This is a genomic window from Hymenobacter elongatus (assembly GCF_004745955.1).
GTDB classification, from domain to species: Bacteria; Bacteroidota; Bacteroidia; order Cytophagales; family Hymenobacteraceae; genus Hymenobacter; species Hymenobacter elongatus.
Window position 1 is genome coordinate 1 of record NZ_SRLD01000025.1, and the last position, 57,671, is coordinate 57,671.

The 57,671-nt window shown below is 60.1% G+C and carries 45 protein-coding genes (1 of these 45 running past the window's edge); 21 read left to right on the forward strand and 24 right to left on the reverse strand.

The window, feature by feature from the left end:
• Positions 1–586: 586 nt before the first annotated feature.
• The 3 genes from E5J99_RS13180 to E5J99_RS13190 all read right to left on the reverse strand — a co-directional run bounded on the left by E5J99_RS13180 (position 587) and on the right by E5J99_RS13190 (position 2,496).
• Positions 587–850, reverse strand: a complete 264-nt coding sequence (locus tag E5J99_RS13180) for a hypothetical protein (RefSeq protein WP_135498280.1) — start codon at positions 848–850, stop codon at positions 587–589.
• Positions 851–958: 108 nt separating this feature from the next.
• Positions 959–1,963 (reverse strand): zinc-binding dehydrogenase, encoded by a 1,005-nt coding sequence (locus tag E5J99_RS13185; protein WP_135498281.1) that lies wholly within the window; start codon positions 1,961–1,963, stop codon positions 959–961.
• Between the two features lie 122 nt (positions 1,964–2,085).
• Positions 2,086–2,496, reverse strand: a complete 411-nt coding sequence (locus tag E5J99_RS13190; RefSeq protein WP_135498282.1) for a thiol-disulfide oxidoreductase DCC family protein — start codon at positions 2,494–2,496, stop codon at positions 2,086–2,088.
• Between the two features lie 633 nt (positions 2,497–3,129).
• On the opposite strand from E5J99_RS13190, the gene E5J99_RS21315 reads away from it, so the two are divergent.
• The 3 genes from E5J99_RS21315 to E5J99_RS13205 all read left to right on the forward strand — a co-directional run bounded on the left by E5J99_RS21315 (position 3,130) and on the right by E5J99_RS13205 (position 6,621).
• Positions 3,130–3,807 (forward strand): hypothetical protein, encoded by a 678-nt coding sequence (locus tag E5J99_RS21315; RefSeq protein ID WP_167852116.1) that lies wholly within the window; start codon positions 3,130–3,132, stop codon positions 3,805–3,807.
• A 116-nt stretch (positions 3,808–3,923) separates the two neighbouring features.
• Entirely contained in the window at positions 3,924–5,489 is a 1,566-nt protein-coding gene (locus tag E5J99_RS13200; protein ID WP_135498284.1) for a hypothetical protein, read from the forward strand.
• 115 nt (positions 5,490–5,604) lie between these two features.
• Positions 5,605–6,621 carry an MBL fold metallo-hydrolase gene (locus E5J99_RS13205; protein ID WP_135498285.1) on the forward strand — a complete coding sequence of 339 codons (1,017 nt, stop codon included), beginning with the start codon at positions 5,605–5,607 and terminating at the stop codon, positions 6,619–6,621.
• Between the two features lie 208 nt (positions 6,622–6,829).
• Here E5J99_RS13205 and E5J99_RS13210 read toward each other — a convergent pair whose 3' ends face one another.
• On the reverse strand, positions 6,830–7,525 hold the full coding sequence (locus E5J99_RS13210) for a Dph6-related ATP pyrophosphatase (protein ID WP_167852117.1): 696 nt from the start codon (positions 7,523–7,525) through the stop codon (positions 6,830–6,832).
• Between the two features lie 164 nt (positions 7,526–7,689).
• Between E5J99_RS13210 and E5J99_RS13215 the strand changes: the two genes are divergently transcribed.
• Positions 7,690–8,073, forward strand: a complete 384-nt coding sequence (locus tag E5J99_RS13215; protein WP_135498286.1) for a hypothetical protein — start codon at positions 7,690–7,692, stop codon at positions 8,071–8,073.
• A gap of 212 nt (positions 8,074–8,285) precedes the next feature.
• Here E5J99_RS13215 and E5J99_RS13220 read toward each other — a convergent pair whose 3' ends face one another.
• The 5 genes from E5J99_RS13220 to E5J99_RS13240 form a co-directional block, all read right to left on the reverse strand.
• Positions 8,286–8,807, reverse strand: coding sequence for a DUF4126 family protein (locus E5J99_RS13220; protein WP_135498287.1), 522 nt, complete (start codon positions 8,805–8,807; stop codon positions 8,286–8,288).
• A gap of 90 nt (positions 8,808–8,897) precedes the next feature.
• Positions 8,898–9,527: a flavin reductase family protein gene (locus E5J99_RS13225; protein WP_135498288.1), complete on the reverse strand. Its 630-nt coding sequence runs from the start codon at positions 9,525–9,527 to the stop codon at positions 8,898–8,900.
• A gap of 243 nt (positions 9,528–9,770) precedes the next feature.
• Positions 9,771–11,552, reverse strand: coding sequence for a DUF885 domain-containing protein (locus E5J99_RS13230; RefSeq protein WP_135498289.1), 1,782 nt, complete (start codon positions 11,550–11,552; stop codon positions 9,771–9,773).
• Positions 11,553–12,215: 663 nt separating this feature from the next.
• Positions 12,216–12,611 (reverse strand): hypothetical protein, encoded by a 396-nt coding sequence (locus E5J99_RS13235; protein WP_167852118.1) that lies wholly within the window; start codon positions 12,609–12,611, stop codon positions 12,216–12,218.
• A gap of 312 nt (positions 12,612–12,923) precedes the next feature.
• Positions 12,924–14,801 (reverse strand): DUF885 domain-containing protein, encoded by a 1,878-nt coding sequence (locus tag E5J99_RS13240; RefSeq protein ID WP_135498291.1) that lies wholly within the window; start codon positions 14,799–14,801, stop codon positions 12,924–12,926.
• A gap of 292 nt (positions 14,802–15,093) precedes the next feature.
• On the opposite strand from E5J99_RS13240, the gene E5J99_RS13245 reads away from it, so the two are divergent.
• Positions 15,094–16,044 (forward strand): bifunctional helix-turn-helix transcriptional regulator/GNAT family N-acetyltransferase, encoded by a 951-nt coding sequence (locus tag E5J99_RS13245; RefSeq protein ID WP_135498292.1) that lies wholly within the window; start codon positions 15,094–15,096, stop codon positions 16,042–16,044.
• 506 nt (positions 16,045–16,550) lie between these two features.
• The gene (locus tag E5J99_RS13250) at positions 16,551–17,267 is read left to right on the forward strand and encodes a 3-ketoacyl-ACP reductase (RefSeq protein WP_135498293.1); all 717 of its coding nucleotides are present in this window, start codon (positions 16,551–16,553) and stop codon (positions 17,265–17,267) included.
• A 474-nt stretch (positions 17,268–17,741) separates the two neighbouring features.
• Here the strand turns inward: E5J99_RS13250 and E5J99_RS13255 are convergent, their stop codons facing one another.
• Entirely contained in the window at positions 17,742–19,043 is a 1,302-nt protein-coding gene (locus E5J99_RS13255; RefSeq protein ID WP_135498294.1) for a carboxypeptidase-like regulatory domain-containing protein, read from the reverse strand.
• Positions 19,044–19,219: 176 nt separating this feature from the next.
• Here E5J99_RS13255 and E5J99_RS13260 point away from each other — a divergent pair, with 176 nt between their 5' ends.
• From E5J99_RS13260 to E5J99_RS13270, 3 genes are all read left to right on the forward strand, one after another.
• Positions 19,220–20,230: an alkaline phosphatase D family protein gene (locus tag E5J99_RS13260; RefSeq protein WP_135498295.1), complete on the forward strand. Its 1,011-nt coding sequence runs from the start codon at positions 19,220–19,222 to the stop codon at positions 20,228–20,230.
• Between the two features lie 116 nt (positions 20,231–20,346).
• Positions 20,347–23,655 (forward strand): glycoside hydrolase family 3 N-terminal domain-containing protein, encoded by a 3,309-nt coding sequence (locus E5J99_RS13265; protein WP_245318952.1) that lies wholly within the window; start codon positions 20,347–20,349, stop codon positions 23,653–23,655.
• 210 nt (positions 23,656–23,865) lie between these two features.
• On the forward strand, positions 23,866–25,491 hold the full coding sequence (locus E5J99_RS13270) for a 3-(methylthio)propionyl-CoA ligase (protein ID WP_135498296.1): 1,626 nt from the start codon (positions 23,866–23,868) through the stop codon (positions 25,489–25,491).
• Positions 25,492–25,595: 104 nt separating this feature from the next.
• Here the strand turns inward: E5J99_RS13270 and E5J99_RS13275 are convergent, their stop codons facing one another.
• Together E5J99_RS13275 and E5J99_RS13280 are read right to left on the reverse strand one after the other, a co-directional pair.
• Positions 25,596–26,087: a DUF2059 domain-containing protein gene (locus E5J99_RS13275; RefSeq protein ID WP_135498297.1), complete on the reverse strand. Its 492-nt coding sequence runs from the start codon at positions 26,085–26,087 to the stop codon at positions 25,596–25,598.
• A gap of 768 nt (positions 26,088–26,855) precedes the next feature.
• Entirely contained in the window at positions 26,856–28,052 is a 1,197-nt protein-coding gene (locus E5J99_RS13280; protein ID WP_245318956.1) for an acyltransferase family protein, read from the reverse strand.
• 178 nt (positions 28,053–28,230) lie between these two features.
• Here E5J99_RS13280 and E5J99_RS13285 point away from each other — a divergent pair, with 178 nt between their 5' ends.
• On the forward strand, positions 28,231–28,659 hold the full coding sequence (locus E5J99_RS13285) for a Fur family transcriptional regulator (RefSeq protein ID WP_135498298.1): 429 nt from the start codon (positions 28,231–28,233) through the stop codon (positions 28,657–28,659).
• Positions 28,660–28,833: 174 nt separating this feature from the next.
• Here the strand turns inward: E5J99_RS13285 and E5J99_RS13290 are convergent, their stop codons facing one another.
• The 3 genes from E5J99_RS13290 to E5J99_RS13300 form a co-directional block, all read right to left on the reverse strand.
• Positions 28,834–29,094: a RagB/SusD family nutrient uptake outer membrane protein gene (locus E5J99_RS13290; RefSeq protein ID WP_394345950.1), complete on the reverse strand. Its 261-nt coding sequence runs from the start codon at positions 29,092–29,094 to the stop codon at positions 28,834–28,836.
• A gap of 508 nt (positions 29,095–29,602) precedes the next feature.
• Positions 29,603–31,366 carry a family 10 glycosylhydrolase gene (locus E5J99_RS13295; protein ID WP_135498300.1) on the reverse strand — a complete coding sequence of 588 codons (1,764 nt, stop codon included), beginning with the start codon at positions 31,364–31,366 and terminating at the stop codon, positions 29,603–29,605.
• 188 nt (positions 31,367–31,554) lie between these two features.
• A complete protein-coding gene (locus E5J99_RS13300; protein WP_135498301.1) occupies positions 31,555–31,842 on the reverse strand; it encodes a hypothetical protein in 288 nt (95 codons plus the stop codon).
• A 173-nt stretch (positions 31,843–32,015) separates the two neighbouring features.
• Between E5J99_RS13300 and E5J99_RS13305 the strand changes: the two genes are divergently transcribed.
• The 4 genes from E5J99_RS13305 (at position 32,016) to E5J99_RS13320 (ending at position 35,926) form a co-directional block, all read left to right on the forward strand.
• Positions 32,016–32,882 (forward strand): hypothetical protein, encoded by an 867-nt coding sequence (locus tag E5J99_RS13305; RefSeq protein ID WP_135498302.1) that lies wholly within the window; start codon positions 32,016–32,018, stop codon positions 32,880–32,882.
• A 66-nt stretch (positions 32,883–32,948) separates the two neighbouring features.
• Positions 32,949–33,800, forward strand: a complete 852-nt coding sequence (locus tag E5J99_RS13310; protein WP_135498303.1) for a rhomboid family intramembrane serine protease — start codon at positions 32,949–32,951, stop codon at positions 33,798–33,800.
• Between the two features lie 114 nt (positions 33,801–33,914).
• Complete coding sequence (locus E5J99_RS13315; RefSeq protein WP_135498304.1) at positions 33,915–34,844, forward strand: T9SS type A sorting domain-containing protein; 930 nt, start codon at positions 33,915–33,917, stop codon at positions 34,842–34,844.
• On the forward strand, positions 34,841–35,926 hold the full coding sequence (locus tag E5J99_RS13320; RefSeq protein ID WP_135498305.1) for a lipase family alpha/beta hydrolase: 1,086 nt from the start codon (positions 34,841–34,843) through the stop codon (positions 35,924–35,926). The genes E5J99_RS13315 and E5J99_RS13320 overlap by 4 nt, the downstream gene beginning before the upstream one ends.
• Before the next feature lie 642 nt (positions 35,927–36,568).
• Here E5J99_RS13320 and E5J99_RS13325 read toward each other — a convergent pair.
• Together E5J99_RS13325 and E5J99_RS13330 are read right to left on the reverse strand one after the other, a co-directional pair.
• The gene (locus tag E5J99_RS13325; RefSeq protein ID WP_135498306.1) at positions 36,569–37,513 is read right to left on the reverse strand and encodes a hypothetical protein; all 945 of its coding nucleotides are present in this window, start codon (positions 37,511–37,513) and stop codon (positions 36,569–36,571) included.
• A gap of 348 nt (positions 37,514–37,861) precedes the next feature.
• Positions 37,862–40,312 (reverse strand): glycoside hydrolase family 31 protein, encoded by a 2,451-nt coding sequence (locus tag E5J99_RS13330; protein WP_245318959.1) that lies wholly within the window; start codon positions 40,310–40,312, stop codon positions 37,862–37,864.
• Between the two features lie 192 nt (positions 40,313–40,504).
• Between E5J99_RS13330 and E5J99_RS13335 the strand changes: the two genes are divergently transcribed.
• Both E5J99_RS13335 and E5J99_RS13340 read left to right on the forward strand, forming a co-directional pair.
• Positions 40,505–41,506 carry a glycosyltransferase gene (locus tag E5J99_RS13335; protein WP_135498307.1) on the forward strand — a complete coding sequence of 334 codons (1,002 nt, stop codon included), beginning with the start codon at positions 40,505–40,507 and terminating at the stop codon, positions 41,504–41,506.
• A 36-nt stretch (positions 41,507–41,542) separates the two neighbouring features.
• Positions 41,543–42,016 carry a YdeI/OmpD-associated family protein gene (locus E5J99_RS13340; protein ID WP_135498308.1) on the forward strand — a complete coding sequence of 158 codons (474 nt, stop codon included), beginning with the start codon at positions 41,543–41,545 and terminating at the stop codon, positions 42,014–42,016.
• 221 nt (positions 42,017–42,237) lie between these two features.
• Here E5J99_RS13340 and E5J99_RS13345 read toward each other — a convergent pair whose 3' ends face one another.
• Positions 42,238–44,277, reverse strand: a complete 2,040-nt coding sequence (locus E5J99_RS13345; protein ID WP_135498309.1) for an alpha-amylase family glycosyl hydrolase — start codon at positions 44,275–44,277, stop codon at positions 42,238–42,240.
• A 152-nt stretch (positions 44,278–44,429) separates the two neighbouring features.
• Here E5J99_RS13345 and ggt point away from each other — a divergent pair, with 152 nt between their 5' ends.
• A complete protein-coding gene (ggt, locus tag E5J99_RS13350; protein WP_135498310.1) occupies positions 44,430–46,163 on the forward strand; it encodes a gamma-glutamyltransferase in 1,734 nt (577 codons plus the stop codon).
• Between the two features lie 337 nt (positions 46,164–46,500).
• Here ggt and E5J99_RS13355 read toward each other — a convergent pair whose 3' ends face one another.
• Complete coding sequence (locus E5J99_RS13355) at positions 46,501–46,884, reverse strand: hypothetical protein (protein WP_135498311.1); 384 nt, start codon at positions 46,882–46,884, stop codon at positions 46,501–46,503.
• A 123-nt stretch (positions 46,885–47,007) separates the two neighbouring features.
• Between E5J99_RS13355 and E5J99_RS13360 the strand changes: the two genes are divergently transcribed.
• A complete protein-coding gene (locus tag E5J99_RS13360; protein WP_135498312.1) occupies positions 47,008–50,040 on the forward strand; it encodes a TIM-barrel domain-containing protein in 3,033 nt (1,010 codons plus the stop codon).
• Between the two features lie 435 nt (positions 50,041–50,475).
• Here the strand turns inward: E5J99_RS13360 and E5J99_RS13365 are convergent, their stop codons facing one another.
• A complete protein-coding gene (locus E5J99_RS13365) occupies positions 50,476–51,291 on the reverse strand; it encodes a class D beta-lactamase (RefSeq protein ID WP_135498313.1) in 816 nt (271 codons plus the stop codon).
• Positions 51,292–51,727: 436 nt separating this feature from the next.
• On the opposite strand from E5J99_RS13365, the gene E5J99_RS13370 reads away from it, so the two are divergent.
• From E5J99_RS13370 to E5J99_RS13380, 3 genes are all read left to right on the forward strand, one after another.
• Positions 51,728–52,696, forward strand: coding sequence for an aldo/keto reductase (locus E5J99_RS13370; protein WP_135498314.1), 969 nt, complete (start codon positions 51,728–51,730; stop codon positions 52,694–52,696).
• A 456-nt stretch (positions 52,697–53,152) separates the two neighbouring features.
• A complete protein-coding gene (locus tag E5J99_RS13375) occupies positions 53,153–53,566 on the forward strand; it encodes a DUF983 domain-containing protein (RefSeq protein ID WP_245318962.1) in 414 nt (137 codons plus the stop codon).
• A gap of 120 nt (positions 53,567–53,686) precedes the next feature.
• Positions 53,687–55,129 carry an alpha-amylase family glycosyl hydrolase gene (locus E5J99_RS13380; RefSeq protein ID WP_135498315.1) on the forward strand — a complete coding sequence of 481 codons (1,443 nt, stop codon included), beginning with the start codon at positions 53,687–53,689 and terminating at the stop codon, positions 55,127–55,129.
• A 110-nt stretch (positions 55,130–55,239) separates the two neighbouring features.
• On the opposite strand, the gene E5J99_RS13385 is transcribed toward E5J99_RS13380, so the two are convergent.
• The 4 genes from E5J99_RS13385 to E5J99_RS13400 form a co-directional block, all read right to left on the reverse strand.
• The gene (locus E5J99_RS13385; protein ID WP_135498316.1) at positions 55,240–55,824 is read right to left on the reverse strand and encodes a pirin family protein; all 585 of its coding nucleotides are present in this window, start codon (positions 55,822–55,824) and stop codon (positions 55,240–55,242) included.
• Between the two features lie 33 nt (positions 55,825–55,857).
• Complete coding sequence (locus E5J99_RS13390; RefSeq protein ID WP_167852119.1) at positions 55,858–56,427, reverse strand: YceI family protein; 570 nt, start codon at positions 56,425–56,427, stop codon at positions 55,858–55,860.
• Between the two features lie 71 nt (positions 56,428–56,498).
• A complete protein-coding gene (locus E5J99_RS13395) occupies positions 56,499–57,014 on the reverse strand; it encodes a hypothetical protein (protein WP_135498318.1) in 516 nt (171 codons plus the stop codon).
• Between the two features lie 201 nt (positions 57,015–57,215).
• A protein-coding gene (locus E5J99_RS13400; RefSeq protein ID WP_135498319.1) for a helix-turn-helix domain-containing protein crosses the window boundary here: on the reverse strand, positions 57,216–57,671 show its final stretch. Its footprint extends 753 nt past the window's final position; only the last 456 of its 1,209 coding nucleotides appear in the window; its start codon lies beyond the right edge, outside the window — the gene reads right to left on this strand; its stop codon occupies positions 57,216–57,218.

The window sequence follows — 57,671 nt, forward strand, 5'->3', positions numbered from 1 at the left end:
AGGCGCGGGCGAAAGCAGGTGGCGTAACTGGCCACGTAGGCCTCCACTTTTTTTCAGTAATCGGCAAGTCCATTCCCTGAATTTATGCCCTTGCTCCCTACCGCACAACCTGCCAAAGTAGAGGTAAAAGTGAAGCAAAAGTAACTGTGAAGCTGTTTAGAAAGAAAAATAGAACGTCATGTCGACCGACGGGAGACATCTCGCGTGCCATAGTAGATGATTCCTGTGGCAACGTCAGCACGCGAGATGTCTCCTCTCTGCTTGATGCGCAGAATAGTCGACATGACGTCTTAGCATGTTTCGAGCGACTTTCTAAACAGCTCCTGTAGCAAAAAAGGCGGTCATGCTCATCTGGCGTCCGCGCAGTCGAAGCATCTCTCCCGCTTCGCTGAACAGTGCTGACGTAGCGGGAGAGATGCTTCGACTGCGCGGACGCCAGATGAGCATGATGGTCCAAATTCAGTACGCTTACTTCTGCACGACTACTGAACCATATCCTGCCAAGCACACAAAAGCGGGTCGTTTCAAATGGTAACCACTTGAAACGACCCGCTGGCACTATGATTTGAGCCCGGCTATCCTAGCGCTAAGCAGCTTGCTGCTGGTCCGCTGTTGGAAACAAGGGTAAAACCGGCGTTGAAAAGGTAGCGTCGCCGGTCAGCACCACGCGCGTATCATCGGCGTGGCGGCGCAGGGCGCGCATCAACAGATATTTGTATTTTTCCGCATCAGCCAGTGCCGACTCAATAGCCTGCACGGCGTCGGTATAGGCTACCACTTCCTGCAGTTCCCGGCGTGGGCGACGAGCTTCAAAAACGTGACTCTCCAGGTATTCAACGGGTCTTTTCATAGTCGTGGGCAGCTAGATAATGGTGAGTTTTGCAGCTGTATTAGTAACCAAAAAACCACTAGTATCATTCCCTGGAATCCCTACAAAAAATAAGATTCTTACCTTACTTCAGTCTTTGATTTTCAACACGATTTTGCCGAATTGCTGGCCCTGCTCCATACGCCGCATGGCGGCCTCACCGTCGGCCAGCGCAAAGACCTGATCGACGACCGGAACCAGCTGATGCTGCTCGAACAGGCGCACCATAGCCGCGAAATCCTGTTCGGTACCCATCGTGGAGCCCAGAATAGACAGCTGCTTCCAGAACACTTTGGCGGGGGGCACTTGCGCAATGGGGCCGAGCGTGCCGCCGTAGAAAACGATGCGCCCGCCCGGCGCGGCGGCATCCAGCAACGCCTCAAACCCCGGGCCTGCCGCGCTATCGATGATAACGTCGAAGCCACCGCCGGCCTGCTTCACGAGCTCTGAGGCCCATTTTTCGTCTTTATAATTGGCACCGCCCATGGCTCCTAACTGTTGGGCGCGCGTAATTTTTTCGGCCGAGCCCGACGTTACCCATACCTCTGCGCCACTGGCTACGGCCATTTGCAGGGCCAATAGAGCCACGCCCCCGCCGATACCGGTTATCAGCACCCGCTCGCCGGCTTGCAGGCCCGCCCGCGTGAAAGCGGCCCGGTAGGCCGTGACGCCGCCCAAGGGCAGAGCGGCGGCTTGCTCGAAGGAAAGATGCGCGGGCAAAGGCCGCACGTATTGAGCCGGCACGCTTACGTACTCGGCGAAAGCACCCTGGTTGGGCAACCCCAGAATAGTGAAGCTTTTGGCCTGGGCGTTCGGGTTGTCGCCCCAACTATGGCCGGGATTAATAACGACGGCCTGACCACGCAACGCCTCATCAGCGCCCTCGCCCAAGGCCGTAACCACGCCAGCGCCGTCGGAGCCCAGGATGCAGGGGAAGCGCAGGCCCGCATATTGCCCCTTCTGAATCCAAACGTCGCGGTGGTTGAGGGCCGCCGCGTGCAGCTGCACCAGCACTTCGCCGGGGCCGGGGGTAGGCGTAGGTACATCCTGAAGACGGAGCGGCTCATTGATGCCGTCGAGTTGGAGTGCTTGCATAAGCGAGGGGAGAAAGATGAAGGAAAGGAACACGGCTCAGCCGCCGGTCGGAATCAACCGGGGGAAGCAGGACTGGTTGACGGCAGGAAATTATCAAGCGGCAGCTAAAGCGCCAAAAGCGGTTACGCCAGAAAGCGCTGCCGCAGCTCGGGAGTTGGCAGCATGCAGGCTTCACGCTGGCCAAACCACTGGTAGCGGTGCCGGGCCACAAAACGGTAGGTAGCATCACGCAGGAACCTGGGAACCAGGATAAAGGCGTAGAGCAACGGCCAGGCGCTGCCCAGCTGCCGGGCGATGCGCAATACAGCAGTAGAATGGGTAAATACCTGATTTTGCTCGACCAGTATTACTGTTTCGGGGCCGGTGGGACCGAGCGTGATGCCATGCTGGGCCAGCAGCGCCTGGCCGGCGGCTGATTGCAGGGAAGCAAAGCGAAAACGCCCCGTAGTATCGCGCTCAATAACGAATTGAACGAATCCATTGCAGAGGTTGCACACCCCATCAAAGAGAATAGTAGCGGCTGGTGCAGACATAAGAATAAAAACGAAGTGGTACTGATAACAACGTAACCGACCAAAAGTAAGACAACTCCGCACAAACTCTACGTGGACCCCGAGTACTATCAGTTCGGTTTGGGAATTGTCGGGCCTGATCAGGCAGGACACAAACGGGTTGTTTAATGCCTCATAAATAAGCTCTTACCCTCTACTGATTCGGATTTCCTAGCATCTTATCACGCCCAGGAAGCCGTCAGGAACAGCTTCGGGTGCCGGCCTGGGTGTATGGTACCTATTGCCGGAGAAACCTACGGGATAGTACGTCCGGATTTATTCGACAAAATCAGTATTTATTCATATAAAAAATATAGTTAATCCTGTGGAGCTTACCGTATAGCATTTACCAAAACTGTTCTTCTCACTTTTTACTGTTGATAGGACCTTTACACATAGGCGTGCTCACCTCAACAATTTAGCGCGGAGAGAAGGGCTGCTTAAGCAGAGCTGGCCCATAACTACAGCATCCTGAACAGCACACGACTGGCCTCCTTGCCTTTTGCAGCCGACGGGGCTTCTGCATCAGTCCGATTCTGATCCAAACTCCGCGCGCTAGCAACTACAGCTCTTTTGTTTTGCCTTCTTTTCACCTTTCACTCTACTCCTACCACTATGAAAAAGCAACCCTTTGTTTCCTGGACTCTGCTACTGGCTGCTGCCCTGATGGCCGGCAACCTAGCCATGACGGGCTGTAATGCCAGCAAAACCGGCATGAGTGATTCGATGAGCGGCTCGACCAGCGGCTCGACTCCGACCAACTCCGATATGGGCGGCTCGACCAGTGGCACCGGCACCGATATGAACAGCACCACCAGCGGCACCACTACCACCGGCACCACGTCGGGCACGACCAGCGGAGCCACCACCACCGGCACCTACGGCACTACTGCCGGCTCTACTTCCGGCTCCATGACCAGCGGCACGACTTCGGGTATGGACGGCACTACCAGCGGCTCCATGACGACCTCGGGCTCAACCACGAGCAGCACGTCAGGTTCCATGACCAATGGCAGCACGTCAGGTTCCATGACCAGTGGCACCACGTCGGGGAGCATGACCAGCGGTACGACGTCCGGCACCATGACCTCGGGCTCGATGACCAGTGGCACCACGTCAGGCACCACCGCGGGCACCACGACCAGCGCTACTACTTCAGGCAGCACCACCAGCCCTAAGCGTAGCACCACCAGTGGCAGTACCACGTCGGGCCGCACCACCTCGGGTACTACCTCAGGCCGCACGACTTCCGGCACCACATCGGGCAGCACCAGCGGCTCCACCACCCGCTAGCGACTAGCGGCGTCTAAAGCAGGCGCTATTGCGTAAGGGCGAAAAGGCCTACCACTTATCCAGTGGCGCGCTTTTTCGCCTTTCCTTTTTCACTTCCACCGTTGGCGTGGCAGTCTATGCCCCGTATCCTCTCTTTCCTCCGCCGTCCGTTCATACTCGATCTGCGCGCCCTCGCCTTGCTGCGAATGGGCGTGGCAGCCGTTATTCTGCTCGATATCGGCATTCGTGCCACCGACCTGGAGGCCCATTATTCCAATCTGGGGGTGCTGCCGCTGCATGTACTCTATCAGTTTGGCTGGAACCCGTACCAGTTTTCGCTGCACGCGGCCAGCGGCTTGTGGGAAGTGCAAGCCATTCTTTTTGGGCTGGAGGCGGTGGCAGCCACGGCGCTGCTGCTAGGCTACCAAACCCGGCTGGCAACCCTGGCAACCTGGATTCTGCTGGTATCGGTGCAGAACCGCAACCCGCTCATTGGCCAGGGCGGCGACGATCTGCTGCGGATGCTGCTGTTCTGGGCGTTGTTTCTGCCGTGGGGCCGCCTGTATTCCCTCGATGCCCGAGGCAAAGAGCTACCGGCCACGCTCACGTATTTCAGCGCAGCTACCGTCGCCTACATCGTCCAGATTGCCTTGGTATACTGGTGCACGGCCCTGCTGAAAAGTGCCCCGGAATGGACGACGGAAGGCACGGCCATCTATTACGCCCTGAGCCTGGATCAGGTATTGATGCCCGGCGGCCGGTTGCTGTACCCGTATGGCAAACTGCTGTACTGGCTCACGTTTGCAACTTATTATACCGAGCTGCTACTGCCATTCGTGCTTTTCATTCCGTTCCGGGTAACGTGGTGGCGGCTGCTGTTTGTGGGGGTAATGTATGGATTTCATCTCGGGATCAGCCTTACGCTATTTGTGGGCCTCTTTTTTCTGATCAACATGGCCTCGGTGCTGGGGCTGCTGCCGCCCGTGGCCCTCGATTGGCTCGACAAGCGCCTGGCGCTGGGCACCCAGCGGCTGGGACCCCGGGTAGCGGCCCGGTTTGCCCGGCTGCGACCCCACCTGGCCCGGCTGCGCGTGCCGGTGCGCGTCCGGATCGAGCACACGCTGGTACTTACCGACCAAACCCGCTTTCTGCTGTGCGGCATGCGCAATGCTGTGGTGGCGGTGCTGCTGGGCTACGTGTGCTGGTGGAATCTGGACAGCGTGAACCGGCCTTCGCTGTATATGTCGCAGCCGCTACGGTGGTTTGGCTACCTGTTTCGCGTCGATCAGCACTGGGGTATGTTTGCGCCTGCCGTCTTCAAAGATGACGGCTGGTATATCCTGGACGGCACCACCACGCGGGGCCGGCACCTGGATCTGAACCGGGACGGGCAGCAATTGAGCTACGCGAAGCCGGCTTCAGTGGTAGCGCTTTTCAAAAATGACCGGTGGCGCAAATACTCGGAAAACTACCTGTTCGTCAGCAACGAATACATGCGCCCCTACTACTGCAACTACCTGCTGCGCATCTGGCACGAAGACCCGACGCATCCCCCGCTACGCCGCCTGGAAGTAGTGTACATGAAGGAAATATCCTTGCCCGATTACCGGATTGCCAAGCCCACACGGGAAGTATTATGCGTGTGCGAAGCTGAGCAGCCCGCGTCAGCCAATCGGAATACGCGGAATAAGTCGGGGCAGTAAATCCTGATTTTCTGTCATCCTACCGGCGCGGAATGCGTAGTTCTACTTGCCTGGCTCCGGCCGCTACGCCGGTTGCCAATGGTTTTTTCTACCTCCCACCTCACGCTTCGCTTGTATGCTAAAGACCGCAAACCGCGCCAATACGCCCGCGCTTCAGGCCGTGGTGCCCGGAGTATGGGGGTTGCGCAACGTATTCGTCAATCTGTACTTCGTGCGGGATACCTCTTCCCCACTCGAGCCCTGGGTGCTGATTGACGCGGGCCTGCCGGGCTCCGCCGAGAAGATAAAGCACAACGCTGAAGCCATTTTTGGACCGAATAATCCGCCGTCTGCTATTGTGCTCACCCACGGCCACTTCGACCATATCGGGGGCCTCAAAACCCTGGCCGAGGAGTGGAACGTGCCCGTGTATGCCCATCCGCTGGAGTTGCCATACCTCACGGGCCGCTCGTCGTATCCGCCACCCGACCCCACGGTGGGCGGCGGCGCACTGGCTACCATGTCGTTTTTGTATCCCAAGAAGCCGATTGACTTAGGCTCCCGGGTGCGGCCGCTACCGCTCAATGGCACCGTGCCCTTTCTCTCGGAGTGGCGCTGGATACACACGCCGGGCCACACGCCGGGCCACGTTGCCTTTTTCCGCGAATATGACCGCACACTACTTTCCGGCGACGCCTTCGTGACCGTGCAGCAGGAGTCGGGAATGGCCGTGTGGGAGCAGCGCCAGGAAGTGCACGGCCCACCGGCCTACTTCACCCCCGATTGGCAGCAGGCGCGGGCTTCGGTAGAAAAGCTGGCGGCCCTGGAGCCTCAGATTGCAGCTTCCGGCCACGGCATTCCGATGCACGGCGAAAAGCTGCGCCAGCAGTTGCACGCGCTGGCTACGCACTTCAACCAGCAGGCCGTGCCCGCGCAGGGCCGCTACGTAGGCCACCCCGCCGTGGCCGATGAAACCGGCGTGGTGTCAGTCCCGCCGCTTGCCGAGAGCCCTTTGCCAAAATGGGTCATCGGGGCGGCGCTGGCGGGAGGCATTGGCTATCTGCTGCTGCGCGACAAGAAAAAATATGCTCAGGGCGGCCACACGCACGCCGAGCGCTATGCCCGTGAGCACCGGGATTCGTACGAGTTTTAGAGCGTGGTTAAAGAACGTGCTGTCGGCAGTTGCTTTGCAACCCGATAGTTACATTGGCTCCACTGGCAATAGGAAGCTGTTTGAGTTAGCAAAAAAATCCTGAGACGGTCATGCTGAGCTTGTCGAAGCATCTCTACCGCTTCGTTGAACGGCCCCTACAAAGCGGTAGAGATGCTTCGAAAAGCTCAGCATGACCGTTTTTAATAACTCAAACAGCTTCTAAGTCACAATACCAGAAGCCGACTTCGCCCGCACCGTCGGGGGCTGGGTACGTGCGGCGAACTACTTCGCCTCGCTCGAAAGCAATAGGCTGGCGAAAATAGGGTGCCTCGAACACGAAGCTGTGGTATTCCCCATTTTCCCCGCAGGGGTCGACGCCAGCGGGCAGGTCGCGCAGAAATTCTTCGTCCAGCAGTCGGCCACAGAAGCTGGCGTCGAGGTACTGCTCTTTCACGCAGACCACCACGGCCCGGAAGCCCAACGCCAGGAATTCCCGCAGAATATCGGGGCTGGTGCGCTGCCATAGCGGAAATACTGCCTGCATCCCGATGCGGGCCAGCTGCTGCTCGCGGTAGGCGCGTAAATCAGCCAGGAAAATATCACCAAACAGAGCATGATGCATACCCTGGGCCTGCAAGGGGGCCAACGCGGCGCGCATTAGGTGCTCGTATTCAGCCATGTCGGGCGCGGCCGGCAATTCCAGCTTGGTGAGCGGCAGGCTGAGCTGCCGGGCCTGGGCTTCGAGTAGGGCCACCCGCACGCCGTGCATAGACACGCGCTGGTAATGGGCATTGACGCTGGTAAGCAGATGCCGCACCTCGTAGCGCGGGTCGTGCAGGGCGTGGTAGAGCGCCAGGGCTGAATCTTTGCCCCCGCTCCAGTTCATCAGGGCTGGAATTGACATGCGGCAAAGCTACGGGTTCGGGGGGAGCGGCGGTATTTCCGGCCCCTCACCTTTTCGCCTGGTTGCCAGCGCCGCCAACAAGCTGCCCGGTCCGTTAGCTACCAAAGCCCGGTTTGCCGTATAGGGCGTATCAACCCCCATACTGCACTCCAAATCCCTACCCTATGAAACTCACTCAGCGCTTTGTGCTGACTGCCGTGCTGGCCACCGCAGCTTCCCTAACGGCCTGCGACCGGAGCCGTACCCCCGGCGAAGACCGGCAGAATATCAACGACTTTTCGTCGGCCCCGCCCGCCCGCACCATCGAGACGGACATGGACAGCGTCAACAACCAGCAAAACGTGCAGCCCCCATCAGGCAAAGGCTCCGCTCCCGACCAGATGCAGTCGGCTGATAACGGGCTGAATGCCGCTACCGGCACCAACACGGTTGGCACCACGGCGTCGGATGCGGGTGCGACCCGCACGGTGGAGAAAACAACCCAGGTCAAGGGCAAGGATGCCGCCCAGACTCCCAGCAGTTCCGTACCGCCGCCATCGGTGAAGTAGGCAGTAGCCAATACTACTTGCTACAATCCCTCAGCGCCCTTAGAGCAGGTTTGGGATTTTGGTTTTCGTCTCATGCTTGATCTGGCGTCCGCTTGTCGAAGCATGAAGGAATCAACTTATTTAAAAATTTCCCAACAGCGCCCTTATCAGATGATTAGGGGCGCTGTTGGGGCTTTAGGAATACTTAAGAATAGCCTGAGTAGCCCGAAAAACTAGCCAGCCCGACGCCGAGAGATGAAGGCGTCGCGCCGGCCCCCGGCTTCCGTAATCTTGCTGGCAGCCTTGCTGCTGCTGAGCACCAGGGCATCCTCGGCCACGGCCCACGCCGTATCGGGCAGCTGGGTTTGCGCGCCCAGCTCTTTGCGCAGATAAAAGCTGCCGTAGGTGCCCGCTATGGCCGCCAGGCCGCCGAGCAAGCTGCCGCCCAGCCAGGCCCGGCGCTTCGACTTATATACCATAGCACCCATCAGGGCTCCCGACACTATGCGGCCCAGCAACACGGGCGGCGCAATTCGGTCGGGCATACCGGGCAGCTTGTCCGCCACCAGCTCGCCCGCCGCCATCACCTTCAGGCTCGTCGCCGCCACGGTGGACTGCAGCAGCCGGAACGGGGAAACAGCCAGCGCCGCCGACTGCTGCCGGGAGAAGGAATGACTCAGAAAAGCCAGCGGAGTCATGCTGCGCAGCCCGGCGAGAGTGCCCAAGCTGAGGGTTTGCCAAAAAGGAGTTGCCATACAAAAGGAATATCGGGCGAAAGAAGTACTGCGAAACTTCTTAAACGCACGGCGCGCCCCGGCGTTGGCCGCTGGCTACCTTTCGGCCCTTTATTGCGGCTGCGGACCCTGACCGGGCCGGGCGTAGGCAAAGGAAGCCAGCGGCGCTACCTGATGGTAGCCGTCGAGGCCGGAAATGCACACGTCGCCGGCGGCCTGCAGGTCCAGCGTGCCATCGGCGCGCAGCACTTCAGTGGGCAGGTAAATATGCTCAACAGTGCCTACCAGCAGCACGGTGCCGTTATGAATCGGCAGTTCCTCGCGCAGCCGCAGCCCCATGCTGATGCGACTCTCCGCTACATATGGCGCGGGGAAATCGTCGCGGTAGACGGGGGTGAAGCCGCAATGCTCAAACTCGGACTCCTCGCGCCCGAACTCAGCCGACGTGTAGTGGGCCGCCGCTACGAACTCAGCGTGTACATGGTTGATGGTGTAGCAGCCCGTAGCCTTGATGTTCTCATAGGTATGGCGCGGCACGGTAGCGGGCCGCGTGACGATGCCCAGCACTGCCGGAGCCGAGCCCAAGTGAATTACGGAGCTGAAAATAGCCAGATTGGTAGTGCCGGTTGCCGAGGCTGTACCGATGAGGTTGGCGGGCTTGTAGCCCGTAATGGAGTTGATCAGGTTGAGGCGAAATATCTTTTCAAAGCTGGCAATATCGGTGGCGGTCAGGTGCTGCATGGTAGAGGCTGGGTTTGGTGCAAGGACCGGAAACGGCGCTTTTTGTTCAGTACCGGCGCTTCGGAGCCGACGCAAGCGGTGCTGTTGAGTGAATTGAGGCCAAGAGTTGACGCGCGTCCGAGAGCTTAGCGTACGTGTTACCCTGCTGATTCCCTCACTGCCGTTCGCACTACTGCCTCTTTCCCAACTGGTAGGTTCAGTCGAAAAAGAGGCAGCAGCGACAAGGCGGGCCGGTGAGCAGCTTTACTTTTGGGCGGCGGCCCAAGCATCCATTTTGCGCTCCAGCACGGCCAGCGGCATGATGCCATCTTTCAGAAACTCGTCGTGGAAGGCGCGCAGGCTGAATTTGGCACCCAGCTGCTTTTTGTATTTGTCGCGCAGCTCCTGAATCTTGAGCTGGCCGATTTTATACGACAGCGCCTGCCCCGGAATGGCCATGTAGCGCTCAATCTCAGCCGTCGATTTCTGCTCGTTGATGGCCTCGTTATCCATCATATACTTAATGGCTTGTTCGCGGGTCAGACCTTTGGTGTTCATACCCACATCCACTACCAGACGAATGGCGCGGTGAATCTCGTTGCTGAGCGCGCCCATGTACTGGTACGGGTCGGTGTAGACGCCCAGCTCTTTGCCCAGGCTTTCGGTATACAGCGCCCAGCCTTCGCTGCTGGCACTATAGCCACCGAAACGCCGGAATTTGGGCAGGGCGGTATTTTCCTGCTGCAAGGAAATGTGGAAGTGATGCCCCGGAATGGCTTCGTGCAAAAACAGCGACTCCATGCCCGGCGTCGTGAACTTGGCGGCATCCAGAATAGGCACGTAGAAAATGCCGGGGCGCGAGCCGTCGGCAGCGGCGCGGTTGTACTCGGCCGAGGCCGAAGCGGCGCGGAAAGCCTCCGTCTGACGGATTTCGAACGCACTCTTGGGCATCAGGCTAAAGTACTTCGGCAGCGCGGGCGCAATGCGGGCCTGAATGCCCCGGTAGGCCGTCAGCACTTCTTCCGCCGACTTGTAGGGCATGAACTTCGGGTCCGTTTTCATGTACGCAAAAAAGGCCGGTAAATCGCCCTTGAAGCCCACCTGCGTTTTGACCCGCTCCATTTCCGCCCGAATGCGCTTCACCTCGCTCAGGCCCGTCTGGTAGATTTCGGCCGGCGTTTTGTCGGTCGTCGTCCAGAGCTTGGTGTAGTAGGCATACAGCGCCGGGCCGCCCGGCACATCGGCCAGGCCAGTGGTAGTACGGGCCTGGGGCAGGTATTCGTTCTGCAGGAAGTCGCCCAGCTTTTTGTAGGTCGGCCCGATATCCGTCAGGATGAGCTGCTGGTAGGCAGCGGTGAGGCGCTGGCGCTCGGCGGCCGAAATGCCGGCCGGCAGCTTGTTGATGGGACCGTAGAAAACACTCTTCGTGGCATCGCTCACCACCAGCGCCTGGGCCTGCGGAATCATCTTCAGCACCAGCGCTTTGGGCAGCACTACCCCGGCTTTGGCCCCGCGCCGGAAGTTGCTGATGGCCGAGTCGGCCCATACCGGAAACCGCTTGGCCCGCAGCAGCCAGTTGTCGTAGTCCTGCACCGTTTTGAAGGGCTGCGCGCCCTGGCCGGAGCCCAGCTGCACGAAGGAAATCGGCAGGCCCCAGAACTGCTTAAAGGGCGTCATCCAGGTGTTGAGCTTCAGGCCGCTCAGCTCCGTCTGGAGCTTATACTGGAAGATATCGTAGCTGATCTTGTCGGTGTCGGAGAGCTGGTTGCGGTTGAAGCCGTTCAGCTTGCCCAGATAGCCCTGATAGAAGGCCCGCAGCGAGTCGCGGTACACCTGGGTTTGATCGTTGGGCAGCTGGTCGTTGTAGCGGTTGTCGCCCTGCGACGTGGCGCTCAGCGGAAACAGCCGGTTGTTTTTTTCCCAATAGGCGTCAAATAGGGCGGCCAGGCGCTGGTCGTTGTCGGCGGGCGGCGGGCTGGGCACCGACGCGGTGAAGGAAGACAGCAGCGCGCATACGGCCACGCCGGTCAGGAAAGCTTTTCTCATGAAACTACGGAAAATTTACTCCAAGATAGGCCCTGAACGGCCTTTCCGCTAGTGTTTCAGATTTCTATTCGCCGGCCGTCGGCCGCACTTCCCGCGCGGGCACACCAGCAAGCCGCCGCCACCTTGGGCGAGTTGGGACACTGCTAAAAACGGTAGTGCTATTCTGCTTGCTCCAAGCTGCGTGGACAGTGACCGAAATACAACACATTTCAGGTCGGCGAAGCTAAAAATCGCGGCTCTACACCCATACACCACTTTGATGACGGCTCTAGGAAGACGCTAAAACCCAATAAAACGATAGGGCTTTGTGCATTTGGGGAATTAGAAATCCGTCCGGCCCAAAACTAATGCCTGGATTTTAATAAAGATCATTAATAACTACAAATGTTCAGCGTTGCTGGTCTTGCCCGAACAAATGCTATAGCGGTTTCGTGAACGGTGGAACCCGGCTGATGTAGAGACGCGTATTCGCGTCTCATCGTTCGTGCCGCCTGCCCGGTTTCGTTCAACGACGAGACGCGAATACGCGTCTCTACATCGGGTGTCTACGGTTTGCGAAACCGCTATAGGACATAAAAAAATGTTGATTATTACAACTTCCTACCCCAATTACACAAAACCCCTTGTTGCCTGCTGGCGTTTTTTGTCACACAAGGCAAAATGTTAATTGTCAAGTCTGTTGTCTCTTCCATAAATAATTGCAGTTCCTTTTCGGGTTGTCGCAAGTTGACTTAGTTCTCTTTGGAAGTTGTCAATTGAACTTGGCTCAACAATAATTTCAAGTTTCAATTTGTCTTTTTCCTCGTGTCTAAATTCAGTCGCTACGTTATCTTCTAAATTAATTTCAACTCCAATGTGCCATGTATTGTCAATGTAATAAAAATTCATAAAAAAGTAAGCATACCCATCTTTAACACCTGCCTCGTAAAGCAATTTTTTATTTTCTTTCGGAAAGTCAATAAGTTTCTGTGCAAAATCAAATAAGGATTCTGTTGTGTCATATATTTCTGTTGCCCCAAAATAGCGACCATTTGATGCTTTCACTTTAAGCTCAAACATATCTTCATCTTTCCAAACTATTTGCAATTATAAAAATGATTTCAGTCTTTCGTTGTCCATATAGTTTCGTTAGAATCTCTTTGAGTTTTGAAGTATCGCTGTGTGCTTGCAGGCAACATCATGCTTGCCGAAGTATTACTACCGCAGTATCCGCTCTATCCCATGGCACGCGAGATGCGGCGGCGCTCTGAATATTGAGAGCAGTAGAATCTGAACCCCGCGCCTAGGTCCGGTGCGGCAAGGCCTTACACACAACAAGGGAAGCCGAGTCGGCTTCCCTTGTTGTGTGGTGATGCGCTGTATGCGCGGGGCTTACTTCTGCTGCGTGGCCCAGCTGTCCATTTTGCTTTCCAGCACCGACAGCGGCATGACGCCGTCTTTCAGCAGCTCGTCATGAAAATTACTGAGGTTGAAATGCTCCCCGTTCTGGCGCGGATATTTTTCCCGCAGCACGCCCGAAGCGCCGGCTCCCAGCTCCTTGGCATATTTCTCGCGCAGCTCCCGAATTTTCAGCGCCCCTACTTTGTAGGATAGCGCCTGTCCCGGAATGGCCATATACCGCTCAATTTCGGCGGTAGCGCCCTGCTCGTTGATGGCTTCGTTGTCCATCATGTACTTGATGGCCTGCTCGCGGGTCATGTTTTTGGTGTGCATGCCCACATCCACTACCAGACGAATGGCGCGGTGAATCTCGTCGCCCAGCGCGCCCATGTACTGGTACGGGTCGGTGTAGAGACCCAGCTCTTTGCCCAGACTTTCAGTGTACAGGGCCCAGCCTTCGCCCATCGCGCCATACCAGGCAAAGCGGCGGAACTTGGGCAGACTTTCGTTTTCCTGTTGCAGCGAAATCTGGTAGTGGTGGCCCGGAATAGCCTCGTGCAAAAACAGCGACTCCATGCCCGAAGTCGTGTTGAAGGTGGCCGCATCCAGAATTGGGATGTAGAAAATGCCGGGGCGCGAGCCGTCCGGGGTGCCCTGGTTGTACTCGGCCGAGGCGGAGGCGGCGCGGAAGGCTTCGGTTTGACGAATTTCGAAGCCGGTTTTGGGCGTCCGTCCGAACATCTTTTTCAGGTTCGGGTCGATGCGGGTTTGGATCTTTTTGAACGCCCCGATTACCTCACCCGGCGTTTTATACGGCATAAACTTCGGGTCCGTCTTCAGGTACTGGAAGAAGGCCGGCAAGTCGCCCTTGAAGCCGGCCTGGGCTTTCACCCGCTCCATTTCCGTCCGGATGCGCTTCACCTCATTCAGGCCCGTCTGGTAGATTTCGGCCGGCGTTTTGTCGGTCGTCGTCCATTGTTTTACCAGGTGCGCATACTGGGCCGCGCCGGTAGGCAGGGCGCTACTACCGGTAGTGGCGCGGGTTTTGGGCAGGTATTCGTTCTGCAGGAAATCGGCGAGCTTCTTATAGGTGGGTGCCAAATCCCGCGAAATAGCCTGCTTGTACGCTGTCGTCAGGCGCTGCTTGTCGGCGGCAGCCATATCCTTGGGAAACAAAGTAACCGGCCCGTAGAACAGGCTCTTGGCGGGGTCAGTCACAACCAAATCCCGCATCTGCGGAATCATCTTCTCGACGAGCGTTTTGGGCAGCACCACGCCGTCTTTCATGCCCCGCCGGAAATTGCTGATAGCCGAGTCGGCCCACACCGGGAAGCCGTGGACGCGGCTCAGCCAGTTGTCGTAGTCCTTGGCCGTCAGTAGCGGCTGCGCGCCCTGGCCCGATCCAAACTGGCCCAGCGCAATAGGCAAGCCGCCAAACTGGGTGAAGGGAATCCGCCAGTCGCCCGGATACGAGTCGCCCACAACGATATTCAGCTTCAGGCCATCGAGCCGCGTTTGCAGATCGTAGCGAAAAATATCGTAGCTGATCTTGTCATTTTCGGAGAGCTGGCCCCGGTCGAACGTACCGAGCTGGGTGAGGTAGCGCTGGTAAAAGTCCTGGAGCGAGTCGCGGAAAGCCTTGGTCTGGTCGTTGGGCAGTTGGTCGTTGTAGCGGTTGTCGCCCTGCATGGTAGTGCTCAGCGGAAACAGCTTGGCCTGCTCTTCCCAATAGTTGGCAAACAGGGTGGCCAGGTCTTTCACGTCGGCGGCAGCGCCGGTTTCGGTGGCCGGGTTGTCGGTGGTTTTCTGCTGGTTGCAGGCAGCCAGCAGCGAGCAGGCCAGCAGGCCGCCCAAAGCAAGTTTTTTCATTCGGAGAGCATGTGTGTGGTTGGGCCGGGAAGGTAAAGCGTTTGGCCGAATAAGACGCCAACACGGCCATGAAGCTGCGCCGGTAGTATCCCTGGGCCTGAGTTACTCATGCTTATGCTGCCCTTTTTCGCAGGCAGCACTACAAGCGAAACTCAACAGAAACGAGAGCAGGTGTGAGAGTTTGCAAAAGAAGCTGTTTAGGAAGTCGGTTGTGTCCTACCTACTCAGGTAGGATACGCCGCCAACATGCTCTACACCACAAATTGCATTTGTAAGTACTTACACTTGCGGCATGGACTTCTTCGAACAACTTGGCCCAGCGGCTTTGGGGAGCCGCTTGCGCCGGCTCAGCGACACCATGACGGGGCAGGCTACGGCCGTGTATGCGCTCTACCACCTTTCTTTCGAGCCCCGGTGGTTTCCGGTTTTTTACACAGTAGCAACCCAGCCCGCGCTGCATGTGGGCGAAATTGCCGACCGCATCGGCCACACGCACGCCGCCGTCAGCCAGGTACTTAAGGAGTTGGTGAAGCACGAGTTAGTGAGCGTGCAGCGCGGTGAGGCCGACCAGCGGCGCAGCATCGTGGCCCTCACGCCGAAGGGCACGGAGCTGTGGCCCGCGCTCCAGCAGCAGGCCGCTGATGTGCGCCAAGCCACCGAAGTGCTGCTGGCCGAAACCCGGCACAATCTCTGGCTGGCTATCGGAGAAATGGAATATGCCCTGTCGCGCGGCACGTTGGCCAGCCGGGTGAAAGCCATCCGCGACCAGCGCCTGACTGGAGCCGTGCGGCTGCTGGACTACACACCGCCGCACCAGCCCGATTTTAAGCGCCTGAACGCGGAGTGGATTGAGCGCTACTTCCGGCTGGAAGAAGCCGATTTAAACGCCCTTGACCATCCGGACGAGTACATCCTGGCGCGCGGCGGGCACATTCTGCTGGCCGAATACGGCGGGCAAATCGTGGGAACCTGCGCCCTGATCAAAATGAGCGACGGGGCCTACGAGTTAGCCAAGATGGCCGTGGCACCGACGGCGCAAGGTCTAGGCATCGGCTTGCGGCTGGGCGAGGCGGCGGTTGCCAAAGCACGCGCTTTGGGAGGGCAGCGCCTCTACCTGGAAAGTAATACCAAGCTGGGCCCGGCGCTCAACCTCTACCACAAGTTGGGGTTCCGCAAAACTATTTCGGGCCCGCCTTCACCGTATACGCGGTGCAATATCCAAATGGAACTGCTGCTGACGTAGGCTGTGCGGACAGCAAGTACTCAAGTGAAGAGAACGGGCCATGCTGTGCTTATTGAAGCACCTCGCGTGCCACACTGCTCATATACCCTTGCGGTAGAGACCCTTCGGCTACGCAGATGCCAGATCAGGCATGACACGAAACCGACTTCTTATAGCGGTTTCACGAACGATGTACTGGCCTACGAAGTAGCGCGAACTTTGTAATTCGCGTCCCCGCGCCAAAGGACCGTTCTAGGCTGTGTGGACGGTAAAAAAATAGATGCTTCGGCAAGCGGACGCCAGATCAAGCATGACGTTCTTTCTGTTTACTGTCCACACAGCCTAGGATGCGAACTACAAAGTTCGCGCTACTATCCGCACGTACACCGTTCGTAAAACCGACTTCTTAAACAGCTTCAATACTTGGAGCTTGCGGCGGCTTCTTCCCTCTTTTCCCTTTTTTCGGCCAACTCTGGCAGCCCAGTGGAGTTATATACCCCAACCACTCATCACAACCACCTATCCGAATGGAATCAATAGCCGGTAAGACTGCCCTGGTGACGGGCGCGGGCAAAGGAATTGGCCGCGCCGTAGCGCTGGCTTTGGCGCAGGAAGGCGTGCAGGTAGCGCTGCTGGCCCGCAACGAAGGTCAGCTCCGCACGGTGGCGCAGGAAATTGAAGCGCTGGGCGGCAAAGCCGTAGTGGTAGCCGCCGACGTAGCCGACCGCGCCGCCGTGGAGGCAGCCGTGGCGCAGGTGCTCAGCTCGCTCGGCTCCATCGATATTCTCATCAACAACGCCGGCATCGGCACCTTCGCCAAGCTCGTCGATATGGACCCAGCCGAGTGGGAGCATATCATTCAGGTGAACCTGATGGGCACCTACTACACCACCCGCGCCGTGCTGCCCCAAATGCTGGCGCGCCAGAGCGGTGACATCATCAACATTGCCTCTACCGCCGGCCAGCGCGGGGCCGCCACCACCAGCGCCTACAGCGCCTCCAAATTTGCTATTCTGGGCCTCACCGAGTCGCTGATGCAGGAGGTGCGCAAGCAGAACATCCGCGTATCGGCCCTCACGCCCAGCACCGTGGCTACCGAATTGGCCATCAGCAACAACCTCACCGACGGCAACCCCGACAAGGTGATGCAGCCCGAGGATCTGGCAGAGTTCATCGTGTCGCAGCTGAAGCTCAACCGCCGCATCTTCATCAAAGAAGCCGGCATGTGGAGCACCAATCCGTAACCGGATTGGTATGAGAATACCAGAACGTCGGGTCGCCATGACGTTCTGGTTGCAGCTGCGTTTTACAGCACACACTTGTTCCTGAATCAGAAATGACATAAAAAAGAACGTCATGCTGAGCTTGTCGAAGCATCTCTACCGCTTCGTCGGACTGCTCAAACGAAGCGGTAGAGATGCTTCGACAAGCTCAGCATGACGTTCTTTTTTCGTTTCGCTTTATTCAGGAGCCAGTCTCATATACAAAGGCCCTGGAAGATGCTTCCTTGTCCTTACCCAAAACTCAAAAGTCCTTCCAGCCATGTGGCCGGAAGGACTTTTCTGCGTGGTTGCCTCACTGTTCTCCTTCCTTTTTAGGTTACTTCAGCCTGCGAAAAGGCCCCATACATCACTTCTGAGAAGCCCGAAAAAGATTTGGGTAAGGAAAAGAAAGATGCTTCCGGGGCCTTTTATATGCTGTAAGAATCAGCTGGGCTACTAGCGTATGATCCGCCCGTTTTTGTCGAGGCGAACGTCAGGCTTGGGCGCGGCCTTGGGCACCATCGTCCCAAAGGCCCCCTTCTTCTCGAAGGACTGAATAACCTCTTCTTCCACCGGGGTGCGCTTCACCACCGGGTTATTGGCCCAGAACTCGGCGTCGTACTTGATGCTCTTGATGGCCTGCAAGTCCCGGTCTTCCACACTGACGCGGGCATAGGGAATGCTGGTGGGCGTGGTGCTGGTGTCATAGAAAAAGGTGAACGACGACACGGTGAGCGGCGTGGCCGATTTGCCGGGCGTCGTCAGCTCAGCGGCCAGATTCACCTTCAGGAATTCGAGCGGGGCTACGTCATCGGTGTCGCTGTTCTGAAACGACATTTCGATATCGAGCTTGGTGTTGCGAAATTTCTGGTTGAGGTTGGAGGTCGTGGCCGTGAAGTTGGGCGTACTCATGCGGTAGCGCACCACTTTGTAGCTGTCCACATCAATCCAGATGGTGCCCTGGGAGCGGTATTTGGTCAGCTCAGGCCGGGTTTCGAAGTCAATTTCGGCAATGCCGCCCTTGGTGCTGTCGGGGCCGGCTACCACGCCTTTCAGCTCCAACAGGTAGTTTTTCACGGCGTTGGGACTCAGCAGCGCCAACGATTTGAGCGTGTCGGCTTTAGCATCATACAAGCCGTAGGACTTGGTGTAGAGCGAGAAGTTGCTGAAGCTGGTGATGCTTTGTTTGGCGGCATAGCGTCCCTGGGCAATAGCGGTGCCCTCGATCCGCGAGTTGGTGGATTTCACATCCCACACGACTTCCTGCAGCTCCGTCGGCTCGCCGCCGATGCGCGTGGTTTGGCGATAAAAGGCTTTGCCGTAGAATTTCCGGCCGTAGTTGCGCTGCATCTGGCGGAAGGCGCGGTCGACGAGGCGAAAGGCGTAGCTGCCCACTTTCACTTCGGGCAGCGTGATGGTGGCCGAAGCCAGGGCAATGCGCAAGGGCTCGGCGGCGCTGCTCACCCGCACCGTGTCGCGCACGTGGCCCAGCTCCGAAACCAGCAGCGTGATGGGCAGCCGGCCCACTTTCAGGGTAAACTCGCCTTCCACGTTGGTAGTCGTGCCCAGTGTAGTGCCGGGCACCGACACGCTGGCGAACGGCAGCGCCGCGTTGGTTTCCTTATCCAGCACCACCCCTCGCAGTTGCTGGGCCCAAGCCGCAGGGCTGCTCAGAAATAAGACCACCACCAGGGCCCACACAGGCAGCCACGCACGAGAAGGCGAAAGAAATTGAAAAGCAGAGCGCAAAGCAGCCATAAGCAGGAGTTAGAGAACGATAAGCGGATCAGTACAACGCCCGAAGCGCTGCCACTGGTACGCGGCTCTGCAAAAGTAAGACCGCTCTGGCTCTGAAGAGGAAAGTTTTCGGAGTGGGTTTTTCTCTTAACATACACTTCACAGCGGCGTGGCTTCCCAATCCGCATCTTTACAGCATGAAAAAGCCCTTGTCCTTTCTTACCGGCCTGGTTTTGCTGCTGGCCAACCCGGCAGTAGCACAAAAAAACCGGGAGTTGACCATTGCCTTCGGCTCCTGCAACAAGATCGACCTGCCCCAGCCGCTCTGGCCCGTTATTGCCCGCGACAAACCCCAGGTCTGGATCTGGCTCGGCGACAACGTGTATGGCGATACCAACGACATGCAGGTGCTCAAGCAGAAATACGATACGCAGCTGGTCCTGCCCGGCTACCAGCAGTTCCGCAAAGACGTGCCTACCATCATCGGCACCTGGGACGACCACGACTATGGCCGCAACGACGCGGGCAAGGAATATCCTTTCAAGAAGGAAAGTCAGCAGCTGGCCCTCGACTTTTTGCAGGAGCCCAAAGACAGCCCCCGCCGGCGGCAGGAAGGCATTTACGCGGCTTATACCTACATGGCAGGCACCAAAAAGGTCAAGGTGATTCTGCTCGATGACCGCTACCACCAGGACGAGCTGCGGCGCGGCCCCGACCGGGCCTACCTGCAAAACCCCACCGGCGACATTCTGGGCGAAGCCCAGTGGCAGTGGCTACAGCAGCAACTCACCGGCTCCGATGCCGACGTCCACATCCTAGGCTCAGGCATCCAGTTTTTGCCCCAGCAGCACCCCTACGAGAAATGGGCCAACTTCCCCACCGCCCGCCAGCGCCTGCTCGACCTGCTGATTTCGAGCCAGGCCAAGGGCGTGCTGCTCGTCAGCGGCGACCGGCACATTGGCGAAATGTCGAAAATAACGCTGGCGGGCCAGACGCGGCCCATCTACGAAATCACCTCCAGCGGCCTCACCCACGTTGACCCGCGCATTGTCGAGGAGCCCAACCAGTACCGGGTTGGTCCCCGCGTCAATCAGCAGCACTACGGCCTGCTGCGCTTCCGCCAGCAGGGCAAAAAGCTACTGGTTACGGCCACGCTCAAGGGCGAGGGCAACAAGGTATTTCACTCGGAGGAAATCGAAGTGAAATAGCGCGGCGCTCCGCCGAAGCAGCGGCCAGGTGGAACCTCACCCTTACCCTACCCTCTTCGCTGTTCGGTTCCGCTTATATTCGCAGCCTGGCCTTCACCTAACTGCTGCGACTTATTTTGTCCTTTTCCCGCCTCCTTCCGTTTCTGTGGCTGCTGCTGGTGCTGCTGGGTTCCGCTGACGCGTCGGCGCAGCGCCGCAAAAAGCCCTCGGCCAACAAGAAAACCACGCAGACTACCACCCAGCGCGGCAGGAAAAGTACGGCTGCCCGGCGGGCGGCCCAGCGCCGCCAGGAAATTATCGACTATCGGGAAGCCCAGGCCGCCCGCGCCGCCGCCGCCGCCCGGGCCCAAACGCGCGCCGCCACCGCCCCGGCCGTGGTGCCTGGCAAGGTAGTAGCCGCCAAGCCGGCGGCCCCGGCGAAGCTGCGCGGAGCCCAGCCGGTGCCTTTCGCCGCCCAGCTCAGCTCGTCGCGCTGGGTCGATTCGGTGATGCGCACGCTCACGCCCGACCAGCGCGTGGCCCAGCTGTTTATGGTGGCGGCCTACTCCAACCGCAAGCGCATTGATGAGGACTCGATTTCGACCCTGATTCAGCAGTACGGCATCGGGGGGCTCATCTTTTTTCAGGGCGGGCCGGTGCGCCAGAGCAAGCTCCTGAACCGCTACCAAAGCCAGAGCAAAGTGCCGCTGCTGGTAGCCATGGACGGCGAATGGGGCGCGGGCATGCGCCTCGACAGTGTGGTGCGGTTCCCGTTTCAGATGAGCATGGGCGGCATCCGCGACAATCAGCTGCTGTATGACATGGGCCAGGAAATTGCGGCGCAGTTCAAGCGGCTGGGCATGCACGTCAATTTTGCGCCGGTGGTAGACGTGAATAATAATGCCGCCAACCCGGTCATCGGCTTCCGCAGCTGGGGCGAAAACCGCGAGAACGTAACCGAGAAAAGCTACCTCTACATGCGCGGCATGCAGGACGCGGGCGTGCTGGCCGTGGCCAAGCACTTCCCCGGCCACGGCGACACCGACACCGACTCCCACCTGGCCCTGCCCCTGGTGCGCGTCGACCGCCGCCGCCTCGATACGCTGGAGCTGTTCCCGTTCCGCGACCTGATGCGGCGCGGGCTGGGCGGCATCATGATTGCCCACCTCAACATTCCGGCCCTCGACACGACCGGTATGCCCAGCACCTTATCCAGACCGATTGTGACGGGCATGGTAAAGCAGCAGCTGGGCTTCCAGGGGGTGATTTTTACCGATGCCATGAACATGAAAGGCGTCATCAGCAAATACCCGCCCGGCGAGGCCGACGTGCGGGCCCTGCTAGCCGGCAACGACATTCTGGAATTCTCCAAAAATATTCCGCTGGCGCTGCAAATGGTGCGCGCCGCCATCACTGCGGGCCAGCTCCGGCAGGAAGATATCGACGCCCGCTGCCGCAAAGTGCTGGCCCTGAAACAGTGGGCAGGGTTGGATCAATATCGCCCCATTGCTCTGCGCACCCTGTACCAGGATCTGAACTCGGTGCACGCGCAGGCGCTCAGCCAAAAGCTGTCGGCGCTGTCGGTGACGGTGCTGCGCAACCAGCGCACATTGCTGCCGCTCCAGCGCCTCGACACGCTGCGGCTGGCTACGCTCACTATCGGCACCAAGGACACCACCGATTTCCAGCGTCTCGTGGCCGACTACGCCTCGGTGGACCACTACTGGCTGTCGGCGACGGCCACGCTGGACGAGTTGACGCAGATGCGCGCCACGCTCAAACGCTACAACACACTGCTGGTTGGGGTCAATAACCTGGGCCGGCTGCCGGCCACCAGCTTCGGCGTGACGCCCGAAACCAACCTGCTGCTGCGCGAGCTGACCAGCGCCCGGCAGCGCGTGGTGGTCAGCGTGTTTGGCAATGCCTACGCCGTGGCCAAAATCCGGGACCTGGACCGCGCCGACGCGGTGGTGCTGGCCTACCAGGAAAGTAAAAATGCTCAGGAAATAACGGCGCAGGTGATTTTCGGCGGCCTTGGGGCCACCGGCAAGCTCCCCGTCACGGTCACCGACAAGTACAGCCGCGGCTTCGGCCTGACGACTACCGGCGGGCAGCGCCTGCGCTATGGCTTCCCCGAAGACGTGGGCATGAGCAACACGCTCGAAGCCCGAGTCGATTCCATTGTGCGGCAGGCCCTGGCCGCCCGCGCCATGCCCGGCTGCGAGGTGCTGATTGCCCGCCAGGGCACGGTGGTGCTGCGCAAAAGCTACGGCACCCACAGCTACTCCGGCGCGCCGGCCCAGGCGGGCAAACCCAGCCGCGCGGTGCGCAACACCGATATATACGACCTGGCTTCGGTGACGAAAGCGGCGGCGGCCATTCCGGCCCTGATGAAGCTGCAGGAGGAAGGCAAATTCAGTCCTGATAAAACCCTGGGCGACTATTTCCCCGATTTTAAAGGCACCAACAAGCAGGATCTGAAGCTGCGCGACGTGCTGGCCCACCAGGCCCGTTTGAAAGCCTGGATTCCGTTCTGGCAGGGCTACACCCGGCCTGCGGGCTTTTTTGCCCGGCTATTCGCGGGCTTCTCCAAACCAAACCCAAACCTGAAGCCCGCGCCCGATGCCAAGCTCAGCCGCCGCTTTTTCCGCCCCGACTCCTCGGCCCGCTTCCCGCTGCAGGTGGCCACCAAGCTGTGGGCGCGCCAGGATTTGCCCCAACAGATTCAGAAACAGATTGCCGACTCGCCGCTCAACGACAAGCCGGGCTACGTGTACAGCGACCTGTCGTTTTACCTCTACCCGCTGCTCGTGAAGCAGCTCACCGGCAAGCCCTTCGACCAGTATTTGCAGCAGCACGTGTACGGCCCGCTGGGGGCCACCACGCTGGGCTTCCGTCCCACCCGCCGCTTCCCGCTCAGCCGCATTGCCCCCACCGAGTACGATTCCGTTTTCCGGCGCGGCCAGCTCCACGGCACCGTGCACGACGAAGGCGCGGCCCTGCTCGGCGGCCTTTCCGGTCACGCGGGCCTGTTTGGCTCGGCCAACGACCTGGCCAAGCTGGTGCAGACCTACGCCTGGAAAGGCCAATACGGCGGCCAGCAGCTGCTGAAGCCCGACATCCTGGCCGACTACACCCGCTGCCAGTTCTGCGACCAGGGCAACCGCCGGGGCCTGGGCTTCGACCGCCAGGCTGCCAAGCCCGCCGGCAATACGGCCCACGACGCTTCCCAAAGCAGCTTTGGCCACTCCGGCTTCACGGGCACCTTTTTCTGGGTCGATCCGGCGCAGGAGCTGGTGTATATTTTCCTCTCCAACCGCGTAAACCCGACGCGGCGCAACAACAAGCTCGGCGAGCTGAACGTGCGGACCGATATTCTGCAGGTAGCCCTGGAAAGCATCCGCAAAAAGCAGGAGCAGCCGGTGGAATCGACGGTGGAAGAGTAAGCTCGTTTGTCTTGGCGAACGAAACACTCCGGCCGCCGAAAGGGGCTGAGCTTTCCGACGCGAAAAGCCCTTTTCTACACCTGTAGGAAAGGGCTTTGTGGTACAAGCACGGGCCCGTGCTACGCAGAGCACGGATTGCTGCGCTTCGCTCGTAATGACGGATAAAAACCCTAGCTTACTTCCCTGTCAAACCCCCATCAGCAGAGAAGCATGCTAGGACTAATGATGAACGAGCCCCTGCGCATTGCCGGGCTTCTGGAACATGCCGCCAAGTGGCACTCCACCACCGAAATCGTGTCGCGCCTGACGGAGGGCGGCATTCACCGCTACACCTATCATGCCGCCCACCAGCGGGCCAAGCAGCTGGCCAATGTACTCACGGAGCTGGGCGTGCAAAACGGCGACCGAATCGGGACGCTGGCCTGGAACAACCACCGCCACTTCGAGCTGTACTACGGCGTGTCGGGCATCGGGGCAGTGTGTCACACCATCAATCCCCGGCTGTTTCCCGAGCAGCTGGTGTATATTATTAACCACGCCGCCGACCGGTTTCTGTTTTTCGATCTGACGTTTCTGCCGCTGGTGGAAAAGCTGGCCCCGCTCTGCCCCAAGGTGGAAGCCTGGGTGCTGATGACCGACCGCGCCCACATGCCCACGGCCAGCGCCCTGCCCGATATCCGGTGCTACGAAGACCTGCTGGCCGCCCACAGCGCCGAGTTTACGTGGCCCGACTTCGACGAAAATACGGCCTCGTCGCTCTGCTACACTTCCGGCACCACCGACCAGCCCAAGGGCGTGCTCTACTCCCACCGCTCCACGGTGCTGCACAGCTACGCCGCCGGCCTGCCCGACTGCTTCAACTGCTCGGCCCGCGACGTAATTTTGCCCGTCGTGCCCATGTTCCACGTCAACGCCTGGGGCATTCCGTACCTGGCTCCCCTAATTGGCTGCAAGCTGGTGCTGCCCGGTCCGGGCCTCGATGCGGCCAGTCTGTTTGAGCTTTTCGAGCAGGAACACGTCACCTTCAGCGCCGGCGTGCCCACTATCTGGTTTGGGCTGCTCACGTTTATGCGGGAGAAAAAAGCCCGCTTCAGCACGCTCAAGCAGATGATTGTGGGCGGCGCATCGTGCCCGCCGGCCCTGCTCAAAGCCTTCGACGATGAGCTGGGCGTGCACATCCGCCACGCCTGGGGCATGAGCGAAACCTCGCCGCTGGGCACCGTCAATTCCTCCAAGTCCAGCCAGCTTAGCCTGAGCCCCGATGAGCAGTTTGCCATCAGCACCAAGCAGGGTCGCTCCATCTTTGGCATCGACATGAAAATAGTAGACGACCACGACCAGGAGCTGCCCCACGACGGCGTGGCCTTCGGCGACCTGCTCGTGCGCGGCCCATTTGTGGCGGGCGGCTACTACGAGTCCGACAACCGCAGCCAGTTTACCGCCGACGGCTGGTTCCGGACCGGCGATGTGGCCACCATCGACCCCGAAGGCTTCATGAACATCACCGACCGCTCGAAGGACGTCATCAAGTCGGGCGGCGAGTGGATTTCCAGCATCGACCTCGAAAACCTGGCCATTGCCCACCCCAGCATTGCCGAGGCGGCCGTCATCGGGCTGCCCCACCCCAAATGGAGCGAGCGGCCCTTGCTGGTGGTAGTGCGCAAACCCGACACCGAAGTCAGCCAAGAGGAGCTGCTGCTGTTTTTCGACGGCAAAGTAGCCAGCTGGTGGAAGCCCGACGCGGTGGAATTTGTGGAGCAGTTGCCCCATACGGCCACCGGCAAGCTGCTCAAAACCAAGCTCCGCCAGGATTTCGCGGGCTACGAGTTTCCGTAGCAGCGGCCCAGCAGAACCCACAAAAAGGGTCGGGGTCCCGCGTAAGCGAGGTCCCGACCCTTTTTTGTGGGTAGCGGTGGCAGCGGTAAAAGCGGCGCGACGCCTTATTCCTCCTGGGATTTCATTTTGGCTTCAATGGTGCGCTGCAGCTCCGGCAGGTTTTCCTGCACCCGGCGCTGGCCCAGCTCCATGCCCGCCTGCATCAGCACCGACTGCTTCCCCACGAATTTCTGGCCGACCGGAGTTTCGTAGAACTTGGTTAGCTCCTTCAGTTCTTTCTCCGTGAACTCAGTAGCATACAGGCTGATCATGTCCTCTTTCAGCGAGGCCCAGCTCATATATTTAGCCGTGAAAGCCCGCATTTCGGGTTCCAGACTTTTTATTTCCGGGCGCTGCTTTATCTGCATCGTCATCATCTGATCCACGGCCGCGTCGAGCGTTTTTTCTACCTGCATCGTGCTCAAAAATACGGCGGCGGCTTTGCGCTGCGCCGGGGTGCCCGTAGAGGCCGAGGCGGTAGCGGTAGTCGATTGGGCCTGCACGGCCGGGGCAGTCAGCCACAAGCCGGCCGCCAGAACAAAGAAGAAAGTACGCACGGACACGAAGTAGAAGAACGAGGCCCCGGCATAGAAATGCCCGGTGCCGCGCCCCGGATGAAACGTAAAATAGCCTGCCTGTCAGTGGCGCAGCAGGGAAACAAGGGTAAGACACCTGTTGCCGCTGAAAGAGTCCCGGCGCGGGAATCACAGCTGTCTGTTGCAAGGTACGGCCTCAACCGCTATTGTATTCCAGGCGTTGTGGTATTCCTTCATACTAGCCAGCGGCCCCGCGAAAAACACCTAGTCGCGTCGGGCAGTATTCCTACTGGTTGCCCATCAGATCTGCTGCGCAAAGTCGAAGCATCTCTACTGCTTTGCTTAGGGCTTTTCAACGAAGTGGTAGAGATGCGTCGGCAAGCGGACGCCAGGTGAGCAGGACGTGCTGAGTTGATTACACCGACTTCCTAAGAGGCTGTTTGAGTTAGCAAAAATCTGTCATTGTGATGTAGAGACGCATGGTTGCGTCTCGTCGCTTGCGCCTCAAGGCCAGGTTTTGTTCAACGATGAGACGCAACTATGCGTCTCTACATCATTCCTGATACTGAAGCTGTTTAGAAAGTCAAAAGAACGTCATGCTGAGCTTGTCGAAGCATCTCTACCGCTTCGTAGGTGCCGTTCAAAGAAGCGGTAGAGATGCTTCGACAAGCTCAGCATGACGTGCTGATTACAGTTGGCGACTTTCTAAACAACTTCACTTAAAAAAAACCAACTCAAACAGCCTCTAAACAGATGCAGCGCCTGAAATCACCTTTTCCAAGTCTTGGCTCAGACTTTCAGAAAGATGCGCCGCTCATACATCACCCACAACACGGCCAGCCAGATGAGCACGCAGGCCGTGGCACCGGCCAGTGAGGCCAGGTACGGATCGGGGAAGTAGGGCACGAACAGCAGATCGACCAGCCGCTGTTTCAGGCTGATGGTGCCCGCCCCGGTCGGATTAGCGACCTGCCACATATTCAGGCCCCGGGCAATGAGGCTGGACAGGAAAAAGACGGTAATGGCATTGACGCCGAAAACGACGAAGGCCGTGGTGCCGCGCCGATAACCGCGCACGTCGCAGAGCCAGTAGAGGGCGGCCAGGACGCCAGCGGCGATGCCACCGGTGTAGAGCACGTAGGAGCTGGTCCACAGGTTCTTGTTCAGCGGCAGCCAGCTGCTCCAGAACAAGCCTAGCAGCAGAGTCGCCCCGCCCGCCACCAACAGCCAGGCCACTTTGGCAGCGGCGGCTGGGCCGGCCGCGCGCAGGCCGCGCCCCGCCAACAGGCCCATGAGGCCGGTGCCCACGGCCGGCAGCGTGCCCAGCAGGCCTTCTGGGTCCCATGTTTTGCTGATTTTCCAGAGGTGTGCTTCGCCCAGCAGCAGCCGGTCGAGCCAGGCCCCGAGGTTGGTGGCAGGCTCCAGGTTGGCCGGCCCGAAACCAGGCACGGGCACCAGCTGGAGCAGCACATTGTAGCCAACCAGCACCACGGCCAACACCCAAGCCTGCTGCCGCCAGGTGGTTTTAACAAACAACACTCCACACACCAGAAAGACCAGCGCAATACGCGCCAGCACGCCCGGAATCCGGACCGTGGCGAAGTCCCACTGCAAAAACAGGGACGCAAACAGGCCCAATCCAAACAGTACCACCGAGCGGCGCAGCACCCGCCCAAGCAGCGCCCCGTGCTGGCTATAGTCGCGGCGGGCAGTATCGAGTCCATACACAATGGAAACGCCCATTATGAACAGAAAAAAGGGAAATATGAGGTCGGCGGGGGTGCAGCCGTGCCACTCGGCATGGGCCAGCGGCGCGTAGATATGGCCCCAGTCGCCGGGATTGTTCACCAGAATCATAGCCATAACCGTCAGCCCCCGGAACACATCCAAGGACACCAGACGCGGCGGCGGGGCGGGCATGGCAGCGGGGCCGGTGGCGGAGAGCAGAGCCGACGTGGGACGGGCAGTGGGCAGAGAGCTGGGCATGCGGGATGGGGAGTAGCGGGCGGCGGCGGCGACCTGGGCGAAGATACCGAAAGCCGCCGGGTACGGCGCTGAAAGACGCAGACTCACTTTTCGGCCGTGCGCTTGTTAGTACCTGAATTTTCGGTTCGGCGGCGGCTCGCGCGCGCTTCGGTGCCAACCTCGTACTTTTGGCTTCCTGATGGCAACTCCCGACCATATTTCGCTGACCCTCGCCCGCCACGGGCTGCGCCACACGCCCATGCGGCGGGCCGTGCTGGACGTGCTGTTCAGCAAGTCGTTTGCTCTCTCCAGCAACGATATTGAGCAGGCCCTGGAAGCCGATTCCGACCGTATCACACTCTACCGCACGCTACGCACTTTCGAACAGAAAGGCGTTATTCACCGGGTGCTCGACAGCTCCGACGTCATTCGGTTCGCGGCCTGCTCGGTGGCCTGCACCGAGCAGGCCCACGCCGACGACCATGTACATTTCAAATGCTCGGCCTGTGAGCGGACGTATTGCCTCACCCAGGTGGCTATTCCGGCCGTGCAGCTGCCCGGTGGCTTTCGGGCCACCCACCGCGACTATCTGATGTCGGGCGTGTGCCAGCAGTGCCACGCTGAGTAAGCGCAGGTCGGCAACCTGCGGCGGCAGCCGAAACTCGGGAAGCGGTTAGGCGACTCTTCGAGTACACCCAAAAGGCCCGACTGGAACTCCAGCCGGGCCTTTCTCACTTTCTGTCTCTGTCTCTGTCTCTGTCTCTGTCTCTGTCTCTGTCTCTGTCTCTCTGCGACTCCCCAGCTACCGATACTCCCGATTCTGAAGAATTGCGCCCTTGTTGGTAATGGCGTCGAGCTGGCGCTGCGGAATAGGCCGCACCGTATGGTAGTCCTGAATGCTGGCTCCGGCCTCGGGGTTGTTGGCCCGCACGCGCTCCACCAGCTTCTTGGTGTGCTTCAAATCAAACCAGCGCAGCTGCCCACCGGCTAGCTCCCGGGCGCGCTCATCCAGCATAAAGTCCAGGGTGACGGCTTCGGCCGCCACCAGATACGGATCGGCCAAGTGGATAACGTAGGCGTCGCGGGCTCTCTGGGCCTCGTTCAGGGTGGGCCGGGTTAAAGCATGACGCTCTGTTGCTCACTTGTTCATACTTCTTGCCCCAAGTTGCGTGGCAGAACAGGAACCTCAGCGGGATGATATAGTAGCAGCAGCGGCCGGAAAATGCACGAAAAAGCCCCAGCGGGGCAAGACGTGCTGCCCCGCTGGGGCGTTGACAACGGCAGGCCAGCTTTGTACTAGGGTGTGTTTGAAAAGTCCAGAACAGTCATGCTGAGCTTGTCGAAACATCTCTACCGCCACAGTATATGAGTTTACTAGTGCGGTAGAGATGCTTCGACAAGCTCAGCATGGGCGCCGTTTTGCCAAAAATAGAGTTTCCAGACACAGCCTACTAGGCTGCCCCGCTGGAGCTACGCTATCAGTTCCGCCATTTGGGTTTCTTAGTGTCGCGAAGCGCGCCTACTTACCACTGCGGCCGGTTGAACAGGACGCCACACCCTAACCGCCACCGCTACCGCCGCCCAAACAGGCGGGCGAAGAAACCGCGCTTCCTGGTCTTCGTTTTGATTTTAACTTTCGTTACGGCAGCCGTTTCGGACTGCACTACGGCCGGGCGCGGCGTGGGCACGGGCCGGGCCGCCGCCACGGGCGGAGCCAGCACCACAGGCGCGGGCAACGGAGCCTGCGCCACCACAATTTCGGCCACTTTGCCCTGCGTGCTCACCCGGACCGGGGTACTTTCATTGTGCAGCCGGTCGACGGCCGTGATGTAGTAGGCATAGTCGGTGCCGGGCACGGCGCTGGTATCGACCAGCACCGAACTGCCTCCCGCGTGGCTCTGCACCAGGGCCAGAATATTGCGCGGGTCGTCGGGCGTGGGCGTTTGGCCTTTGCTGAAGCGGTAGACCACGAAGTAGCGGGCCAGGTCGCCATCGGCGGCCACGGGACCAGGCTGCCAGGTGAGCGTAATGGCGGGCGTGGCACGGGTCATCACGACGTTTTGGGCCGGGCGGGGCGGCACGGCATCCAGCCAGGGCATGGTCGGTATCAGGGCCGGGTAGCGGAACAGGTTTTGCCGCAGCGAGTCGCGGGTGTGCAGCGGGTTCGACATCAGCGAGCGGGCACTGAAAAACACGCTGCCGCTTACGTCGGTGGGGTACGAGCGGTTGAGACGCACTTGGCGGGGCAGCTCACGCGGGTTGCGCCAGGTGGTGTCGGAGCGGGTATTTTCCAGCATCCGGTACGCTCCCTGCCCAATATAGAGGTGGCGGCCAAAGTGGTTGCGTGTCCACCATTCGAGCAGCGTAGCGTAGGGCACCAGCTTAAAATTGGTGCTCCAGTAGAGTTGGGGCACGATGTAGTCAATCCAGCCTTCCTGCAGCCACAGGCGCGAGTCGGCGTAGAGGTTGGCGTAGCTCGGCTGGCCGGCGCGGGTGTTGGAGCCCTCCGGGTGCGCCGACTGGTTCATCCAAACCCCAAAAGGCGAGATGCCGAACTTCACCCAGCGCTTGGTGCCCTGAATCGTGTCGTGGAGGCCCGCAATCAGCTGGTTCACGTTCTGCCGCCGCCAGTCGGCCAGGGGCAGATTATCGGGGTTGAATTGCTGAAAGGCCAGCTCGTCGTGAATTTTCTGGTTGGGCTCCGGATACGGGTAAAAATAGTCGTCGAAATGTACGCCATCAATATCGTAGCGCTGCACCACATCCAGAATAACCTGGGTGATGTAGCTGCGCACCGCCGGCAGGCCGGGATTGAAGAGCAGCTTACCGGAATAGCGCAGAAACCACTCGGGATGCCGCTTGAAAGGGTGAGTGGGAGCCAGTCGGCGCGTCACGGAGTCGAGAGAAGCGCGGTACGGGTTGAACCAGGCGTGAAACTCCATTCCCCGGGCGTGGGCTTCCTCAATCAGAAAGGGCAACGGGTCGTAGCCGGGGCTGGGGGCTTTGCCCTGCTGGCCGGTCAGCCACTTGCTCCAGGGCTCCAGGTCGCTCTGGTAAAAGGCATCAGCGGCGGGCCTGATCTGCACGAACACGGCGTTGATGCCATTGCGCTGCTGCACATCCAGAATGCGGCGGTATTCGCGGCGCTGCTGCTCAGCCGTGAGCGTGCGGCTGCTGGGCCAGTCAATGTTTTCTACCGTCGCAATCCAGACGCCGCGCAGCTCCCGCTTGGGTGGGCCGTCCTGCGCCACCGTGGCCGGGCTACAGGCCAGCAGCAAAAACAGCGAGAAAATCCAAAAACACGCGAGGCACCCAGCCGGAAATAATCGAGACATCAGCACAGAAACGGAGAAAACGCCGGCAAATTACGCAGTCGCCCGGCGGCATTCACCGCTGGCCGCCCAAAATCCGTTTTCACGCCTGCTTTTACCACTCTATAAACTGCACGATGCCGCCCCAAGGCTTAGCTCCTTAGGGCGGCATCGTGTACAACGGCTCCGCTTGGGGCCGTCATGGGTGTTTGCTAGTTCGCCGGGTTGCTGCCGTCGCCGGCATCGTCGCTACCGCCTTCCATGCCGTTGGTCTGGCTGGCGTCGCCGTACTCGCCCCGAATACCGTCGCCGTTGCCCATATTGCTTTGGGTGCTGGTAGTAGCGGTATTTTTAGGAGTATCCTTTTCCTGTTGGGCCCGCTGCGCAGGTGCTTGCGCCTCGTTTTCCGAGGTGCCGTTCTGGCCGGAATTGGTTGTGCTTGCGGGGGTAGCGCCGCTGTCTTCGGAAGTGGTGTCGGGGGTGTTGGGGTGGTTTGCCATAGCAGAGAAAAGAGGAAATGGATGAGCTACTACAAAAAAGATTTTCGCAGCCAGGGGCTACGCGGTAGTCTATACGCCGGGCGGGCAGCCTTGTTGACGCAAGGCCATCATTTTACCCCACCTTTTTCCCAACTTACGGGCCGATTACTACCCAACGCTATTCTGCTTTTTCCGTGTCTGAGGCTTCTTCTCCCGCTGATTTCCTACTTTCCAAAACGGATGCCGAGCTGCTATTCCTGGCCCAGAACCCCGATTTCTACCATGCTGACCTCGTGGCGGCAGCCGGGCGCGAGCTACGGCGGCGCGGCGTAGCTCGCGCCGCCGAGCCGCCGGCCGCTTATTACCAAGACGAGGATGAGGCCCCGGCCCGCAACTGGCGCATGCCGGCCGTGGGCATTGGCCTGCTGGCGTTGGCCGCAATCCTGTACTTCTGGCCTACCGGTACCAAAAACTGGCAAAACAAGCAAGGTCCCGTCGCTCAACGGGAGCTGGTAGCCGTCCAGACGCACGTGTTTCCCACCTTCGATTCGCTGACCGCCACCCAGCTTCACCAAATGCCCCGCACGCTGCCCGCCGCCGAGCGCACCGATACCACCGCCCAGCGTAAATTCCTGCTGTTGGCGCGCCGGTTCTGGGAAGCCGAAAACCAGACCGACTACCTCTGCCACGAGGTGCAGGCAGCCCGCATCGACTCCACATTTCCCGGTCAGGTCGATATCACGCTCGACAAATGGAAGCGGCTGACCAGCGCGCTGGTGTACGACCACAAGCTGCAGCCCGCCATGACCGCGCGGGTGGAGCTGATGCGCCACGCGGCCGTGGTGCGGCGCGAAACCCTGGCCGCCATGAAAAACCAGTACCTCTACGGTCAGCCGCCCCTCGACCGGAGTCTGCTCTATCTGAATGACTCGGTGATGGTGCTGCGCCAAACCCTACTGGGGGTGCCTGCCTCCCAGCGGCTACGCCCCCGGCAGGAGCAGCAGAAGCGCATTGATGCCGAAAGGGCGCGGCAGGCTATCCAAGATCTGCCACAAGTGTAGCGCGTAGGCTGGGGCCTGCTTTTTGAGGGCGGCACAGGGTAGGTCTCACGGTGCTTTTTCTCTAGTATGGCTGCCAATTCTAGTCTTGCCGAGCTGTTTGCCCAAAAATCAGATGCCGAGTTGCTGTATATGGCCCAGAATGCCCCACGCTACCCGCCCGCCCTGGGCGCGGCGGCCGTGCGTGAGCTACAGCAGCGCGGCCTCGTCCCGACGGTGCCAGCCGCGCCGCGCGCCACCGACAATCTGCCGGCACCTGCCCCCGACGAGCCTTGGCACTACCTGGCCCTCGATACCCTACGGCGGCTTCTGAGGCCCTCCGCCGCCTATTTTGCTACTCCCCTGCTACTGACGCTGAACGTCCTTGTATTTGGCCTGATGGTAGCAGCCGGAGCGGATATATTTCATCCGCAGTCGGCCATATTAGTAGCCTGGGGCTCTAACTTTTCGCCCCTCACGCTGCCCGGGCAGCCGTGGCGGCTGCTTACCAGCTGCTTTCTGCACGGCGGCCTGGCCCACTTACTGCTCAATGCGCTGGCGCTGCTGTTTCTGGGGCGGCTTACCGAGTCATGGCTGGGGCCGGGCCGGGTGCTGCTTTTCTACCTGCTGAGTGGCGTGGGCGGCAGCCTGGCCAGCCTGTGGTGGCACGCGGCGGGCGTGAATTCGGTGGGAGCTTCCGGGGCTATTTTCGGACTTTATGGCTTACTGCTAGCGGTGGCTCTGACGGGGGCCGTACCCCTGAGTCGGCAGCAGCGCTACAGTCTGCTCTGGCTGGTGCTGCTGCTAGTGCCGAGCCAGCTCCAGGCCGGCTTGCAGGGCACGGGCACCACCGACAACGCGGCGCATATCGGGGGCCTGCTCACGGGCTGGGGGCTGGGGCTACTCTACGCGGTGTGGCGTCAACTCCTCAAAACAAAGTAGCATCGCCCAAAGATGTGATTGTATTTGGCAGGCACTACGTCGTATCTTTGGGACCGGCAGCTGGACTCAACAGCTGCTCTAACGCTTTGTCTCTCACCTTTTTTTCTACTGGCCATGAGAAAGACAATTTTACTTATTTGCCTAGCCGCTATCAGCAGCATGATGACCGTTTCGGCGGCCCTGGCGCAGGCGCTACCCAACGGCACACTCGAAACCTGGGAAACGCGCGGCTTCAGCCAGACCCCGACCGGCTGGTTTACCCTCAACGATGTAACCCAGGCAGCGGTGCCGGGGTTTCCCTTCCCAATCAATACCACTACCCGCACCACCGACAAGCACGGGGGAAACTTCGCGGCCCGGCTCCAGAACGAGAATAATGCTCTGCTGGGGCCGCTTCCGGGCTTGTTGGGGATTGGCGGCACCATCAATATCAATTCCGGCACGCTGGGTGGCATTCCGTTCGCCAGCCGCCCCGCCCGCCTGGAGTTCTACTACAAGCTGACTGGCAGCAATGCGGCGAATGACTCGGCAGCCGTGCAAGTGATTCTGACGAAAACAGTGAACGGTCAGCAAACGCTGGTAGCTGAGGGGGGCCTGGTGCTGCTGCCGACCGGTAGCTATTCGCTGAGCACCGTGCCGTTGCAGTATGCCTCGGCCATTGCCCCCGATTCGATCCAGATTATTTTCCTGTCGAGCACCCGCACTGAGTCCCTGGCCAATACGGCCCTGTATATCGACGACGTACGCATGACCGGCACCGTGACCTCGACGCTCGACGCAACGCGCAATGCCGCCGTAACGGTGTACCCGAACCCCAGCACCGACGGGCTGTTTACGCTCGCCACAATGCAGGAGGCCAGCTGGGCCCGCGCCGCCTATACCGTATCGGATGTGACAGGCCGCGTGGTACTGCGGCAGGCAGCGGCTCCGGCCAACGCCCGCGGCCCGCGCGCCGTAGATTTGCGGGGCCATCGGGCCGGCGTGTATACCTTGCGCCTCGATACGTCTGAAGGCCCGATAGTACACAAACTCCTGATTCCGTGACCGAACCCACTCCTTTCACCGGTGATTCCGCTGAGCGCCCTTCGCGCTGGCGCCGCTTTTCGGCCGCCGCGCGCAGGGCGGCTTCGCTTCCGGTGCAGGGCATCGACTACCTCTACCAAACCGGGCAGGCCTACCGGCATTTCACCCTGCCTATTCTGAATGGCGCTATCGGCGACCAGCTGGCCGCCCGCCAGGATGCCCGGGCTATTCAGATGAGTTTCCGCCAGCTTGGGGCCGATATTGCGGTGCCCGAGCTTCACCTCACCGGCCCGCCGCTCACGACTGTCGTGTTTCTGCACGGCCTGATGGGCGACGAGATGATCTGGCAGGCCGGCACGCCCGATACGCCGCGCTATGGCCCGCTGCTGCAGCGCGAAGCAGGGGTGCGCTGCCTGTATCTGCGCTTCAATAGCGGCCTGCACATTTCCCAGAATGGGCAGCTGCTTTCTGGCTTGCTTACCGAGCTGCTGGCCACGCACGCGGAGTCCGTTGGGGAACTGGTACTCGTCGGGCACTCCATGGGTGGGCTGGTGATTCGGAGCGCCGGCTACTACGGCACGCATACCACCGCCGGTGTGGCTCCTGCCGCCACCTGGATTGGCCGGTTGCGGTCCATATTTCTATTGGGCGTGCCCAACGACGGCTCGTTTCTGGAGCAGAACAGCCACCTTACTTCCGTGATGCTGCGCAAGCTGAACGTGGCCCCGACCCGCTTTCTGAGCAAAGCCATGGACCAGCGCAGCAATGGCATCAAGGATTTGCGCTACGCAATTCTGGTCGACCAAGACTGGCAGAGCCCCTATGCCGACGATGTGCTGATGCCGCCCCGCACGGTGGTGCCGCCGCTGCCGGGCGTACCCTACCACGTACTCGTAGGCTCGCTGCTCAAAACCGCCAACTCAGCACTCCACCACTATTTCGGCGACGGGCTGGTGGGAGCTGGCAGCGCCGTCGGCCGAATCTTCGCCGACCCGGCTCTGCCACCAGAGGCCCAGGTGCACACCCGCGTATTCGCCCAGCAGAGCCACGCCGGTCTGCTCTCGAATCCGGAGGTATATCAGTACCTGCGCGAGCATTTGTAAGCCAGTAGCAACAGCCGGACAAAAAATAACCCAGCCAATGCAGGGCCGGGTTATTTTTTATATAAATAAAAATAAAGCAAATAACTGATACTAAAATAAAGCAATAATCTAATAAAATATAAATAGCTATAATCTCTTCTTGCTTAAATCAAATCCTCTCTCTTATGACAAGAAATAAAATAACATACTTTCAGTCTATATCCGATTCCTAAATAACAGCTACGCCCACTGATTTGGACTACCTTACTGCGATTCTGATGATATAAAATTACTGCCTTTGATGGTCGAAAGTAAATATATTACACCAACTCCCGCTTGCGAAGGACAAACCCTGGGTTAGGCACGTCATAGCTGCTTGCAGTGCTCTATAACATTATTTCAGCCGCTCAGCCACACGAAAATCATCAACTCAAACACGTTTCAATCAGACCACTACCCACCATCATTCTACTACTAAAAGAACGACCAGTAGTTACAAGCTACTCACCACTACAAACAACTATTGCCAACGATGCACACGCTCTGAAATCCCAAAAGGCCAGCCCTGCTTGCGCCAGGCTGGCCTTTTTGTAGAATATCTAATTCAATAAAATAAGTATTAACTCGTAATGATGAATTGAATAAGAATAGAATAATCAATGATTAACGACGCTTGTAGCAGAAATACACATAGTCGCCACCGGCACCTTTGTTCAAATCAACACCCTGGCCATTGGAGGCATCTACTTTAACCCAGCCGGCTGGCGGTGCCACGCTGCTGCTCGAGCCGTACAGTACTCCCACTTCAATGGGGTTGCCATCACGCGCATCTTTCGACTGGTAGCCGTAGATATATTCGCCGCCCGCGCCGTCGTTCAGATCGGGCTGCTTCCAGCCGCCTAAGCCATTAGGAGCCCAAGTGGGGAAAGTGAAACCGGGCCAGGAGTAGAATGCGCCACCGCTGCTGTATGCCTGCGACCAGATAGCGCGTACCGGCCCTACTACTTGCCGGCCATTACAAGTATTGAAGCTGCCGTTCATGCAGTAGTTATCCCATTCCGAGCCTTTCTGCACTTTGCTGGGATTGCGGGTGAAAGTCAGATAGATGTACTGGCCACCGGACCCGCGGTTGAGGTCCACATCAATTTTGGTGTAGCCATCCAGCGGGCCATCCCCCCCTTTGGTGATTTTGAGGTCATAAATATGGCCAGCCGGATTATCGGAGCCCGAATAAGCCGCTACGTTTTCGCTGCTGATGAAACCTTGGTAGGGCGCGCTGCCGCCGCCACCATAGCTGCCGCCATCAACAGGCTCCTCGGGCAGCATCAGGTGCTGCTCGCTGCCAAAGCCGAAGGCAGTAAAGCTCTTCAGGTCGCGGCGCTGCACATCGAACTTAGGACGGTGCTGGCGCGGGCTCACACCGTCGCTGGGCACGATGGTGCCATCCTTTACGTACTGGCCTTCGGGGTCGACCAGGGTACCTAAGCGTACATCATTTACAAACTTTCCCCAAGCGGCGCGAGCCTGAGAAATGGAAGAGCTGGCTTGGTTGTCTTTGCCCGGCGTCACATCCTGCAGCTCATCTTTACTGCAGCTCGACAGAGCCATAACACTAGCACCGAGAAACAAAGCAGACAGCTTGAAACGTACTGGAAATTTCATAAAACGATAATAAAGGGAAGGTGTGAAAAAAAAAGAAACAGAGTTGAAATTTGTAGAACAGCTTTACCAGCTAAGCCAATGTAGAAACCTCTTATCTGGCTGCCGTTGGATGATACAAACGTACCTATAGCTCTCGCTGAGTTATAATTTATTACACCAATCCACCTTTTAGCAGGATAAACTCCAGGTTTGGGCAGTAGCTAAAATCCCATCTCAGCCCGGAAGCAAAAGGCACAAAAAGCCCCGCTGCCAGAGATATGACAGCGGGGCCTCAACTGAAATAATCCAAATCCCTTATCCGACCTGCACTGGCGCAGCCATAAGCGTGACGGTGGCAAATGCGCTGGACACTACTAACTCACTCAAAGCAAAGCCCATATCCAAATCAGTTGTGGTAAGCGCCACTGCTTCCCCATCAACGGTGGCATGGGCCGCGCCGAAGCTCAGCCCGTGCAACACGACGCGGTAGGTAGCGAAGGAAGGCTGGTAGTCGCCCTCAATGGCTTGCGTCACGGTCAGGGCGGTGGCGGTGCCCGTCACGGTGAAGTGGCGCGTGGTGCTGTGGCCTGCCTGGTAGCCGTAGCCATCGCCCCCATCGTCATACACGACGCTCGTTTCGGTGCCCTCCTTATAATAGACGTGCAAGGTTAGCTCTTCCACCTTTTTCTCGCCCACATACTGCATCAGCGGGTACATCGGCAGCACGGCGCCGGCCTTCACGAACAGCGGAATCCGGTCGAGCGGGGCGCTGGCCCACACTTCGGCTCCACCGGCCTTGGGCTCGTCGGTCCAGTAGTAGAACCAGTCGCCGCGGGGCAGGTACATCCAGCGGCCATCGGCCCCGGCCTGCGTGATGGGGCACACCAGCAGATGGTCGCCGAGGCTGAACTCGGCCATACGCAGGTAGGTTTCGGTGTCGTTCTGGTCGAGGAACGTGAGCGGGCGCAGCATGGGCGTACCCTGCTGCACATACTGCCAGAATGTGGTATACATATACGGCAGCAGGCGGTAGCGTAGCTCAATAAAGCCGCGGGCTAGGTCGAGGTACTGCTCGCCGAAGCTCCAGGGCTCCTGGTCGCCGTGGTCGCCGCTGGAGTGGGTGCGGAAGAATGGATGAAAGGCCGCCAGCGCCACCCAGCGCACGTACAGCTCGCCGTCGGGCGTGTCGATGAAGCCGCCCACATCGGAGCCGATGAAGCTGAAGCCCGAGATGCTCAGGCGCTGGCACTGAATGTTGGCCAGCCAGAGGTGCTCCCAGCTAGCGATGTTGTCGCCGGTCCAGGCCGAAGAGTAGCGCTGGCCCCCGGCGTAGGTGCTGCGCGTGATGGTAAAGGGCCGGTTGGGGTAGCTGAACTGCTTGACGCCCGCCGCCGTGGCCCGCGCCATCTGCATGCCGTAGATGTTGTGCGCCTTTTTGTGGGAAGCCGAATGGCCATCGTAGCTGAAGCGCACGTCGTCGGGAAAAGTACCCCGCTCGAACACGGCCGGCTCGTTCATGTCGTTCCAGACGCCACGCACGCCATCTTCCTGAATCAGACCTTTGAACAAGCCCGCCCACCATTCGCGCACGTCGGGGCGGGTGTAGTCGGGGAAGTTGCAGAGGCCGGGCCACACCGAGCCGCGCATCAGGGGGCCATCGGCGCGGTGGCAGAAGTAGTCGTTGGCCAGCGCTTCGGTATACACGCTGTAGTTGGGGTCAATCTTGATGCCGGGGTCGATGATGACAACGGTTTTGAAGCCTTCATCGGCCAGCTCCCGCACCATTTTTTTCGGGTCGGGAAAGTGGGTGGGGTTCCAGGTGAAGCACCGGTAGCCATCCATGTAGTCGATGTCCAGGTAGAGCGCGTCGCAGGGGATTTTCCGGTCGCGGAAGCCTTTGGCAATTTCGCGGAAGTTGCTTTCCGGAAAGTAGCTCCACTTGCACTGGTGGTAGCCCAGCGCCCACATGGGCGGTAGCTCGGGCGGGCAGGTCAGGCGCGTGTATTCCTGGGTTACCTCCGTCAGCGTAGGGCCGTAGATGAAGTAGTAGTTCATCTCGCCGCCCATGGCCCAAAAGCTGGTGACGTCGGCGCGCTCGGCGGCAAAATCGAAAAACGACTTAAACGTGTTGTCGAAGAAAATTCCGTGGGCAATTTTCTGCTGCAGCTCCAGATAGAACGGGATGTTCTTGTAGAGCGGGTCCGAACCTTTGATGTAGCCGTAGGTATCGGTGCCCCAGTTGCTGAAGCGCTTGCCGCGCAGGTTCATGTTGTCGGGCTTGTCGCCGAGGCCGTAGTAATGCACGCCACTTTGCACCTGCTTGCTCATCTTCACGATGTCGTTGCCGGTTTCATCGTCGTGCTCCCAGTGGAAGCCTTTCTCGTCGGAGCTGAGCACGTTGCCGGAGCGGTCGAGCACGCGCACGTACATCGTTTCCTTGGCGATGGTGCAAATCAGGCGGTCGGTGGTGATGCGGTAGTGGTCGGGCTTTTCGCGAAACTCCAGGAAATCGACCGGCTGCCGGGGCTGGTCGGCGGGCACGGCATAGCTGAAGTCGGCGGCAAAACCCACTTCGGTAGCGTAGCGAAAGCGCAGAACTTTATCGGTAATGACCTGCACGCTGAGTTGCACGCCATTGGCACAGGTAAGCAGAAAATCGGTGTGGTGCTGCACGCAGGAAGTCACCGGGCCGGGAAAGAACTCCTGCTTCCCCCGCGCGGCCAGGTCGTTGACCATGTAGTTATTTTCCTGAGTCGTATCGGCCATCGGTGTGTGGAGGAAGAAGTGGGAGCAAAAAAAATCCGGCGAGGCCGGAAGCGCAACAATTAAGCCTGCAATGTAAAAACGATTCCCGCGAATTTTGCCTAACATTAGCCTTCAAAAGCCTGAAACCCTTTTTCAGGCCTCTGGTAGCGCTTTTTCTTCTGCTTCTCTTTTCGTCGTTATTACCTCATTGTTATGGAAAGTCATCCTCTCAACGTGTTACTGCTGGGCTGGGATGATTCAGCACCAAGCCCCGAATTGGGGGCTGCCCCCACGCTGGAAGTATCGCGCCGCCTGGCCGCCCACACGCCAGTATCGGTTATCGTGCCGCGCTTGCCGGAGTCGGCTCAGCTCACGGCCACCGACCACGTTATCAGCCTCAATACCCTGAGCGCGGAGCAACTTGCGGCGGCCGCCACCCTATCGACGGCTTTGCCGGGCTCGTGGCAGGCTCCGGCGGCTCCGTATGCCGGCGCCAGCGCTCAATCATCGGCCGCAGTTGCCGCCGCCGCCGCCGCAGTGCCTGCCCCGCCTGTGGCGCCGCCCGTAGCTAGCCGTGCCGCCGTGCTGCGCTCGAAGGCCACTACCGCCGACGCGACAACGCAAACCCTGCTGGACCGGGACGAATTTGCCGAAGCCACCACCGAAATCGGCCCCGACGAAGCCGCCGCCCTCAGCCAACCGCAAAACGACCTGACGCTGGCCCCGGACGTGCCGGCTACCGCTACGAGCAGTTCTATGCCACCTTCGCCGGCGGCTTTGGCCGCCCACACATCTTTCGCCCAGGCGTTGCAGTCGTTGGATGAGAGTGGGGAGGGCGACCTGAATTTCCGGGTTATTCAGTACGCCCGGTTTGCTATGCCCCTGGCGCTTAGTCAGCCGTTTGGCGTAATTTACGCCGCGGCATGGCCCGCGTGGCTGGCGGCCCTCGAAATTCGCCAGCTCACGGGCCGGCCGCTGGTGCTGCACGTGCAGTCGCTGGCCGCCGACCGTGACTCGCCCGCCGACCGGGGCTGGATTCTGGAGCTGGAACGCCTGGCGCTGCGCCGTGCCGACCTGGTGCTGGCCGACACTGAGGTGCTGGCCCAGCGCTTGGTTGATTTTTACTCACTTTCCGCCACCCGAATCCGGGTGGTTACGGCCGCCGATACCACGGCTATTCACGAGGCGCTGGCTACCGTTACGCCCCGTGTGTAGCGCTGCTTGACGCTTTTCCTACGCTTTCCCTTTCTCATGTCCGATTCTTTTGAACAACGCTTCGAGGCGACTCTCGAACTCGATGGCACCGATGGCGGCGTCCAGCTGCTGATGCCTTTTAACCCCGCCGAAACCTTCCAGCAGAAGCCGCCTTTTCACGTGCGCGGCACCATCGACGGCTTCCCGTTTCGCCTGACGCTGGAGCTGAATAAGGACGGTGAATACATGCTGCCGGTGGGCAAGCAAATTCGCCGGGCCATTGATAAAACCTGGGGCCTGGCCGTGGATATCGTGCTGCAGCTCGACACCGAAGAGGCCTCGTTTGAATTGCCCCAGGACCTGGAGCGCGCCTTGTCGCAGGCGGGCTACCGGCCCAAATTCGACCAGCTGCCCTACCCCTACCGCCGCGAGTACGTGCAGTGGATAGAGCGGGCCAAGAAGCCCGAAACCCGCATGCGCCGCATCAAGGAATCCATCGAGCTGATTAGTGCCGGCAAGAAGCTGGAATAGCGTTCTGTTTCAACGAAGCGGTAGAGATGCTTCGTTGAAAAAGCTCGACAGGACGAAAGTGAGGTTTTTAGCAACTCTCAAACACGCACTAAAAGGCTATCCGAATAGGGCGTCATGCTTATTTAGCCTATTTGGATAGGCTTTAAACATAAACGGACAGAAGTCTGGCCTCCCCCACGCCGGGAGCCAAACTTCTGTCCGTTCATTATTGCTGCCAGAGCCTACACCCTCGCCAGTACCAAAGCCGTGCGGTTCGTCACGTACAAGCTCAGCTTGCTGACCTCGTCTTCCTGGAACGTCTCGTAGCTCAACGTGTCGTCTACGCGCTGGAAGCCGCCGAATTCGGCCGAGTCGGAGGTGAGGATGATGCGGTAGCGGCCGGGCTGCGGCACGAAGAAGCGGTAGTCGGCGATGCTGGCCGTGACGTGGAAGTTGAACAGGAAGATCAGGCCGGCGCGCTCAAAAATCAGGACCTGGTTGGTGTTGTCTTCGTTCAGCTTTTGGGCCGGGGCGGCGGCCAGCAGGCGGCGCTGCCGGGCTGTAGTCACCATAGCCTTGTCGAAAGCCTGCAAAAACTGGAACTTGAGGGTGGGATTATCGGCTAGTGACCATTGCCGGCGGGCGTGCTGGTAGCTCCAGTTATTGCCTTCCCGTGGGAAGTCGACCCACTCGGGGTGGCCAAACTCGTTGCCGATGAAGTTCAGGTAGGCCTCACCGCCCAAAGCCAGCGTCAGGAGCCGGATGAGCTTGTGCAGGGCCAGCCCCCGCGCCACGATGTCGCTGGGGTCGTCCCGGTGCATACGGTCGTAGATGGCCGCATCGAGCAGCCAGTGGGCCAGGGTTTTGTCGCCTACCAGTGCCTGGTCGTGGCTTTCGGCGTAGGCCAGGGTTTTCTCGCCCACCCGACGATTGGTGAGCGTGTACCACAGCTCGCCCAGATTCCATTCTTCGTCGCGCTTGTGCTTGAGCAGCTTGATCCAGTAGTCGGGAATGCCCATGGCCAGGCGGTAGTCGAAACCGATGCCTCCTTCGGCTAGGGGTCGGCACAGGCCGGGCATGCCACTCATATCTTCGGCAATGAGCAGCGCGCCTTTTTTTAGCTCGTGCACCAGCGTAGTGGCCAGCTGCAGATAGAGCACGGCATCCTCATCGACTTCGGGGCCGAAATACTGGTCGTAGCCGCCAAAGGCCACGCCCTCGCCGTGGTGCTGGTAGAGCATGCTCGTCACGCCGTCGAAGCGGAAGCCGTCGAAGTGGAATTCTTCGAGCCAGTAGCGCAGGTTGCTCAGCAGGAACTGCTGCACCTCGGGCTTGCTGTAGTCGAAGAGCTTGGAATCCCAGCCGGGATGGTTGCCGCGCGCGCCCTGGTGGAAGTACTGGCCGCCGGAGCCATCGAAATTGGCTAAGCCCTCGGCTTCGTTTTTTACGGCGTGCGAGTGCACCACGTCGAGCAGCACGGCAATGCCCCGGTTGTGGGCTTCGTTTATGAGGTGCTTCAGGTCCTCGGGCGTACCAAACCGGGAGGAAGGCGCGAAAAAATTGGCGACGTGGTAGCCGAAAGAGCCATAGTAGGGGTGCTCCATAATGGCCATCAGCTGAATGCAGTTGTAGCCCAGGGCCTGCACGCGGGGCAGCACGCTGGCGGCAAATTCGAGGTAGGTACCCAAGCGGTGCTCCTCGGTAGCCATGCCTACGTGGCACTCATAAATGAAGGGTTCCCGCACGTAGTTCTGCACGCGGAATTTCTGGTCGGTCCAGGCGTAGGGCAGCTCGGGCCGCCACACCTGACCGGCAAAGTCCTTGGTCTGCTCGTCCTGCACGGCCCGGCGCAGCGTGGCCGGCAGCCGGTCGTGGCCGCCCGCGCTGGTCACGACGTGCACTTTAAAGCGGCTGCCATGGCGAAGGGCATCTTTGTGGTGCTTATCGGGCAAAAACACTTCCCACACGCCGCTTTCGGTTTTCTGCAGCGGTGTCGCGCCCCGGTCCCAGCCATTGAAGTCCCCGATTAAAGACAAGGCCTGGGCCGCCGGAGCCCACTCCCGAAACCAGTAGCCGCGCCGCCGCCCGTCGTAGTTGAGCCCCAGCTGCTGATGGGCCGTGGCAAACTTCGCCAGGGAGCCGTAGCGGCTGGTAATTTCGGCGAGGCGCTGCTGCAGGCGCTGCTGCCGGGCCACGAGCACGGGTTCGTAGGGGGCCAGCCAGGAGTCGTGCTGCACCAGGGACAAGGAAGAAGCGGCAACGGCCGGCGAGGAAGTATCCATAGCAACGAGGGGTTTGGGCCAAAACTACAATTCCTGACGCAGTGCGCAGGCGGTGCAAGGTAGCATTACGCGGAGCCGATTGTACTAACAGGATTTCGTCTGCTTTTTCCGGTGCTGCTGCCGCATCGGCGGCTCGTGCTTATCTTCACCGTATGAATTCACGCCTTCCGCTTCTGGCCCTGGCCTCGCTGCTCTCCTGCACTACCGCCTCTTCGCCTACTGCCAGCTCCACCGCTGCTGCTGCCGCTGCCGACGCTACGCTGGGTGTTACGGCGGCCCAGGCCATGGTTGTGTCGGCGCATCCGGAGGCTTCGCGCATCGGGCTGGAGATTCTGCGCAAAGGCGGCAATGCCTACGACGCGGCTGTAGCAGTACAGTTTGCGCTGGCCGTAGCGCTGCCCGTAGCCGGCAACATCGGCGGCGGCGGCTTTCTGCTGTACCGGGGCCGCAACGGCCAGGAAGGCGCCCTCGACTTTCGGGAAACCGCACCCGCTGCCGCCTCGCGCGACATGTACCTCGACGCGCAAGGCAACGTGGCTGACGGCCTGAGCACGGCCGGCCACTTGGCCGTGGGCGTGCCCGGCACTGTGGCCGGCATGGAAGCGTTGCACAAAAAGCTGGGCAAGCTCTCCTGGGCCGACGTGGTGCAGCCCGCCGTAGCCCTGGCCACCCGTGGCCTGGCCCTCACGGCCAAAGAAGCTACGGGTCTGAACGCCAATCGGGCCGTTTTCCTGAAGTACAACCCACAGAAGCCGCTGGCTTACCTGGCCGCCAACGACGGGACCTGGCAGCCCGGCGACACGATTCGCTACCCCGAGCTGGCCCAGACGCTGGCCCGCGTCCGGGACCAGGGCCGCGCCGGGTTTTACGAAGGCCGCACCGCCGACTTACTCGCGGCCGAAATGCAGCGCGGCCGGGGCCTTATCACCAAGCAGGACCTGCAGAACTACCAGCCCAAGTGGCGCACGCCGCTGCACGGGCAATACCGGGGCTACGAGGTAACAACCTTTCCGCCGCCCAGCAGCGGCGGCGTGGCGCTGCTCCAGATGCTCCAGATGCTGGAGCCCTATAACTTGCGGCAGGCCGGCTGGCACTCGCCCACCGGCGTGCACCTCATTACGGAGGCCGAGCGACGCGTGTACGCCGACCGGGCTACCTACCTCGGCGACCCGGATTTTGGCCGGGTACCGATGACACAGCTGCTGGAGAAATCCTACAACCGGCAGCGCATGACCACCACCCGGGCCCACCGCGCCACGCCCAGCCGCAACCTCACGGCTGGCCCCAACCTGCCCGCCTACGAAAGCGACCAGACCACCCACTACAGTATTGTCGACGCGCAAGGGAATGCCGTGAGCTGCACCACCACGCTCAACGGCTCGTATGGCAGCAAAGTAGTGGTGGCCGGGGCAGGCTTTCTACTCAATAATGAAATGGACGACTTTTCGGCCAAAGCCGGTACGCCGAATGCTTACGGCCTGGTGGGCGGGCGGGCCAATGCCATTGCGCCCGGCAAGCGCATGCTTTCGTCGATGACGCCCGCTATTCTGACCAAAAACGGCAAGCTCCAGCTGGTGGTCGGTACGCCGGGCGGCAGCACCATCATCACCAGCGTGCTCCAAACCATTCTGCACGTGCTCGATTACGACATGAGCCTGCAGCAAGCCGTGGCGGCGCCGCGCTTGCACCACCAGTGGCTTCCCGACCAGATTGACGCCGAAAAAGACGCTCTGACGCCCGCCGTGGCCGACTCCCTGCGCCAGCGCGGCTACACCATCCATCCGCGCGGAGCCTGGGGCCGCGTCGATGCTATTCGGGTGCTGCCCGATGGCCGCCTGGAAGGCGGGGCCGACCCACGCGGCGACGATACGGCAGTGGGGTATTGATAGCGGACAGCCAGAAACCCTACAGGGACGTGGATGCAAAGCTGAGTTCGAATAGCCGGCTGCGCTGCGCGGAAGACATCCTTCGCCTCAGCCACCCGACTATTCACCTTTGCTGCGGTAAAAGGTCTGGACGTACGTTCCCTCATCTGGCGTCCGCGCAGCGGAAGCACATTTACCGCCCAATACATGAGGTTACTACTGCGGTAGAAATGCTTCGGCAAGCAAATGCCAGATCAGACATGACAACTGGCAGAGGTGCCAGTAAAGTCCCGACAAAAAAAGAGCGGCGGCCTAGGATGCAGGCCGCCGCTCTTTTTTGTCGGTGAAAGCAGAGAATCTACGATACTTTCAAATTGCCGGAGGCCATGATCAGGAGCTGGCCCAGGTGGCGCAGCTGGTCGCCGAGGCCGTTGTGCAGATGGTTGCCGGCTACCTCGTGGGTGTTGCTGGCGGCTTTGGAGGATTGCTCGCCCAGGCGCTGCAGCAATGTGCTGGTGCCGACCCGGTCGCCGGCCTGGATGTAGCTTTTGAGCTGGTTCAGCTCGCCGGCAACCGTATCCAGCACGGCGATGCCCGAATTCTGCAGCTGCGGAGCCCAGCTGTCGATGATAGGAACAAGGCCGCTGGGGTCGTGGGCAAACGTGTGGTTGTTGAACAGGTCGCCCAGCGAGAGGTTGGTCGAATAGAGGTGGTCGTTGAGGTTGGTGGAGGAAAGGGCCATAGCGGTAGGAAGTAAGGGTGTAGCGGGTATCTACGGTTGGGCCGGGCGAGTCGTTGCTGGCAGCGTTAGCCTTGCACTTGCCAACGCAGTATCTTGGCGGCCTCATTCCGCACTGCTTCTTCTATGCTTCCATCCTTCCGTCGCCTGCTGCCGCTGCTGTGGCTGTCCGTGGCTACTCTTCCGGCCCTGGCCCAGCGGGCTGGCGGCGGCCCACCCACCCAGGACCCATTTGTCCGCCAGCAAGCACCAGCCCCCACGCGCGGCATCGGCAGCTACAAGGGCCATTCGTATGCGGGTGGTATCCTGACCATCCGGAGCACTACCGGGGGCACTGTGCGCGTGCAGCCGTGGGCCGAGGGCGTGGTGCGGGTGGAGTATTTTCCGGTCGGGCAGCCCGTGCGGGATATTGCCTCGGTGAGCGTGGTGCAGCCGGCCTACATTGTCGACAATCCCGGGCGGCTCAACCGCAAGCTGGAGCCCTACCTGAACAACGTGCAGCCCGACCGCAGCCTGGTACGCAACCAGCCCGCCGCCCTGGTGTGGCCTCTGGTTACGAATACGGCGCTGGATTACGTAGTCCGGATCGACAAAAAAACCTTGCGGGTGAGCTACGAATACCGGGGCCAGCCCGTAGTGACAGAAGCCGGCGGCGTATTTCAGCAGCTGGCGGCGGGCGACGCGCCAGGCGGCATGGGCGTTTCGTTTCGCCTCGCCCCGGGCGAGCATCTCTACGGCACCGGCTCCCGCGCCCTGCCCCTCGACCGGCGCGGCCGCAAGCTCACGCTCTACAACGAAGCCCACTACAGCTACCAGAATGGCGAGCCGACGCTGAACGTGAGCCTGCCCACGGTAGTGAGCAGCCGGGGCTACATGCTATTTTTTGATAACCATACGGCCGGCACGCTCGACTTGGGCGCCACCAGCCCGAACACGCTCGAATACCGGGGAGAAGGCCTGGAAAGCCTGGCCTATTTTATCGTGGCCGGTACTTCATACGCCGAAATCCTGGACCGCTATACTACTCTGACGGGCAAGCAGCCCCTGCCGCCACGCTGGGGCATGGGCCTGATTCAGAGCCGCTTTGGCTACAAAACCGAACAGGAAATGTACCAGGTAGCCGGCCGCATGCGCCGCGCCGGCTTCCCGCTCGATGGCCTCGTGCTCGACCTGTACTGGTTTGGCGGCACCACCCGGCAGGGCGACTTCCGCTGGGTACCCGAGTTTCCGGACCCGGCCCGCATGATGCGCCGCCTCGACTCGACGGGCATCAAAACTATCCTGATTTCGGAGCCTTACGTGATGCGCACTTCTCGCAACGACGAGCTGGTACGCACGCAGGGCCTGGTGGGGCGCGGGCTGGATGGCCAGCCCTACACGGTCGAATCGTTCTGGGCCGGCCCGGCCACGCTCGTCGATATGTTTCGGCCCAAAGCCCGGCAATGGATGTGGCAACAGTACGACCGGCTGAAACAGGACGGCGTAGGCGGCTGGTGGAGCGACCTGGGCGAGCCCGAAAACCAGCCCGCCGATATGGTATACGACCTGGGCCCCACCCGCCGCATTCACAACGCCTACGGGCAGGCCTGGGCCGCTATTCTCAGCGAGGGCTACGCCCGGCAGTATCCGCAGGAGCGGCTGTTCAATCTGTCGCGCTCGGGCTGGGCGGGCATGCAGCGCAACAGCGTGTTTCCGTGGTCAGGCGACGTGAACCGCTCGTGGGCGGGATTTCAGGCCCAGGTGCCCATTATGCTGAGCATGGGGCTGGGCGGCGTGGGCTACATGCACTCCGACGCGGGCGGCTTTTGTGCCGGGCCCGTCGATGCCGAGCTGTACACGCGCTGGCTTCAGATGGCCAGCCTCGGCCCTATTCTGCGCCCGCACGGCGAAGGCGTGCCCCCCGAGCCGTATTGGTACCCTGAGCCCTACCAAAGCATCGTGCGCGACTACACGCATTTGCGCTACCAGCTGCTGCCCTACCTCTACACCCTGGCCTGGGAAAACAGCCAGACCGGCACGCCGCTGGCGCGCCCCATGAACTACGGCGAAACCCGCCTCGATCCGCAATCCTTGCACCCACTACTTTCGGAAGAGGAAAAGGAACAGGTGACAGCCGAAGACGCCAAGCCCGTGCCGACCTGGAACTGGAACACCCGAGCCTCCAGCACCTGGGGCCAGGCCCGCCTGCAGCAACGACAGCAACAGACCTTCGCGGAGCAAAACGCGGCGCCACTCACCAACGTCAACGACCAGTATCTGCTGGGGCCCAACCTGCTGGTGGCCCCGGTGCAGCAGCCCGGCCAGCGGCGACGCAATGTGGTGCTGCCAGCCGGCCGCTGGGTTGATTTCTATTCCCACCAAACGTTCAGTGGCAGCCAAACCGTAGGCATTGCCGCGCCATTGGCCCACATTCCGCTGCTGGTGCGGGCCGGCGCTTTTCTGCCCATGGCTCCCTACGTGGCTACCACCGCCCGCTACCGCACCGATACGCTCAACGTGCGCTACTACGCCGATGCAACAGTGCCCGAGTCGAGCTTCACGCTGTATGACGACGACGGAAAATCGGCCCAGGCTCTCCGGAACGAACAGTTTGAGCTGATTTCCTTTACCGGCAAGGTGCGCAGCGGGCAGGCTGATATTGGGGTGAGTGTGAGCGGCCACGCCTACCCTACCGGCCCGGCGCGGCGCACCATCAACCTGGAAGTGCCACGCGTAGCGGCCGCGCCTACCGCCGTGCTGCTGAATGGGCAAGCTACACCGGCCACCGACTGGCAGTACGACGCCCTGCGCCAAACGCTGCGGCTGCGTTTCGAGCTCGATAAAAAACCTATGGCGGTTTCTATCCGGGGGCTACAGCTCAACCAAGCACTGGCGACGACCTCGGCACCGGAGCAGCTGACGCTGGAGGCGCCCAGCAACCGCACCTTCGGCGGCAGCACCGAGCTGCGCTATTCGCTACACGCGCCGGGCCAGTATCCGCTGCTTATCCGCAACAGCCTGGGCGAAGTCGTGCGCACGTTTGCGGCTACCGCGCAAGCGGCGGGCTCCTATTCCGTGGCCTGGGACGGGGCCGATGCCAGCGGCCAGCAGCTCCCCAACGGCGTATACACGGCCGAAATGCAAGGCCAGCACCAGCGCCTGGTGCTGCTGCGCGACTAAGAGCCGCTCCGAACAGGAAAAAAGAACGTCATGCTTCGACTTCGCTCAGCATGACGTTCTTTTTTAGCCTATTCAAATAGGTTTTAAGCAGCAGTTGGGAATTTTACGGCACACCTGATTCCGCCCTGCCTGCTCTGGCGTCCGCGCAGCCGAAGCTTCTCTACCGCCAGAACACAAGACTACCGTGGCACGCGAGCTTCGTCGGCCTCTGCTTTAGTAGCTGTTTGCGGTAGTTTCTGGAGTCATCCAAACGATGTAGAGACGCATAGTTGCGTCTCGTCGTTGAATGGTGCGGGCGAATCGTTCAACGACGAGACGCAAGTATGCGTCTCTACATCGTTCTGAGCGCTTTAAATGCCAGCTCAAACAGCTCCTAAGGCGCAGAAAGCTCGGAATGACGTTTTAGTAACGGCCTTTATCATTTTCAGCCACGGCCTAGTTAGCCAGCAGAGCCAGGTCCTGGAGAATCTGCTCGGCAATGGCTTGGCGGCCGGTCATGAATTTCTCGTCGGCGGGCTTGCCGTCTTTGGGTTCGGCATTCAGGGCAAACAGGTACACGTTGCCGCCCTGTTCGAGCCAGCCCACAAACCAGCCGTTGGTGAGCTTGGCCCGCTGCGTCCAGGCAGTGGTCCCGTAAAGCTTCCACTGAGGCGTAGTTTTGAGCAGGAATAATTCTTTGGTCAGGGCTTGGTTGCGAGGCGCAGGCGGCAATTTCTCGGCGTAGAGGTGGCGCAGAAAATTCACCATCTGAAACTGCGAGATGCGCGAAACGCCGCCCATCCAGAACGTGTGCAGGGCCTCGGGCGTCACGACCATCTGCCCGAATTTGAGCTTGAAAAGCTGCTGCTGGTAGCGCTGCACGCCTATTTCCTGGGCTACTTGCTGCATGCAGGGCAGGCAGGATTGTCGCAGCGCCTGGGGCAAGGTCAAATCCTGATTCCAGGCTTCGTTTTCGCGCTTCACCTGGTCCCAGCGGAAGGTGTGGCGGGCACTGGGAATGGCACCGGTTTCCAACCCGATAAGCGTATTGGGAATATCGAAGGTGGCCCCCGGCGAAAAGCCTTGGTTGCAGCGGGCCATGTCGTAGGCCGTGAAGCGGTTGGCTTTCTGGTCGTAGAGCAGAAAAGAGCCCCGCAGGCCGTAGCTGTCGAAGTATTTCTTGAAGTCCCGCTCGTTGAGTACCTGGGCGCTGGCGCTAAGGCTGGCACCGAGCCCGACGAGTAGAAAGAGAAATAGGGCCGAAAAACGCATCAGGCTAGCAGCTGGGAAGTGGAACGACGGGAGAAGGCGCGCTTCGGCAAGCTCTGTGCCTAAACGGGAAAAATACCAATCGGAGCGAAAAGATAATGGAATCGGCACCGTTCAACCGGCAGCTAGGCCGCTTACGAGCCGGGTTGCATCTTTGCCGTGCGGGGCCAGCTTTGTCGGCTGCTGGCCAGCGCCTCGCTACCACCACGGGATGTGCGTAGTATTGTACGCGGCATGCTTCGGCCACTGGACACTAGCGCAGGAACCCCAAACCGGTGCTGTTACCAGCCCCTCAAGCGACAGACTTAGGTGATTCATCGGTCACGAAGCGAACTACCGCGCCACCCCCAAAACCAATTTTAGCGGGACACAGTAGTACGCTCCCGTGGGGCTACGGCCCCGAGAACTGCTGCCTGTTTTCCACACTTTTGCAACGCTAATGACCTCTCACCGCACGCTGGGCCACTCCGGCCTACAGATTGCACCGCTCGTATTGGGCGGCAATGTATTCGGCTGGACGGCCGACCAAGCCACTTCTTTCCGCATCCTCGACGCCTTTGTGGCTGGCGGCGGCAATGCCATCGACACCGCCGACGGCTACTCGGTGTGGGTGCCCGGGCATGTAGGCGGCGAATCGGAAACCATCATCGGCCACTGGCTCCGGCAGCGCGGCCGCCGCGACGATGTCGTAATTGCCACCAAAGTGGGCTGGGAAGTGAATGCTAAGAATAAGGGCTTGGCCAAAGACTACATCATCCGGGCCGTGGAAGGCTCGCTCAAGCGCCTCCAGACCGATTATATCGACCTGTATCAGTCCCACAAGGACGACCCGACGGTGCCGGTGACCGAAACGCTGGAAGCCTACGACCAGCTGGTGCGCGCCGGCAAAGTGCGGGTTATCGGAGCCTCCAACTTCACGGCCCAGCGCCTGCGCGAATCGTTGGAGGCCAGCGCGCAGCACGGCTTGCCGCGCTACGAAACGCTGCAGCCGCTGTATAACCTCTACGACCGCGCCGATTTTGAGCAGAATTTGCTACCGCTGGTGCAGGAGCAACATATCGGCGTGATTCCCTACTACGGGCTGGCGGCAGGTTTTCTTACCGGCAAATACCGCTCGGCGGCCGACCTGCAGAAAAGCGCCCGGGGCGGCGGCGTAGGCCAGAAATACCTCAATGAAAAAGGCCTGCGCATTCTGGCCGCCCTCGATGCCGTAGCGGCCCGCCAGCAAGCAACGCCCGCCCAGGTAGCCCTGGCCTGGATTATTGCCCAGCCCGGCCTGACGGCTCCTATAGCCAGCGCCACCAGCCCCGACCAGGTAGTGGAGCTGCTGCAAGCCGCCGAGCTGCAGCTCAGCCCCGACGACCTGGCGCAGCTGGCCCAGGCTGGCACCGGAGAAGCACAGAGTTAGGCGGCAGTCGATGTAGCTCAAGTACTCAAGCAAAAGTAACCGTAGCAAAAAAGACGGTCATGCTGAGCTTGTCGAAGCATCTCTACCGCTACGTCAGCACTGTTCAGCGAAGCGGTAGAGATGCTTCGGCAAGCTCAGCATGACGTTCTAAATTCAGTACGCTTACTTCTGCGCGATTACTTAGACGGTGTTTGGGATTTATCAAAAACGCCGATTTCGTTTCATGCTTCATCTGGCGTCCACTTGCCGAAGCATGACGCGAAAAATAAAAACCCAAACACGTTCTTAATCTGATGGCCGCTTACTGACCTACTACAAACCCGGTTAGCGGTAGCTTCAGAACTAACCGCGTACCAGTAAGTCAGCCAAAAACAGTGACTTGAGTAGCCGTCCACGATTTCTGTTCGTAGAAAAACGGGCGAGCCACCATTTGTCCGACTTGTGCTTTACGCTCCTATGCCCAGAATCGAATCCTCTGCTCTTGCTTTTGTGGCCCTGCGCTGCCCGCGCTGCCACGAGGGGCCGCTGTTCACGCACCCAGCCCTGAGCTTTAAGTTTGCCCGCATGCCCGACAACTGCCCCATCTGCGGGCAGGCCTACGAACCCGAACCGGGTTTTTACTGGGGTGCCATGTTCGTCAGCTACGGGTTTTCCGTCGCTATTTTTGCCATCAGCGGGGTGCTGTGCTACTACCTGCTCGGCGACCCAGCCGTGTGGGTGTATGTGCTGACGGTAGCCGTTGCCAGCTTCGCGCTCATGCCGCTGGTGTTCCGCTACTCCCGGGCTATTATGCTGTATTTGTTTGGTGGCGTGAGCTATAAGCCGGACGCGCCCCGCAAAAGTCCCCTGGAACAGCCTTCGGCCTCCTGAGTATCACAGGCTCGAACCAGCACAACCACCTCTGCAAGGCCAGACGTTCGCCCCGCCGGACTCTGGCCTTTTTGCGGCACCAAGCTGGGCTGTTTCGCGCGAAAAATCGGTACTTAGTCTATGCTTCATCGTCTTCTACTCGCCGGGACCAGTGCCGTACTGGCGCTGACAACAGCCTGCTCTTCCTCATCGTCGGACGGCAGCGCGGCGCCGTGCGCCACTGTGCCGCCGGCCTACATCGTCAGGCATCCGGAGTGGGCCCGCAACGCCAGCATCTACGAGGTAAATATCCGTCAGTATACTCCTGAGGGAACATTCAAGGCTTTCGAGCAACAGCTGCCGCGCCTGCAGAAAATGGGCGTGGGCATTCTCTGGCTCATGCCAGTGCAGCCCATTGGCCGACAACACCGCAAGGGTAAGCTCGGCAGCGCCTACTCCATTCGCGACTACCGGGCCGTGAACCCCGATATGGGCACGATGGACGACCTGAAGCATCTGGTGGCCGAGGCCCACACGCTGGGCATGCACGTGATTCTGGACTGGGTGGCCAACCACACCGCCTGGGACAATCAGTTGGCCGTAGCGCACCCCGACTGGTTCACCAAAGACGCCGCCGGCCGGTTTCGCCCGCCCGTAGCCGACTGGCAGGACGTTATTGACCTCGACTACAGCAAGCCCGAACTACAGCGGTATATGCGCGAAAGCATGGCTTTCTGGGTGCGCGAGGCCGATTTCGATGGCTTCCGCTGCGATGTGGCCGGGCTGGTGCCCACGCCTTTCTGGGAGCAAACCCGGCGGGAGCTGGAGCAGATCAAGCCGGTATTTATGCTGGCGGAGTGGGACGAGCTGTTTCCGCCGACGTTCCTGAAGCCCGGCGAATTTGACCCCAACACGCACTTGCTGGAAAGAGCCTTCGACATGACCTACGGCCTGCGCCTGCACGACGTGCTCGACAGCGTGGCCCGCCACCAGCGCCCCGCCCACGACCTAAATACCTACCTGGCCCGGGAACGGCGGCGGTACCCGCCCAGCGTGTACCTGATGAACTTCACCACCAGCCACGACATCAACGCCTGGGACGGCAGCGAGTATGAGCGCCTGGGCCCCAACGTGCGCCCCATGGCCGTGCTGGCCGCCCTGCTGCCCGGCATGCCCATGGTATACAGCGGCCAGGAATCCGCCCTGAAAAAGCGGCTCGCCTTCTTCGAAAAGGATACAATAAACTGGGGCAACTACCCGCTGGAAGACTTTTACACCAAGCTGCTTACTCTCAAAAAGCACAACCAGGCCCTGCTCAACGGTGACGTGTGCAGCCAGTTTCGGGCGCTGCCCGCCGCCGATTCCAGCGACGTGTACGCCTTTTTGCGCCGCAAGAACAACGCGGCCGTGCTGGTGGCCGTGAATGTGGCCGACAAGCCCCGGCAGCTACGCTTGCAGCACGTGATGGAAGGCAGCTACCGGGAGATTTTCACGGGCAGAATGCAGCGTTTGGCTACCGGTACCAAGCTAGCGCTGCCACCGCACGGGTATCAGGTGTATGAGCAAGTGACGGAGAAGCGGTAGACGGAGCAGTATCTTTTTTGCGTCGAGCATTTTTTATTCTGTCGTCCTTCATCCAGCATCGCCGGATGAAGGATGACAGACGAGGTTTGCCGCCCCTCTTCCCCAAACCCCTAGTGCTGCCACTGGCCAAACTTGCCGCGCCGATAGTCGTCGTAGGCCTGCTGGATTTCCGCTTCGGTGTTCATCACGAAGGGCCCCTGGGCTACTACTGGCTCATCGAAGGGCTGGGCGTGGCCGAACAGCAGCACGGCATCGGCCGCACCGGCCTGAATATGCAGCGAGTCGCCGTCGTTGTGAAACTCGACCAGGTGCAGCGCTTCGGCCGCCTGGCCATTGACGGTGAGAGCACCGCGAACAACGCAGAAAAAGATGTTGTGCGCGGCGGGCACCGGTATGGTTAGCTCGCCCCCGGCCCGGAAGAAAATCGTGCTCAGCGTTACCTCCGAAAGGGTTTTGAACGCCGGCTGCTGGCCTTCCCAGGCCCCGGCAATCAGGTTGACCATTACGCAGCCTTCGTCGAGCGGGAGGCTGGGGATGTCCGGCTGCTGCAAGTCCACGTAGCGCGGCTCGGTCATTTTGAGGCGGGCGGGCAGGTTAAGCCAGAGCTGTAGAATCTCCAGGCCGCCGCCGTTTTTTTTAAATTCCGAAGACGATACTTCGGCATGAAAGTCGGTTGTTGGGGGCTGTACGCGCATCCGGCGGTGGAGGCAGAATGTTTCTCCGAACCCTTACCGCGCCCCAACGGAAGCGGCCTGCGCCACGATATCAAACGCCAGCTCAAAGGTATTGCCGATGGCCTCGTCGCCCAGGTTTTGGAAGAAGCTGCTGGAATTGAACTGCACCCCAAACTGGGTACGGTCGACGCTGGCCGTGCCCTGCACGCGCAGCCGGTTGCCGACGCGCGTCACGCGCACCGGAAACCGCAACGGCCGGGTGATACCTTTCACCGTGAGCTGGCCCCGGGCCACATGATCCGTCACGTCGCTCAGCACGAATACGGCCGTGGGAAACCGCGCCACATCAAAAAAATCGGCGTTGCGCAGGTGATTCTGCAGGTCGGCGTTGGCGTGCGCAATGGTACGCATGTCGAGCTCGAAGCGGCCGTTACGCACCGTATTAGCACCGTATTCGAGCTGGCCCTGCCGCAGCTGCACGGTGCCCGAGGGTGCCCAGGTGCCGACTTCGGCGTGGCCGGTCCAGGTGAGCCGGCTGGCGGCCGTATCGACGCGGTAGAGCACCAGCGCGGGCCGAAAAGCGAGGCTAGTGAAAGCCAGAAGAAAGAGTAACAACGTTTTCATGATACAAAAGCTGAACATTGAATTACCTGGTGAGGCGTTAAAGCGAAGAAAATCCGGGGGCTGTCGCGGGCCTATTTGCCCTGCACGCTGGCTTCCGTCTCAATCAGGCCCATGCCTTTGTAGAGCTTGCCACTGTTGTCTTTGGCCAGAATATACCAGAGCGCGTCGCCGCCGTAGAGGCTTTTGGCGCTGGCCGCGTAGCGGTAGTTTTTGGCGAACGTGTAGGTCGTGCCTGGTCGCAAGCGCGCTTGCGGGCAGCCAAACAGCTCGGCAAATTCGGCGGGCGTTTCCGTCAGATTGGCCTGCCAGCCCGCCGCGCTATACCAGATAAAACTGCCGCACTCCACCACCTCCAGCTCCTGGCCCGTTTCGTTGCGCACCATCGTGCTGTGCTTCCACAGGTAGTGGCCGGGCTGGGCCACGTCGGGTTCGGGGTAGTTGGGGTTGGGGGTGTGCCAGAGCATAATGCCCACGGGCACCCGCCGAAGCTTGTCGGGCAGCGCCCGGGTGTTGTCCGACCAGGCCGTTTGGGCCAGGAGCGGGGAGGTAGCAGCGGCGAACAGCAGCGCCAGAAGCAGATATTTCATAACCGTATTCTGTTGGATGAGTACGGTACAAAAGTGCCAGCGCACGCCACGCCAAGCGCCCCACCAGCGGATATGGGCCGTCCCATATCCGGATCTGGCACTACATCGACACCTATTTCTGCCTCAGAGCGTGGTTTGGAGCTTGATAGAAAAAGCTCCGCACGACCGTTTCGGCTTTTCCATTAATTCCCCCACACGCTCTCATTCCCGACCGGCGACAAACTCGCTCGGGGCCACGCCGGCAAACTGCTTGAAAATCCGGTTGAAGGTGGTCTTGGAATTGAAGCCGCACTCCAGGGCAATGCCCAGCAGCGTGAGCCGGGCTGCGTCGTCGGTAGCTGTGAGGCGGCGCTGCACCTCGGCCACGCGGTAGCCATTCACCAGGTCGTTGAAGGACTTGCCGAAGCCATTGTTGACGGTGAAGGAAATCAGGCGCGGCGGCAGCCCGGTGTGGGCCGACAGCTCGGCCAGACTCAGCGTGGGGTTGCGGAACAGCTCGTCGTCCTCCAGTGCCCGCCGAATCCGCTCCCGCACGGCGGCATCTACCACGGCTGGCTCGCGCAGCGGCAGCACAGACGGCAGCAGCTGGTGGAGTTCAGCAGCACCATTCGACCCGGCTTGCGGCCAGTTGGCGGCTTGCGGCGGTACCACGGGCAG

Coding starts and splice junctions, on each gene's coding strand:
- E5J99_RS13300 (WP_135498301.1), bottom strand. CDS start 31,842: ATGGCAAACCACCCCAACACCCCCGACACCACTTCCGAAGACAGCGGC.
- E5J99_RS13330 (WP_245318959.1), bottom strand. CDS start 40,312: ATGGCCGATACGACTCAGGAAAATAACTACATGGTCAACGACCTGGCC.
- E5J99_RS13180 (WP_135498280.1), bottom strand. CDS start 850: ATGAAAAGACCCGTTGAATACCTGGAGAGTCACGTTTTTGAAGCTCGT.
- E5J99_RS13225 (WP_135498288.1), bottom strand. CDS start 9,527: ATGCAGCACCTGACCGCCACCGATATTGCCAGCTTTGAAAAGATATTT.
- E5J99_RS13355 (WP_135498311.1), bottom strand. CDS start 46,884: ATGGCCCTTTCCTCCACCAACCTCAACGACCACCTCTATTCGACCAAC.
- E5J99_RS13280 (WP_245318956.1), bottom strand. CDS start 28,052: ATGCCCAGCTCTCTGCCCACTGCCCGTCCCACGTCGGCTCTGCTCTCC.
- E5J99_RS13310 (WP_135498303.1), top strand. CDS start 32,949: ATGGCTGCCAATTCTAGTCTTGCCGAGCTGTTTGCCCAAAAATCAGAT.
- E5J99_RS13240 (WP_135498291.1), bottom strand. CDS start 14,801: ATGAAAAAACTTGCTTTGGGCGGCCTGCTGGCCTGCTCGCTGCTGGCT.
- E5J99_RS13365 (WP_135498313.1), bottom strand. CDS start 51,291: ATGCGTTTTTCGGCCCTATTTCTCTTTCTACTCGTCGGGCTCGGTGCC.
- E5J99_RS13380 (WP_135498315.1), top strand. CDS start 53,687: ATGCTTCATCGTCTTCTACTCGCCGGGACCAGTGCCGTACTGGCGCTG.
- ggt (WP_135498310.1), top strand. CDS start 44,430: ATGAATTCACGCCTTCCGCTTCTGGCCCTGGCCTCGCTGCTCTCCTGC.
- E5J99_RS13345 (WP_135498309.1), bottom strand. CDS start 44,277: ATGGATACTTCCTCGCCGGCCGTTGCCGCTTCTTCCTTGTCCCTGGTG.
- E5J99_RS21315 (WP_167852116.1), top strand. CDS start 3,130: ATGAAAAAGCAACCCTTTGTTTCCTGGACTCTGCTACTGGCTGCTGCC.
- E5J99_RS13325 (WP_135498306.1), bottom strand. CDS start 37,513: ATGGCTCTGTCGAGCTGCAGTAAAGATGAGCTGCAGGATGTGACGCCG.
- E5J99_RS13360 (WP_135498312.1), top strand. CDS start 47,008: ATGCTTCCATCCTTCCGTCGCCTGCTGCCGCTGCTGTGGCTGTCCGTG.
- E5J99_RS13250 (WP_135498293.1), top strand. CDS start 16,551: ATGGAATCAATAGCCGGTAAGACTGCCCTGGTGACGGGCGCGGGCAAA.
- E5J99_RS13370 (WP_135498314.1), top strand. CDS start 51,728: ATGACCTCTCACCGCACGCTGGGCCACTCCGGCCTACAGATTGCACCG.
- E5J99_RS13255 (WP_135498294.1), bottom strand. CDS start 19,043: ATGGCTGCTTTGCGCTCTGCTTTTCAATTTCTTTCGCCTTCTCGTGCG.
- E5J99_RS13185 (WP_135498281.1), bottom strand. CDS start 1,963: ATGCAAGCACTCCAACTCGACGGCATCAATGAGCCGCTCCGTCTTCAG.
- E5J99_RS13260 (WP_135498295.1), top strand. CDS start 19,220: ATGAAAAAGCCCTTGTCCTTTCTTACCGGCCTGGTTTTGCTGCTGGCC.
- E5J99_RS13375 (WP_245318962.1), top strand. CDS start 53,153: ATGCCCAGAATCGAATCCTCTGCTCTTGCTTTTGTGGCCCTGCGCTGC.
- E5J99_RS13245 (WP_135498292.1), top strand. CDS start 15,094: ATGGACTTCTTCGAACAACTTGGCCCAGCGGCTTTGGGGAGCCGCTTG.
- E5J99_RS13395 (WP_135498318.1), bottom strand. CDS start 57,014: ATGAAATATCTGCTTCTGGCGCTGCTGTTCGCCGCTGCTACCTCCCCG.
- E5J99_RS13270 (WP_135498296.1), top strand. CDS start 23,866: ATGCTAGGACTAATGATGAACGAGCCCCTGCGCATTGCCGGGCTTCTG.
- E5J99_RS13295 (WP_135498300.1), bottom strand. CDS start 31,366: ATGTCTCGATTATTTCCGGCTGGGTGCCTCGCGTGTTTTTGGATTTTC.
- E5J99_RS13205 (WP_135498285.1), top strand. CDS start 5,605: ATGCTAAAGACCGCAAACCGCGCCAATACGCCCGCGCTTCAGGCCGTG.
- E5J99_RS13315 (WP_135498304.1), top strand. CDS start 33,915: ATGAGAAAGACAATTTTACTTATTTGCCTAGCCGCTATCAGCAGCATG.
- E5J99_RS13200 (WP_135498284.1), top strand. CDS start 3,924: ATGCCCCGTATCCTCTCTTTCCTCCGCCGTCCGTTCATACTCGATCTG.
- E5J99_RS13385 (WP_135498316.1), bottom strand. CDS start 55,824: ATGCGCGTACAGCCCCCAACAACCGACTTTCATGCCGAAGTATCGTCT.
- E5J99_RS13210 (WP_167852117.1), bottom strand. CDS start 7,525: ATGTCAATTCCAGCCCTGATGAACTGGAGCGGGGGCAAAGATTCAGCC.
- E5J99_RS13215 (WP_135498286.1), top strand. CDS start 7,690: ATGAAACTCACTCAGCGCTTTGTGCTGACTGCCGTGCTGGCCACCGCA.
- E5J99_RS13390 (WP_167852119.1), bottom strand. CDS start 56,427: ATGAAAACGTTGTTACTCTTTCTTCTGGCTTTCACTAGCCTCGCTTTT.
- E5J99_RS13230 (WP_135498289.1), bottom strand. CDS start 11,552: ATGAGAAAAGCTTTCCTGACCGGCGTGGCCGTATGCGCGCTGCTGTCT.
- E5J99_RS13285 (WP_135498298.1), top strand. CDS start 28,231: ATGGCAACTCCCGACCATATTTCGCTGACCCTCGCCCGCCACGGGCTG.
- E5J99_RS13335 (WP_135498307.1), top strand. CDS start 40,505: ATGGAAAGTCATCCTCTCAACGTGTTACTGCTGGGCTGGGATGATTCA.
- E5J99_RS13220 (WP_135498287.1), bottom strand. CDS start 8,807: ATGGCAACTCCTTTTTGGCAAACCCTCAGCTTGGGCACTCTCGCCGGG.
- E5J99_RS13340 (WP_135498308.1), top strand. CDS start 41,543: ATGTCCGATTCTTTTGAACAACGCTTCGAGGCGACTCTCGAACTCGAT.
- E5J99_RS13235 (WP_167852118.1), bottom strand. CDS start 12,611: ATGTTTGAGCTTAAAGTGAAAGCATCAAATGGTCGCTATTTTGGGGCA.
- E5J99_RS13190 (WP_135498282.1), bottom strand. CDS start 2,496: ATGTCTGCACCAGCCGCTACTATTCTCTTTGATGGGGTGTGCAACCTC.